Here is a 57,671-nt window from a genome sequence, read left to right as displayed (position 1 = left end):
GATATTTAATATAACCTCTGTGACCCCAGGGTTATCAGGAGTTTCAAAGCTTTCACTCCCATCCAGTGTAGTGCCGGTGCCAGGGTTGAAAAGGCTGGCGACAGAGGTGCCCACCACGATTGCTACAGCGGAGGTGAGAAGATAATAAATGAATACTTTTCCTCCCATCCGGCCGAGACCGCCGACAGTAGTCTGGTTAACCCCTACAATCAGCGTAAATAAAATCAATGGGACTATAATAAACTGAAGCAGTCGAAGCATAAGGTCGCCGATAGGGGCGAGCACCGCGGCATCTTCACCGAAAATAAACCCTACAGCAACGCCGGCAATAAGAGCGGCTGTGATTTTGGCAATCAATGACACATCAAAGTAACGCTTCATCAAGTGTTTCAACAGCTGGACCTCCTTTATTAATAAATTCTTATCGGTTTAATCAACATGATAAAACTAAAGGAAACAGATGCTCTTGTCAAAATGAACGCTCAAGGAAAGAGAAAAGAGCAACGATAAAAAGGAGTTCTCCCATTTTCGGGAAAACTCCTTTGTGAAAAATGTAAGACAGCCCAAACAGTCATTTTAAAGCATTTGACTGATTGTTTTTGGATGCAGGTGCTGAATCAGGTAATCCGGGCCGCCGGCCTTGGCATCGGTGCCGGACATTTTAAAGCCGCCAAATGGATGATAGCCAACGATGGCGCCGGTGCAGTTGCGGTTGAAATATAGGTTGCCGACGTGAAAATGAAGCTTGGCATATTCCAGACGATCGATGTTATTGGAGATGACGGCCCCGGTTAAGCCGTACTCGGTATTGTTTGCGATATCAATGGCTTCTTCGTAGGAGGAGGCTTTTGTAAAAGCAACGACCGGGCCGAAGATTTCCTCCTGCATAATGCGTGCTTTCGGGTCCAGGTCGGCAAAGACGGTCGGATCAATGAAGTATCCTTTGGAGTCGTCGCTCTTACCTCCAGCCACAAGCCGGCCTTCCTGTTTGCCGATATCGATATAGCCGGTGATTTTATCGAATGCTTTCTGGTTGACCACAGGGCCCATGTAGTTATCATAGGACGTCGGATCCCCGACAGACAACGCTTTAGCCTTTTTTTCCACTTTGCTCAGGACGTCATCGTACACGTCCTGGTGAACGACTACCCTGGAGCCTGCCGAGCATTTCTGGCCGGAAAAGCCATAGGCAGAAGCGATAATGGCTTCAGCGGCCGTATCAAGATCCGCTTCGCTGTCGACGACAATCGTGTCTTTGCCGCCCATTTCAACGATGACCCGCTTCAAGTGCTGCTGGCCTTCCTGAATCTCTGCTGCTTTTTTATAAATACGTGTGCCGGTGGCCCGGGAGCCGGTAAAGCTGATAAGCGCTGTTTTCGGATGATCCACGAGGTGGTCGCCAATTTCTTCGGGGTCACCGGGTACGAAGTTAATGACGCCGTCCGGCACGCCGGATTCAATTAAAATGTCGACAAACTTCGCGGCGATCACAGGCGTCGGCTCGGCCGGCTTTAACAAAACGGTATTGCCTGTCACCAACGGGGCTACAGTTGTCCCCACCATGATAGCGCAGGCGAAATTCCATGGTGGAATAGTAACGGCCACACCAAGCGGCTGGTAGACATACTGGTTGTATTCACCTTCCCGGCTGTTAATGGGTTTGCCATTTTTCAGCTCGAGCATCTGGCGGGCATAATATTCAACGAAATCAATGGCTTCGGCCACATCAGCATCTGCTTCTTTCCAGGGCTTGCCGCCTTCTTTGACGAGCGTGGCCGATAATTCGTGCTTCCGGCGGCGCATTTTTGCGGCTGCCCGGAACATTACTTCCGCACGGGCATCGGCACTTGTCGTTCTCCAGGACCGAAACGCTTCGCTGGCAGCATCGAAGGCCTGATTAATTAATGCGGGATTGGCTTTGGAGACACTGCCGACCACTTCTTTTTTATTAGCAGGATTGATGGAAACAAGCTTTTCGCCCGTGATAATCCGCTCGCCGCCAATAATCAGCGGGTAGTCCTGACCGAGATTTTTTTCGACTTCTTTGATCGCGTCAGCAAATTCTTTGCGGTTCTGCTCATCCGTAAAATCAGTAAAGGGTTCATGACGGTAAGTTGTATACATTTGAAAGCCTCCTATTATTAAAGTTCAGCAAGCACTTCTTCAATTCGTTCAGCCGCCCAGTCGAGATCCTCCTTTGAAATAACGAGCGGCGGAGCGAATCGGATAACAGTTTCGTGTGTTTCTTTACAGAGAATTCCTTTGTCTTTTAACCGCTCACAGCAGGCACGCGCCGGAATGTCGAGCTCGATGCCGATAAACAGCCCTCTGCCTCTTACTTCTTTAATATGAGGGTTAGTGATAGCAGCGAGCCTTCGTTTAAAATGCTCTCCGAGCTCGAGTGAACGGGAGACAAGCTGCTGCTCCTCGATCACTTCAAGAGAAGCAATTGCTACTGCGCAGGCGAGGGGGTTGCCGCCGAACGTAGATCCGTGGGACCCAGGGGTGAAAACGCCAAGGATGTCTTCGTCGGCAGCTACGCATGATATAGGAAAAACGCCGCCGCCGAGTGCTTTTCCAAGAATGTAGATATCAGGAGTAACCCCGTCCCAGTCGCATGCGAACGTTTTACCGGCGCGCCCGAGGCCGGATTGAATTTCATCGGCGGCAAACAGCACCCGGTGGGTCCGGCACAGCTCGTACGCCTGCTGCAAAAATCCTTCAGGGGGTATTACAATCCCGGCTTCCCCCTGAATAGGCTCGACCAAAAACCCGGCTGTATGAGGGGTGATAGCTTTTTCAAGTGCCTTGAGATCTCCATACGGTACGATTTTAATACCCGGGAGCATCGGGCCGAAGCCCCGTTTGTATTCCTCTTCCGAAGAGAGGGAGACAGCGCTCATCGTGCGTCCATGAAAGTTTCCCTCGCATGCAATAATTTCCGCCCGTCCTTCCGGAATTCCTTTCGTTTCATAGCCCCAGCGGCGAATCGCTTTAACCGCTGTTTCTACCGCTTCAGCCCCGGTATTCATGGGAAGCACCATGTTCTTGCTGGTTAAGGCTGACACTTTGTCATAAAAAGGAGCAAGCTGATCATTATGAAATGCCCGGGAGGTAAGCGTCACTCGGTCGGCCTGGTCTTTCAGGGCCTGAATAATTTTGGGGTGGCGGTGGCCCTGATTGACAGCAGAGTATGCGCTAAGCATGTCAATATAGGAGCGGCCTTCCGGATCCTTCACCCATATGCCCTCCGCTTCAGTAATAACAATAGGAAGCGGTGTATAATTTCGGGCACCGTGTTTATCGTTTTGATCGATAATCTGACTCGAGGATATTATTTCTGCCATGCATACCCACTCCTAAAGTAAGGTTACTGTAAAAGTTGCAAGAACTGTGCCAACTTCAGAAGGTGCCCGCAGCAGGGAGCAGCTGGTAAAAAAAGTGGAAGATGAAAAAAATTTTGCACTCCTTGATTAATTTTTTTGCACTTTTTTGAAAATTGAATTGCATTAATTACCAGCAGAAAAAGTCTGAAATGATGGATGAAAGAAAGAATAGATTTTAAATTAGAACATTATGTGAATATATTCACAAACTTATTGTATGAACGAATGGTCTGAGGTATGCTCTGTATGTGAAATGATTCACATATAGAGATGGAGAGAAGGAAGGGATTTTCATGTTTGTGGAAACGTACGATCCGTTTCAGAATATTGTTTTTTCTGCTCTGGCAGCTGCTGTACCAATTTTGTTGTTTCTGGTATGCCTGACGCTTTTCAAAATGAAAGGCATCTACGCTGCTCTGCTTACGCTCGGCGTTACCTTTGCAATAGCAATGGGAGTTTTTGGCCTGCCGCTTGCACAGAGCGGCGGAGCAGTGACGGAAGGAATTGTACAGGGGCTGTTTCCGATCGGTTATATTATTATCATGGCTGTCTGGCTGTATAAAGTATCAGTCGCTTCGGGGAAATTTCAGACAATCCAAAGCAGCATCGCTTCGATTTCCGCAGACCAGCGGGTGCAATTATTATTAATAGGTTTTTGTTTTAATGCCTTTCTGGAAGGCGCTGCTGGATTTGGTGTACCGATTGCTATTTGTGCCGTGCTTCTCGTTCAACTCGGTTTTCAGCCGCTTCAGGCAGCCATGCTTTGCCTCATCGCCAACGGTGCAGCCGGAGCTTTTGGGGCCATCGGAGTACCGGTTGGTATTATTGATACGCTTCAGCTTGAAGGGATCACTGCAATGGATGTGTCACAGATGACCGCACTCACGCTTCCATTAGTAAACTTCAGCATTCCGTTTTTACTGATATTTCTTCTGGACGGGTTAAAAGGCGTCAAAGAAACTCTCCCGGCGATTTTAGTGACGGCTGTAACATATACGGTGCTTCAGGCGGTAATTACGATCATAGCGGGGCCGGAGCTGGCCAATATCATTCCTTCTCTGGCAGCGATGGGGGCTCTGGCCGTTCTGCAGCGTTTCTGGCGTCCGGTCAATATTTTCCGCCTTGACGGTGAAGCTTACGTACAGGCTGAACCAAAAGTGAAAAAATCGTGGAGAACGGTAGTGTTTGCATGGTCGCCGTTTTACCTGCTGACGATTTTTATCATGATCTGGAGTTTTCCGGGGTTTAAAGCACTTTTTGAAGACAGCGGCATGCTTTCCCCCGCGGTGCTTGGTTTTATTCTTCCTGGAACATACAGCAGCGCAGCGGGCCAGGGGATTGTATTTAACCTGAACTTTATCGGGGCTACAGGTACAGCGATTCTGCTGGCAGTGCTCGTGACGGTGTTGTTTGCCAAAAATATGAACTGGTCCATGGCGCAGCAAGAATTAATGCAGACGGTAAAAGAGCTTTGGCTGCCAATTGTCACCATTTGCGCCATTCTCGCGGTAGCGAAGCTTGCTACCTACGGCGGGCTGACAATGGCTATGGGAGAAGCGGCTGCTATGACAGGTAATATTTTCCCGTTTCTCTCCCCGGTGCTTGGCTGGATTGGAGTATTTATGACAGGATCGGTCGTAAATAATAATACGCTTTTTGCTTCTATTCAAACAACGGCTGCCTCGGGAGTTGGTGTCGATGGGGCTCTGCTGGTAGCGGCCAATACAGCCGGCGGCGTAATGGCGAAGCTGATCTCTCCGCAGTCCATTGCCATTGCGACTGCCGCCGTGGGACAGACAGGTAAGGAAGGGCAATTAATGAAAATGACGCTCAAATACAGCCTTTACCTTTTGTTATTTGTCTGCCTGTGGACCTTTGGTCTAAGTGTATTCATTCATTAAAGCGGTTAGGCGAAATAAAAAAATACAGCAAAAAGGACCGGTTTTTCAGCTTCGGTCCTTTTTATTTCCCGGGCAATAAACAAGTTCATTCTGGTCGGCCCGAAATGGAAGGGGCTTCGGGGGCTGCTTTTGGTTTTCCGATCAAGTATCCCTGGGCCAGGTCAAACCCAAGCTCGCGCACGCAGTTTAATTCTTCAGAACGTTCGATTCCCTCGGCCAGTGTAATAATACCGTGGCTGCCCGCGCGAGAAACGATTTTTTCCAGCCGCTGCTGCTTTTTAAGATCCTGGTCGCAATGGTCGACAAGCGAACGGTCGATTTTTACGTAATGCGGCTTGAGCTCCTCCATGACGTCAACCGTCGAGTAGCCTGCCCCGAGATCATCTAAAGCCACGCGTACCCCGTGCGAATGAAAGGTTTGAAAAATACGAAGCAGGTGTTCGAGATTATCAAACTTCTCTGTTTCCACCACTTCAAACACAAGGTCCTTCGTGGAAACACCTAAGCTCCGGGCTGTAACAAATGTAGAAAGCAGACAGTGATCGGGATCATAGATCGAAGAGGGCAGAAAGTTAATAAACCGTTTGATGCCAGGCTTTAGATATTTGGCACTTGTTTTAATAGAGGCGATGCGCGCCCGGTGGTCTAAAAGCGACTGCAGACCGCTCTGCTGGGAGAAAGAAAACAGCTGATCCGGCCGAAACTGGGCGGCGTCTGCCTGCGGACGCATGAGGAATTCATACCCCATTACTTCACCGGTATTCAATTGAATAATCGGCTGCATGTGGTGAGTGAACTGCTGATTATTGATGACGGTCATAAACGAGGGACGGGAAATCCGCTCTTTCAGCTGAGGAAAATTAATCATGTTCGCATGGGTCTGTTGATCTTTACCTGTCCAGGCGCCCTTTAACCCGGCTGGGTCTCCAGGAAGGGTGCGTTCAATGAAATCCAGCAAAGGACTGAGTGTCTGAACAGCAGAATAGTAATAATAAAGCGTATTATCCTGAGTATAGGAATTGTAACCGTTCTGGAGCATATGATAACGAAGCTCGCGGAGCACACTGAAGGATGTATGAGTGAACAACAGATACCCGGAAGATTCCAAATCAGGCAGTGCTGTGCAGCTGGAGCATTGATTCATGATCTTAGGCCCTCCTATTCAAAACGTACGCTTGTATAGCTTGATTTCTCTCTATTTTATCGGGTTCCAAAAGAAATTGTTGAAAAAACATAAAAAAAAGAGAGAAAAGGAGGACTCCCTTTCTCTGCATCGTATTACTTTGCTTCTTTTTTTGTTTCACTTTCTATGGAAGAGGAGGCTGTGATCCCCTGTTTTTGTGCCATTGCTTTGGCCGCTTTCGGTGCGAGCCAGAGTGTCGGCAGCAGAATAAGGGAGACAGGGACGGCGGTTACTACGATAAATGACTGAAGGGCGTCCACGCTCCCTTCACCGATAAACAACAGACAGGCAGCTACGGCTCCCATAATAACCACCCAGAATACACGAATGGCAGGATGAGGTTCTTCGCTGTCACTGACTACAATTGAAATTGTGTATGACATAGAATCCGTCGTAGTCACCACGAAAAGAATAGTGACTAATAGAAAGCAAAAAGCGATAAAGGTTCCGAGCGGCAGCTGCTGTACGATTGCCATCATCGAAGCTGGCATGCCCGATTCAAACAGGGCGTTTGAAACTGAGCCCGGGTTGTTTAATTCATAAAAGATGCCCGAACCGCCAACGATGGTAAACCAGAAGTTTGTTACGAGCGGGGCGATAATTGACACAGCGAGGATCAGCTGCCGGATCGTTCTGCCCCGGGAAATTCTCGTAATGAAAATGGCCATCATCGGTCCATAGCCTAAAAACCATCCCCAGAAAAAAATCGTCCACAAACCTAACCACTCGTTGTTTCCGCGAAAGCTGCTCATCTGTGCAAATTCCTGCGTATAAATCCCGAACGAAGAGATAAAGGCGTCTAAAATGAAACCGCCCGGTCCAATTATCAATATAAATAAAATCAAAACAATCGTAAACCACACGTTGAACCGGCTCAAAAGCTGAATGCCTTTATGAATACCAGTGACAGCGGATATAGAAGCAATAGCTACAAGTCCGGCAATAATCATAAACTGGGTGGGATAATTGTTCGGTATCCCCATGAGGGTCTCAAAACCGTAGCCTGCCTGAGTACCTAAAAAGCCGATAGGACCAATAGTACCAGCAGCTACCGAAACGATCGAACACACATCCACAATAGTACCAAGCGGACTGTGAACAGCAATTTTTTCGCCGAAGACCGGATAAAGAAGCGTCCGCGGACGAAGAGGCATGCCTTTATCATAATGAGCATGCATTAACACTATGGTACTTAGTGTTCCAAGAATAGCCCAGGCGAGAAAGCCCCAGTGTAGAAAGCTTTGAGCGAGCGCCGGCTGTACTGCATCAGAGGAGCTGCCTTCAATCCCGGAAAATACTGGAGGAAGATCCATGAAATGATAAATAGGCTCCGCTGCGGCCCAGAAAACACCGCCTCCGGCCAGCAGGGTACACATAATGATGGAAAGCCATTTAAAATAGCTGAATTCCGGTTCGGCTAAATTACCAAGTCGTACGCGTCCATATTTCGAAAAACCGATGTAGAGTCCGATGAAAAAAGTGGCAAGCAAAAGAATCTGCCAAAAAGCACCGAAAAAGGTAACGGCCCAGTTAAAGGTGACCGTAACGAACTGGCCGACAGCTCCGGCGTTGATAAGAGAAAAAATGACAAATAAGAGCAGCAGGCCGCCGCTGAGAAGCGTGACCAGCCAGTCATTGTTTTTCCAATGATTCGGGGGTTGTGAAGACACAAATATTCCTACTTTCTTTTGTATATGGAGTAAAAATTTATGCGGGCAGAGAAACACCGGGACAGAGAGAAGCGATTTTCAGCAGCCGGACACAAAGAACATATCTTAGTAGAACCGTTTGGCTTCGTCAATAAAAAAGCCTGCAAGTTTCACGAAAGCCGTGGCTTTGAAGGTGGAAAGCAGCTTTTTAAAAAGTCGTCACTTCTGTATTAATACAGAAGATATTTGAAGAATATTTCATTTAAAAGAGAAAAACTATTCAAACAGGGGGTTCGGAACCTCTATTACAAAAGGAAATAAAAATTTCAAAAAATTATTATAAAACAGTTGACGAAATATAAATACTGTTATAATATAGTCTCAACAAAACAAATTGTACTATAACAGAAAAACGCAGCTGCATTCCAAATTTGTTTAATCTGAAGAAAAAGGAGAGAGACATATGATTCGTCAGGAAGATGTAAAGCAAATGGAAGAAGCCTGGGAGAACGAGGAGCGGTGGAAAGGAATTACCCGCCCGTATTCAGCAGAGGATGTGTTGAAGCTTCGTGGTTCGATCAAGGTAGAATATACACTCGCTGATATGGGGGCGAATCGTCTTTGGAATTTAATGCAGGAGGACCCGTTCGTACGGGCGCTTGGGGCACTTACCGGAAATCAGGCCGTGCAGCAGGTGAAAGCAGGATTGAAAGCGATTTATTTAAGCGGCTGGCAGGTGGCCGCTGATGCTAACCTCTCCGGCCATATGTATCCGGATCAGAGCTTATATCCCGCCAACAGCGTTCCGCACGTAGTGCAGCGTATCAACCAGGCACTGCAGCGGGCGGATCAGATTGAACATCTCGAAGGAAACGATGAAAAAAACTTTTTTGCTCCAATCGTAGCTGACGGAGAAGCAGGATTTGGCGGACGGCTGAACGTGTTCGAATTAACCAAATCGATGATCGAGGCAGGAGCCGCCGGTGTTCATTTTGAGGACCAGCTTGCATCCGAAAAGAAATGCGGTCACCTTGGCGGAAAGGTATTAATACCGACAAGCACGGCTATTCAAAATCTCATTTCGGCAAGACTTGCAGCAGACGTGATGGGAGTGCCAACAATTATCGTTGCCAGAACCGATGCAAACGCGGCCGATCTGCTTACTAGTGATATTGACGCCTATGATCACTCGTTTATTCGAAGCAATGAACGGACCGAGGAAGGCTTTTACCGCACAAACAACGGATTGGACCAGGCGATTGCAAGAGGGCTTGCTTATGCACCGTACGCAGACCTTGTCTGGTGCGAAACCTCTGAACCAAACCTTGAGGAAGCACAGAAATTTGCAGATGCGATTCACGAAAAATTCCCAGGGAAAATGCTTGCCTATAATTGTTCACCTTCCTTTAACTGGAAAGCCAAGCTGAGTGACGAAGAAATTGAAACCTTCCAGGAACGGCTGGGCGAGATGGGATACAAGTTCCAGTTTGTTACTCTGGCCGGCTTCCACGCTCTTAACAACAGCATGTTTGAACTGGCTGGCGGCTATAAAGAACGCGGCATGGGAGCTTATTCCGAGCTTCAGCAAAAGGAATTTGCCAACGAAGACCATGGCTACACAGCAACGCGCCACCAGCGGGAGGTTGGTACAGGATACTTCGACCAGGTAGCAACTACCATTTCGAGCGGAAAATCATCCACAACTGCGATGAAGGGTTCTACAGAATCAAGTCAGTTCAGCCGGTAAATATTTAAAATCATAAGGAGGTTTTTCCAATGAGAGAAACGACGATGGAGTATCAGAGTGAAATGCGGACAATGATTTGCAGCGACTGCGGAAGCGAAATGACAGAGCATCAGGAAACACCAATGATCCAGTGCGATCACTGCTTAAGCAAAACCGAAGAATAGCAGAAAAGATACGGCCGGTTCCCCGCGTTAAAGCAGGGCGCCGGTTTTTTCTGTATACATATGTAATAGAACGGCCTGGATGCGGGTGCATAAAAAAGACCCTCAGGCTTTCCGCTCTAGGGAAAGCCTGAGGGTGGAGAAAGGAGGCTATTTGGCTTCTGCTTTTAAACGATCCTTAGCTTCTCTGCGGCGTCTGTGCAAAATAGGCTCAGTGTAGCCGTTTGGCTGGTTGTACCCCTGGAATACTAAATCGCAGGCGGCCTGAAAGGCGGTTGACTGGTCAAAATCCGGACCCATCGGACGATATTCGGGGTCGTGGGCGTTTTGTTCATCTACAACAGCGGCCATTCGTTTGAATGTTTCCATCACCTGCTGTCTGGAGCAAATGTGATGATGAAGCCAGTTGGCAATGTGCTGGCTCGAGATGCGAAGCGTTGCCCGGTCTTCCATAAGTGCAACGTTGTTGATATCCGGCACTTTAGAGCAGCCGATGCCAAGCTCGACCCAGCGTACAACATATCCAAGAATGCCCTGAGCGTTATTATCGAGCTCCTCCTGCACCTCGGCGGATGACCAGTCAGCATCAGCGGCTGTGGGTATAATTAAAATAGAATCAAGATGAGATTCAGATAACTGCTTTAAATCTTTTTGGACCTCCGGCACATCTACCTGGTGATAATGAAGAGCATGCAGCGTGGCCGCCGTTGGAGACGGTACCCAGGCGGTGGACGCCCCAGCTTTTAACTGCCCGTCTTTCTGATCCATCATGGCTGCCAGCTGTTCGGGCATTGGCCACATGCCTTTACCAATCTGGGCGCGCTGTTCGAAGCCGGCGGCAAGACCGGTCTGTACGTTTGATTTTTCGTAGCTTCCGAGCCACTCAGAGGTTTTCATTTCACCTTTGCGGATCATCGGTCCTGCCTCCATGGAGGTATGGATTTCATCTCCGGTCCGGTCCAGAAAGCCAGTATTAATGAACATTACCCGGTCTTTTACTTCCTTGATGCATGCTTTCAGATTAATCGTTGTTCTTCGTTCCTCGTCCATAACGCCTATTTTCAAGGTGTGGCGTTCGAGGTGGAGCATGTCTTCAATACGGTCAAACAGTTTGTTTGCAAAGGCTGCTTCTCTAGAACCGTGCATTTTCGGTTTTACAATATAGATAGACCCTTCGCGGGAGTTTCTGTATTTTCCGTTCCCAAGCAGATCGTGCTTGGCAATCAGGCTCGTAACGACGCCGTCCATGATACCTTCAGGAATTTCTTCTTCCTTTTCATTCAATATGGCATCGGTGGTCATTAAATGACCAACGTTGCGGTTGAGCATCAGAGAGCGGCCTGACAGAGTAAATTCTTCACCTTCAGGAGAGGTATAGCTGCGGTCCGGATTCATAATGCGTGTCACTGTTTTATCACCTTTTTGAAACTGGGCGCTGATATCTCCTTTAATGAGCCCGAGCCAGTTTCGGTAAACCAGTGTTTTATCTTCAGCATCTACAGCGGCTACAGAATCCTCGCAGTCCATAATAGTCGTAAGCGCAGACTCGACCAGTATATCTTTTACTCCGGCGGGGTCGGTTTTGCCAATCGGGTGACCGTAGTCAATTTGGATTTCGATATGCAGACGGTGATGCTTTAAAAGAACAGCTACCGGCTGAGCGCTTGCACCCTGGTAACCTGTAAATTGTTCAGGATGCTGCAGCTGATCCTTACTGCCGTCCTGAAAGGATATTTCAAGACTCCCGTTTTCAATAGAGTAGCTGACCGCATCCTTATGGGAACGGCTGTGAAGCGGGAAGTATTCGTCTAAAAATTGCTTTGCGTAAGCAACGACCTTTTCCCCGCGTACAGGATTGTAGGATTGCTTTTGCTCCGCTCCGCCCGCTTCATTGATGATATCGCTTCCATACAAAGAATCGTAAAGGCTTCCCCACCGGGCATTAGCTGCGTTAATGGCAAAGCGTTCGTTACTGATGGGAACGACAAGCTGTGGCCCGGACTGCATGGAGATCTCTTCGTCCGTGTGTTCGGTGGCGATTTGAAAATCGTCCGGCCCGGGCTCGAGATAGCCAATGCTTTCGAGAAACGTCCGGTACTGATCCAGGTCCCACCGGGAATGAGCCTGATGCCATTCGTGAATCTGGTTCTGCAGATTATCTCTCGTTTGCAGAAGGACTTCGTTCTCAGGGGCCAAATCATGAACAATCTGGCCGAAATCCTGCCAAAACTGTTTTTGTTCCAGGCCGGATCCGGGGAGGACTTCTTCGTTAATAAATTGATATAAAGAAGGGTGTACATGCAGGCTGCCTGCCGATTGATACGTGGTCATACTATTCCTCCTTCAAAGTAAGGGAACTGAAAAAGCTGCTCCCAGGATATAATACCATTGTATTATAACAGTATTGCAAATATCAATACTGTTATATAAAATTACAAAACTTCGCCAAACGAAATTTTTTTTAGTATAGTGAAAGCATTGTGAATTAAAGTTAAGAAAGGAAGAGAAAATGACCCCGCAAATAGTGCAATTCCTTGTTACGGCACACCTTTCAATGATAGTCCTCCTGCTGATACTGTTCGTTTCTGCAAATATTTTCTACCAGAAAGGAAAAAACAGGATTGGTATGGGTGCTCATTACACGCTCCGGGGGGCGTATTTACCAGGAATGATTTCAGGTGGATTATTAATAGGCCTGACTCCGGATTTTCCAGCTATATTTTTAAAAGCCGCTGCAGGACTGTTAACCCTTATTTTTATGGAAATTCATCTCAATCATATTATTGGCAGTGAACACCGTCCCAGGTTCGCTTTTCTAACGTATTTTATGATTGTGTTCACGTTAGTATTAGGCGTAGTGTTTCCCGTTGGAATATCTGTTATGGAGTAAAAGCAGGAATAACCAGATCTTATACCGAGACCTGAGGGCTTATAGCGAAATGAGGTATACACGGGAGCGGAAACGGGATAGAATAACTAACGTATACAGAAACTGTGAAATTGTATGCGTATGCATGGTCTAATTCAAGCAGAAAGGTGTTCCTTCTATATGATTCAAAATCCTAAAGGAAAAGAGCGGATCGGCCTGGCGCTGATTCTTAGTATGCTTGCGATCCTCGGGCCGCTCAATATTGATATGTACCTGCCAAGCTTCCCGGGGATAGCTTCAGATTTGAATGCCCGGGCTTCTATGGTGCAGCTTAGTTTAACTGCCTGTCTTGTGGGTCTTGCAGTCGGTCAGGTGATCGTCGGCCCGATTAGTGATGCAAAGGGTAGAAGAAAGCCGCTGCTCATTTCTATTACGCTATTTGCGGCTGCTTCGTTTATTTGTGCGATTGCACCGAATATATACATATTGATTGCTGCGAGGCTGCTGCAGGGCTTAACTGCTTCTGCCGGCATTGTCGTTTCAAGGGCGGTGGTAAGAGACATTTTCAGTGGAAAGGAACTGACCCAGTTCTTTTCATTGCTGATGGTCATTAACGCTATTGCGCCTATGGCCGCTCCAATGATTGGGGGCGCCATTTTACTCCTGCCATTTTCAGAGTGGTCAACGATTTTCCTGTTTCTCGCGGTCGTAGGTCTTGCCATCGTAGTTACAATTGGTTTTCGGCTTGAAGAGACTCTTCCGGAGGAGAAAAGAACGCCGAGCTCACTTAAATATACGATCCGCACCATTGGTGATTTGTGGAGGGATCGTTCTTTTATCGGGTATGCGTTAACGCTTGGCTTCGTCCACGGGGGCAGCTTCGCCTACGTTTCCGGTACGCCGTTTGTGTATCAGGAGATTTACGGAGTTTCTGCCCAGGTGTTCAGCGTGTTATTTGGCATTAACGGCCTTGCCATTATTACCGGAAGCTTTTTAATCGGCCGGCTGGCCGGCATTATTGCTGAACGAAAACTGCTGCGCACAGCAGTGATCACAGCGGTCAGCGCGAGTTCTTTTCTTCTCGCGATGACAATTATTGAAGGTCCGCTCGCGCTTCTGGTTATACCTATATTTATTTACATGACAGCGATGGGGATGGTGCTGACAAGTTCATTTACGCTGGCGATTGCTAAACAGGGGCACCGGGCGGGGAGTGCAAGTGCCCTTCTCGGCATGCTGCCACTCTTGATCGGTTCTATTGTTTCACCGCTTGCGGGGATTGATGAAACGACAGCCGTGCCGATGGGAGCTATTATGTTTATTACGACCGTATTTGGACTGACGGCTTTCAGCACGCTCAGTGAACGCCCGCAAAAAGAATAAAATAAAGCCGGTACGCTGTGTTGGCAGCGTACCGGCTTTGTATAGCAAAGCATTTTAGGATTGAATGTTTTTTAATTTTTCCGGTGTTACATCGTTACCTTCCGGATCCTGCACGGTGGTGGTAAGCAGTGTCTCTTCCATTGATCCGCGGATCATTTGAAGGTACTCTTCACGAAGCTGTTTTTGCTCCAACTGCTCTTGTGCACTCAGTCCCTGATTTGCCTTTTTTCTCGCCAGTTCGTTAATGCGAGGAAGCGTTGCGATCATGTGAATTCCCCTTTCATTTTTATACCCATACATGTATATGGTATATGAATAGTATAGCAGAAGCCTGCTGCATATGCAAGTCGGGGCAGCAGGCTGGTATTAATGCTTTAATTCCTGAAATTTAGTGACGGCTTCCACCCTGTTGCTTACTTCAAGCTTATCAAAAATAACCGAAATATAATTTCTTACGGTACCGTTGGTAAGAGAGAGCTGCCGGGCAATAGCTGTAGTGCTTTTTCCCTCTGCGATTAGCGCAAGTACTTCTTCTTCGCGTTTAGTGAGTGTGGCAGCTGTGTTGTAAGCCAGATCCACTAAATCAGGGGAGTAGACCTTTCTGCCACTCATAATGATACGGATAGACTGGGCGAGCTCTTCGCTCGGGCTGTCCTTCAGAAGATAGCCGCTGATTCCTGCTTTTCGGGCCCGTTCAAAATAACCGGTGCGGGCGAATGTGGTGAGGATAATGATTTTGCATGTACTTTCCTTTAATTCCTCAGCAGCTTCTAATCCACTTTTCACCGGCATTTCAATGTCCATAATGCATATATCCGGCTGCTTCTGTTCAATGAGGGCCAAAGCCTCCTCTCCGTTTTCCGCTTTACCGACTACTTCCATATCGTCTTCTAAATCAAGAAGAGAACCAAGCGCTCCTAAAAGCATCTGCTGATCCTCCACGATCACTATTCTTATCATAGCTGGCGGCCTCTCCTTTATTTAATTTGCTGAACGACCAAAGGTACTTGAATAGCAAGCTTTGTACCTTCGGAAGAATGGTAGTTAAACTGGCCGTTGATGAAGCCGAGGCGTTCTTTAATGCCCTGAAGGCCGCTTTCGGACCAGGATTTCTGCTCAGAGGACATGCCCTTGCCATCGTCTTCGACTGTAAGGGAAAGACTCGTTGTGGATTGATCGATCGTAATATAACAGTTTGCTGCTTCGCTGTGTTTGACAACATTGGTCACAGCTTCCTTTAAGCACATGCTGAGCACGTTTTCGATGAGAGGGGGTGCTTCGTGAAAGCTGGCGCTCCCTTTTACATGAAGAGTAATACCTGCAGCCTGAAGGATTTCTTCCACACGCAGAAGCTCGTCGCTCAACTTGGCGCCTTTCATATCGGATACAAGCTCACGAACTTCTTTTAGTGCGGTGCGGGCGGTTTGGTGAATGTCAGTTAATTCTGCCTGGGTCCGTTCGGGTTTTGTATCTATTAATTTTCCGGCAAGTTCACTTTTCAAACCAATCAATGAAAGCTTCTGGCCAAGGGTATCGTGCAGATCTCTGGCAATACGCTGCCGTTCTTCAAGGACGACAAGCTGGGAGATGCGTTGATTCGCCTCATGCAGCTCGGTTTCAAGCTTTTCGCGTTTGTTTCGGTTGTAGATGTTAAAAGGAAGAAGAATAACCCCGAGGACGCTGATGGCAATAAAGGGAAGCTGCATCATAAACAGCTCATTTTGAACGTAAAAGCCGATGATAACAGCGGCCAGAGTAGTAATAAGGTGAAGAATGTACAGGGTAAGGAAGCCTGCCTTATGCTGGATATTACCAATAAAGAATGCTAAAAACAGGGAAAAATAAACATAACCAAAATAAAGGGTCATTCCGATACTGATCAGCATTTCAATGCTCACAGATAAATAAACCGTCCAGCCCTTTTTAATGAAGGATAACCGGTAGGTGGTAAAAAACAGCAGAATCATAAAGACGCCGAGGGCGATTTCAAAATACGTAGCAGAGCGGATAATAAAATAAAAGGGCAGCAAACAGAAAATAATCCATGCGTATAAGCTGAGGCCTGTGCTTTTTGGGAATATATCGAACCAGTTCTGCATAAACGGGCTCCTTTTTCATGAGGCATAACGTTTCTTTATATTAAGTATAACAAACCCCTCTCCGTAACAGAGAAGGGTTTGTTGTTAAGATTTTTTATCAGCCGGTACTGAAGAGGTTCTAGAAACCTCTGCCTGTCTTTTGCTTCGGATGTTTGCTTCCTTAAAGCTGACAAACGTTTTGTTTGTTTCATCGTACAAACGAAACTTAATGGATGTGAGGCTTGTACCAAGAGTAATCTTTGTAGCCTGCTGCAACGGTTCAATGTTTTCGTGGGTTTTTGCCAAGTTATAGTTCGGTACACGTGGGCTAAGGTGATGCACGTGATGATAGCCGATATTGCCGGTAATCCACTGAAGTACTTTTGGAAGCTCGTAGTAGGAGCTGCCGTCTACTGCAGCTTTTACAAAGTCCCATTTGTCCTCGTTTTCAAAGTAGGAGTCTTCAAACGTGTGTTGGACATAAAATAACCAGATGCCGAGAAACCCTGCTGTGAAAAGCATAGGAATCTGAATGGTGAAAAAGGCAGCCCAGCCGACAAGCCAGATTAATAAAGCGTAAATAACTACAATAGAAATGTTCGTGAAATACGTGTTCAGGCGTTCTTTTCGTTTGGCACCTTTACGGTTGAAGCGGTTCTCAACAAGAAACAGGTAAAATGGGCCTAAAAAGAAAAGTACGAACGGGTTGCGGTACAGGCGGTAGCTGAGTCGGAGCCATTTGCTGGCGTTTTGGTATTCCTCGACAGTCATGACCCAGACGTCCCCGGTGCCCCGTTTGTCGAGGTTGCCGCTGGTGGAGTGGTGCATCATATGGCTTCTTTTCCATTTTGCATAGGAGAAGTGAGTAATGATCCCAGTTAACGTGCCAATACGGTCATTCGCTTTGCTGCTTTTGAAAAATGAACCGTGCGTGCAGTCGTGAAAGATAATAAACGTACGGACAACAAAGCCTCCGGCGATAATGGCGAGGGCAACAGTGATAAAAGGAGAAATGAAATATGCTGCGTACGCAAGCGCCCATAGGGCTAATAAAGGAAGAATGGAGTTGCACAGCTGAATAATACTTGCTTTATGGTCAGAATGTGCGTAAGGGGCAGCACTTTTTTTCAATTGCATTTGTTCTTGTCTGCTCATGGTTAATCGCTCCCTGCTTTATGGGGTGTGTCTCTATTAATAGGGTATAAAATTTTGGCTGCGGCTGTAAGTCATAGACGTCAGGGAGAAAAAATGACAAATGTCATATACGAGTTGAATTAAGTGGAAAATATGAAATATGTATAAAATTGACCGGGAAATGCCGGGCAGACCAAAGCCTCTGAACATTCAGGTGTTCAGAGGCTCCGTGTTTTATAAAGCGTAGTTTGTCCGCAGCGCATGGGTCAGTTCAGAAACGATATCAATGTCTTTAAAGCTGATGCCGAGTTGGACAGCAGTCTGGGCCATCTCCGGGCGCATGCCGCACAGCGTAGTTTCCACGCCAACCAGCTTTAAGGCAGTGGCAAGCTGCATGATGCGCTGGGCGACGAATGTCGTGATATCACGCACACCCGAAAGATCGATATACAGACGAGTTAATTCGCTCTCGGTGCATTGCTTTAACGTATGCTCCACAATCACCTGGCCCCGCTGTTCATCGATATGGCCGATGAGCGGAAGCAGGCCGGTTTTCTTTTGAATCAAAATGATCGGGGAGGAGAGCTCCAGGATCATTGCCTCTTTCAGCTGTATCTGTTCGTTCATATGGTAAATGGCTTCCTTCATAAACGCCCGCCCGGCGTAGTCGAAAGCCTGAAGTGCTTTGCGCTGCCAGTCGAGTACGTGATCGATGGGGATCGATTCCTCATATTGATGAACAAACAGGCGGATCTGTTCTAAAATGGCGTTACGGTAATAAGTGAATTCTTCCTGAATAGTGAGCATCGGCTGCCACATTTCTTTATTCTCTTCAACAATGTCACTGATTTTTTCTTCGAAATGCTCGTAAAACCGGGTTTCTTCCTCCCGAAATACATGAACAAGCTCCTGGGCAAAAACCTTTTTCATTTCTTCAAGTTTTTGATTTGTATAGTCATCGGCAGTATTGCCGGAAGAGGAATCGGAAGACCAGGTGCCACGAATGGTATCTATATGTTCAATCAAATAATCGTATAAAGAGCCGTCAGCTTTTTCCTGATTAAATTGCACGGTCGTTTTCCTCCAAAGTAAGAGTATGGTGCGGATTGGTCTAATTATAGAGCCTGGAAGGGAAAGTCACAAGCTTTTTTATCCGTACTCATACCACATAATTCCCATTGTTTCAGCCCCGCCGTGCACACCAATTACCGGACTGAGAGGACAGAGGTGAATCGCTAGACCAGAAGACAGCTCCTGCAGCTCTTTTTTCCATGCCTCAGCTTTTTCTTTCGTTGTCGTATAAATAATACTCAGATCTTCGACGTGCGAGGAGGCTATGGCATCTTCAGCAATCTGCAGGAGCCGGCTCTCGGCCCGTTTCCGGGTACGGATTTTTTCAAAAGGAACAATCTGACCCCTTTCAAAGGTGAGAAGAGGATGAATCTTTAAAAGCGTTCCAAGGATCAGCTTTCCGCGGGAGATTCTGCCTCCTTTATGTGCCTGCTCCAGGCTTCCGAGCAGCAGATAGCCTCTGGCATGCCCGGCCATCTCTGTTAACTGCTGCTGTATTTCCTCCGGTGTGCTTCCTTCCGCTGCTAATTGCGCGCCTCTCATCAGAAGGGGGCGGATGCTGCCGGCGCCCATCTTCGAATCCACAGTAAAGAGTGGAAACCCGGTCATGTCTGCCGCGAGTTGGGCTGTCTGAAGAGTACCGCTTAAATGACTGCTGATATGTATGGCAATTCCTGCGTCGTAATTCCCCCTTAACTGTTCAAACAGTTCGGAAAAACTGCCCACAGATGGCTGGCTGGTCGTCGGGAAAATTTCTTCATGCGGAAGCCGCTCATAAAATTCATCCGTGGTGATTTCAATATTTTCTTTATAGCTTTCATTTTCAAATACTACAGATAAAGGAACAATATGAATATTATACTTTGCGGCTGTTTCTGCATCGATCGAACTGGTGCTGTCTGTGATCAAGGCTATACGCTGTGTCATCCTCCACCTCTTTTTTCATGTTAATTTGATAACGTTACCACTAACCTTGAATATATTATACAGATTCGTGCCCGGGAATTCGAATGAAACCCCGCCGGACCCGCATAAAAACGATGATAAAGAAAAACATGCTCCGGCCCGTGCTGGGACCTGAACATGCTTTAGTTAAAAAACAGGGCAATTAGAGAATATCCAATTACGACGGTGAACAGAATCGTCATATGATTCAACGAAAAAATAAACATAGTAGTTGCCCATTTTTTGCTGTCCATCCGCCGGTAGCATATAAAGCTTGCTGCAAGCCAGGCTGCGCTTAAGACGAAGGATACGCCAACGATAAAGCTGCTGACCGGAAGGAAAAGAAAGCTCGAGAGGGTTAACAGAACAAGATATACGTTTGTCTGAATATAAGTCCGCCGGTTTCCTTTGATTACAGGAAGCATTGGGATATCTGCTGCCTTGTACTCATCGTGTCTGCGTATAGCGATAGCATAGAAGTGCGGCATCTGCCATAAAACCATGATAACGAAAAGGCCGAGAGCTGCCGGATGGAAAAAGTCGTTGGAAATAGCGGCCCAGCCGATAAGCGGAGGCACTGCTCCAGAAATGCTCCCGATCTCTGTATTGTAAATCGTGCGTCGCTTGCTCCACATCGTATATGGAACAACATAAAAGAATAAGCCTGTAAATCCGAAGATGGCTGCGAGCGGTGAAGCCGCGTATAAAAAGCCCAGGCCCGCAAGTGTCATAACAATTCCCAGTATAAGTGCATTTTTCAGCTGCATCCGGCCAGTTGCCGTAGGGCGGTTCTTTGTCCGGTCCATAATCTTATCGATGTCGCGGTCGTATAAGTTGTTAAACGTGCCGGCAGCGCCGATAACAAGGCCCGAGCCAAGCGTGGCAAGGACTATCGCTCCGATTTTATCGGAAAAAGCGATGTTGTGAATATATAAAGCAAGGGCAATCCCTGCAAACATAACGATTAAATTGGATTTGATAATCCCTGTTTTAATCGTTTCCGCCAGTACTTTACGAAGTGCCTGTTTCGGGGCAGCGAGGGATCCTTGTTGAACTGTGCGTTCGATATTTTCCGATTTCATTTTATTCCCCCCAACCGTGTTCATCCGATACTAATGTATCACATATGTCGTGAAAATCAGAGATATTGACAAAAAAGTTCGCTATCTTGTCAATTGTTTGTGAACGATTCATGACAAATTATTGTATATATGTACTTCGTACTTTTAGCAAACAAAATTATATTCTCACATTAACTGCTTATTGGCAAGTGTTACTTCCCGGCTGCTCGAGGCAGAGGTGTCCATGAAAATGCTGCTGACTGCACTTTATTCCGGGATGCCCGTACAAAAGCCGTCCGGCAGTGGGACGGCACGAGTATCAGCTGCTTTTTGTTTTTAATTCGTGGAGCATTTCATGCACAGCGTGAGCAACGCCGTGTTCAGTATTTGTTTTTGTGGAAAACCCGGATGCCTCTTTAACTTCCGGAACGGCATTGCCCATGGCGACGCTCCGTCCTGCCATTTGGAGCATATTTAAATCGTTAAAGTTATCGCCTAAAGCCATAACGTCTTCAAGGGATATCCCGAGCCCAAGCGCAAACTCCTGAAGCGCAAAGCCCTTTTGGGCGCGTACGTGGTTTAATTCAAGGTTGCCCATACCAGAAGAAGTAAGAGCGAGCTCGTTATCATCCCGGAGCTCGTATTTCATCCGTTCGAGTACGGAAGCCTCTGAAGAAAAGGCGAGCATTTTATACACCTCGAGCCCCTCGTTATCGAGTACTGAAAAGAAATCATCTGCGAACTGGAAATTTTCATCCTCCAGCCGGCGCTCAGCATACTGCTCTGCTGCAGCCGTCGTCAGCTCGGGGTGAGCGGTCTGCAGCATTCCCACAACGACACTCATATATGCTTTTCTTGAAGGGGCAAAAATACCCTGGCTGGTAAACAGTTCAATATAAGAGCCGGCAGCCTGATGCACGGTTAAAATTCGTTCGCAGGAGCTTTCTGTGATGGGGGCAGAGCGCTGTATTTCTTTTCGGTTTTTGTAAGTGACTGCGCCGTTCATGCTGATAATTGGGTAGGAAAGACCGGCAGACGCCAATGGTCTGTGTGCAGCTTCATAGGTTCTTCCGGTGGCGATTACGATATCAATGCCGTGGGCCGAAGCAGCCTGAAGGGCTTCGGCGTTGTCTTTGCTGATTTCTCCGTCCTGATTCAGCAATGTTCCGTCCATATCCGTTGCAATTAGTTTCATTTCTTCTCCTCCGATATACTCCGGGTCTGTTGAACCGTCTTAATTATTATCTTCTATTATCGAACACTTTATCTGAGTCATCAACTTTTTTGTTTTCAGCAGAAAAGCTAAAGCGATAAAAACATCGACAGCTTATCTTACAAGGTAATTGAAGAATTCGTAAGGTTTCTACAAACTGATAGTAGCTTGTAAAGATTTCGGAAAACATATTTCGCTCTGCGGGAGGGCGGTGCCTGACATGAAAAAGCAGCATGTAGTCATTATAGGAGGAGGGCTTGCAGCTATCCGGTTAATGGAACAGCTGCGTGAGCGTACGGCCCGGGTGCATATTTCTATTTTCAGTAAAGAAAAAACGCTGCCGTACAACCGGATCCAGCTTTCCTCCTATTTAAATGGAGAAATAACAGAGGACGATTTAACAACCTATACAAATAAATGGTTCCGCCGGAACAATATATCCTTTCATCCGGGGGAAACGGTGCAGAATGTATTGAAGGATGAAAAGAAAATCATAACAGCCAGCGGGGAGCACTCCTATGACCATTTAGTTTTTGCCACGGGGTCATCGCCGCTGATTCCACCGGTGGAAGGGGTGGAAAAAGAAGGAGTATTTCCTTTTCGCACGCTTGAGGACTGCCGCAGGCTCGTTAAAGCAGCTGGGCAGAAGCGTCGGATTCTGGTTATCGGAGGCGGCCTGCTAGGACTCGAAGCGGCTAACGGACTGAGCCGTTTCGATGCAGAAGTGACGGTCGTACAGCGGGCGGACAATATTATGGACCGCCAGCTTGACCTTCAGTCTGCCGCCATGCTGCAGGGAAAGCTGGAACGGCGCGGCGTAAAATTTTTGCTGAGTAAAGACGTTACTTCCATTTTGGGACTCCGGAAGGTATCAGGAATTGCTTTTGGGGACGGGACACACGTGGAAGCAGATATGGTCGTATTTGCGATCGGTATTCGTCCGCAGCTGAAGCTTGCAGAAGCGTCCGGTATTGAAACGAACCGCGGGATCATTGTGAATGATCGAATGGAGACGAGTGAAAAGCACATATACGCGATAGGCGAATGTATCGAACATGACGGCCGGACCTATGGTCTGGTGCAGCCGGTGAACGAACAGGCGGATGTGCTGGCGAGGCGTTTGAGCGGCGAGCACAAAGCCTATTATAAAGGTTCAAGTACTTCGGCAAAGCTGAAAATATCCGGAGTGGAATTGTTTTCTGTTGGCTCTCTGATCGAGGACGAGGCTACAAAGTCATGGGTGCTCCATGATGAAGAAAACGAGCTTTATAAAAAGATTGTTTTTCGCCATAAAACGGTCCAGGGAGCTGTGCTTTACGGCAATACAACCAACAGCGATCTGTTAAAGAGCCTGGTGATGACAGACAAACCAATCAACGCTTCGGAGAAAAAACAGCTGCTGTCAGCAAGCAGTGAGCCGGCCGGTTTTCTGCTGGAAATGCCAGGCTCCGACACGGTATGTGCCTGTAATAATGTAAATAAAAACACGATTATTCAGGCCGTCCAGGAAAAAGAACTGACCACGCTGGATGAAGTGAAAGCCTGTACGGGAGCTTCTACCTCCTGCGGGGGCTGCAGCAGTATGGCAGAGGGCCTGCTGAAGCTTGCCTGTGAAGGAAAGGTGGAGGCGGAAAACAAAACTGAAGCGCTGTGCGGGTGCACGGGGCTTGACCACCCGACGCTGATTAACCGGCTGATGGAAGTAAAACCATCGACGCCCGAAGAAGCGATGGACGCTTTAAACTGGAAAACGCCCGAAGGCTGCGAAATGTGCCGGCCTGCCATTGCTTACTATCTCTATATGATTCAAATGAAGCAGGGAGAGCTTTCAAGCAACGAAACACTGCCGTTCACCTATTCGCCGTACATTTCCCTCGAAGCGGATGGCACCTACACCCTGCAGCCGATCATGAAAGCAGGGATTATTTCTCCTGATCTGATCAAAAATCTAAATACCGTTATCGAAAAATACCAGTTGAGCTATTTTCATATTACAGCGGACGGACGCATACAGCTTCCATATGTCGAAGACGAAGATGTGGTGGAAGTATGTGACAGCCTGGATATTCCTCTTCTTAACTTTCCAGGTTTTCAGATGACGACTGTACAGAGTGTATTCAAAGACCGGATCCGGGAGCGTCATAACCCCGGGATGGTGCCATACGCCCTGGAGCTTGAGGAACCGGTGGAAGCTGTCCCTTTTCCTGACACGCTCCGTTTTGTCATGCTGGAGGGCTTTTCTATTCTTGAAGGAAATCACGTTGATGCCGGACTGCTTAAAATGGAAGACAAGTGGGAGTTTCACATTCATTTTGAGGAAAAGTCTGTACTGCTGTTTTCAGCTCCCACCTTTATGGAGATAAAAGAGTACATTTGGGCGCTTCTTCAGTATTACCGGGAAACTGCGTTTTTTAAGGAATCATTTGCCAGATGGTGCGGACGTATGACGATCATCCATATACGGGAAGGATTGTTTGATCCGGATACCAGAGAGCAGCTGCTCCACCAGTTAAGTACTTGTTTGAAAAAGCCGCTGCCGTATCATTTTTCGATTCCAGAAGGGAGTACAGTTCATGAATGATTTCGGGTCCAATTACGGACGGACAATAGAGCCGACAGTTCTCGAAGAAAACCGGCATCAGGCTCAGTGCCCTTTCTGCAGCATGCAGTGTAAAAAGGAAGTAGTGGAGCAGATTACTACAAAAGGCATCAAATATAAAACCGTCGGTGTGGATAATCCCACCACGCACGGCCGGTTATGTGTCAAAGGTCACTCAGCCTACCAGCATGTGATTCATGAAGACCGGATTACAGCTCCGATGAAAAAAGTGAACGGCCGGTTTAAATCTATTGAATGGGACGAAGCCCTGGATATTATTGAACAGCGAACGAAGGATATTCAGCAGACCTCCGGCAAAAATGCTTTATCGGTATACGGCGGAGGCTCGCTTACGAATGAAGAATCCTATCTGCTCGGCAAGTTCGCCCGGGTCGGGCTGCAGACAAAATACATCGATTACAACGGCCGGTTCTGCATGTCTTCTGCTGCCTCAGCGGCGACGAAGACGTTCGGGGTAGACCGCGGGTTTACCAATGGCATTGAGGAAATTCCAAACGCAAAATGCATCATACTCGCCGGCACTAATATTGCCGAATGCCAGCCGACCATCATGCCGTATTTTGAACAGGCAAAACAAAACGGAGCTTTTATTATTGTGATCGATCCGCGAGTGACAGAAACAGCTAAAATGGCAGACCTGCATCTGCAGCTGAAGCCCGGGGAGGACTGGTCTTTAACGACCGCGCTTTTAAAAGTGATTTTTGATAAAAATCTGCAGAATAAAGAATTTCTGCAAAACCGCACAGAAGGCGCTGAAGAGCTTGAAGCATACGTGCGCCAGTACAGCGTAGACGAGCTTGCGAAACGGGCAGATGTGCCCCAGGGCGATATTGAGCAGGCGGCTACGATATTTGCCGAAGCGGGTACAGGCATGATATTTACCGCCCGGGGGGTGGAACAGCAGATTGATGGGCATCAGGCTGTCCGCCATTTTATTAACCTGGCACTAATCTGCGGCCACATCGGCAAACCAGGTTCAGGATACGGGGCGATCACCGGTCAGGCAAACGGCCAGGGGGGCCGGGAGCACGGTCAAAAATCTGATCAGCTTCCGGGCTACCGCTCGATTGAAGATCCGAAAGCCAGGGAGCATATGGCGGCGGTTTGGAATATAAATGAGGAAGACCTGCCTGGTAAGGGCGTTTCTGCCTATGAAATGATGCAGAAAACAAAGAACGGGGAAATTAAAGGAATGTTTTTAGTAGGTTCGAATCCAATTGCTTCGAATCCGAATGCTTCTATTGTGAAGCAGGGGCTTGAGGCGCTCGACTTTTTAGTGGTGGTGGATTTATTTATCTCAGAAACGGCTGAATATGCCGACCTGGTTCTCCCGTCGACCGCTTATATTGAAGATGAAGGAACGCTTACGAATATGGAAGGACGGGTGACCTGGAGACAGGGGGACCGCCCGGCACCCGGCCAGGCAAAGCACGATTGGGAGATTTTATCGCTGATTGCTGCGCGTCTTGGTAAAGAGAAATGGTTCAGCTACCGCTCGGCGAAAGATATTTTCGAAGAGCTGCGTTTTGCTTCGAAAGGAGGGCCGGCTGATTATTACGGAATCACGTATGAACGGATTAAACAGGAAAACGGCGTCTTTTGGCCGTGCCCTTCTCCGGAAGAAAAAGGAAGGCAGCGACTGTTTGATGAGTCGTTTGTGCATGACAGTGGCAGGGCCCGCTGTTTTACTCCGGAACACGGGGAAGAAATTATTAAAGAACGGCTGTCGGAGGCAAGGCCGCTGTATCTGACGACTGGAAGGGTTATGTCCCATTATCTGACCGGGGTTCAGACAGGAAAAAGTGCCAAATTAAATGCCCGTTATTTTGAATCATTCGTCGAAATTCATCCTGAAACAGCAGAAAAGTATGGCATTAAAGAAAACGACCTTGTGACCCTGGAATCCCCGCAGGGCTCTATTGTGGTTAGAAACCAGTGGTCGGAAAACATCCGGAAGGATACCATTTTCGTGCCTTTTCACTGGGCGGGCAAACAGAACGTAAACCGGCTGATTGCGGGCAGGCTGGACCCGGTCTGCCAGATGCCGGGATTCAAGCTGGCAGCTGTCTCCATGAAGCCGGCAGAAGCCCAGAAACAAAAAATATAACAGATACAAGGAACGCTGCCGGCATCGGCAGTGTTTTTTTGTGCCGGGGGTATCTATTTGATAAATAAAAAGCCAGTCCCCCTGCCGGTTGTAAACGGCAGGGGGGCTGGCCGGGGTTTGTGGCTGACATAGCAGGCAGTGGCCTCTGCAGCCCGCGGAGCGTTTATCTCTACTAGAGAAACGCTCCGCGGACCGGCCTGGTAAACCAGGACCGGGCCCTCACTCAGCGGTCTTTATCAGAAACCTGGCTCGCATAGGAAACGGCTTCCTTCGAGCGGATGGCCGCTCCTTTTGCTTTTTCCTTAAGCAGCTGATCCTCCTTCGAGAGGTAATAATCGTCGGCGAAGGAATTCTCCGGCTCTTCGAGTGTAAAATAGCATATGATAAAGCTTATAAAAGCTCCTCCGGCCAGGATAAAGAAAAACTGACTCGGGGTAACGAACGTATAGAGCGTTAAATAGACGCTTGCACCAATGCTTCCATACGCTCCGGTCATACCGGCCACCTGCCCGGTGACCCGTTTTTTTACCATTGGAACCATTGCAAAGGTGGCACCTTCGCCTCCCTGCACGAATAACGAAGTAAGGACTGTCATGAGAACAGCCAGTATGACCGGCCAGCCGGAGTTGATCATACCCATGCCGCACATGCCAATCACAATACCGAACATATAAACGAGCATTACCTTGCGCCGGCTTCCGAGGCGGTCGGATAGGACACCGCCGAGCGGACGGGCAAGCAGGTTCACAAAGGCAAATGAAGCTGCAATGAGACCGGCTGTGGACGGCGTAAGGGAGAAGGTGAGCTGGAAAAACATAGGGAGCATGGATACAATCGCAAGTTCAGCGCCAAAGTTGGCGAAATAAGTACTGTTCAGAGCTCCAACATTTTTGAAGTTGTATTGATCGTCTTTTGCTATACCTTGTTTAATAATAGGAACGTTTACTTTTACGATCATATAGATCTGGTAAATCAACACGAGCCCTACAGCGATGAAAATACCGTACACAATAGAAGTAGAAATAAAGCCCATATCGAAGACTCTCCAGGCACTAAGAGCCACGGCGCCTCCGACAGGTATAGTCCAAAACATCAGTTGAGCCATATCCTTCCAGGAGCTCACTTCCATGGCGCCGGAGCGTTTTGGCTTAATAAGCGTATGGCCTTCCGGCGTGTCGCGGACGTTTAAGTAAAAAACAATACCATAAATAAAGCAGACAACCCCGGTGAAAGCAACCGCATATCTCCAGCTGTCATCGCCGCCGATAAGAGTGATGGCGAGCCACGGAAGAATGATTGCCCCCGCTGCTGAACCAAAATTGCCCCAGCCGCCGTAGATTCCTTCAGCAAAGCCCACGTGCTTGGGCGGAAACCATTCTGCGATCATGCGGATACCGACAACGAAGCTTGCGCCAATACTCCCGAGTACAAGCCGGCTGATGGCAAGCTGCGCCCAGGTGCTGCCGAATGCAAAGATAAATGTAGGCACCGCCATAATAATCAATAGTGTGGAAAAGACGACCCGCGGGCCAAAGCGGTCGAGCAGCGACCCGATAATGATCCGCGCCGGGATAGTCAGGGCTACGTTCATGATTCCGAGGGCGGCGATATGTTCAGTCGTCAGCCATCCAAGGTCAGCCATCATGGTGGTCGCAAGCGGAGCCATATTATACCAGGCGAAAAATGAGATGAAGAACGCAAACCAGCAGAAATGAAGAATTTTAATGCGCTCATCCTGAAAACGGAAAAGGTCTTTAATAGTCAAAAGGAGAACCTCCTAAGGTTAGGTAATTATTTTTGGTTTATTCAAAAAACAATTGAAAGTTAACGTGCGTGTACTTATTTCTCAGGAAGTTCGCCGTTGCGGCCGAAAAAATCTTAGTTTAAAAGCAGATAAACCGTGTTGTTTTCGATTCTTGTATCATAGGAGGCAGTACAGCCTTCATCCGGCCCCTGGGCCTCTCCATCGTTCAGGCTGATTTTCCAGTCGTGAAGCGGACAGAATACATGCTCTCCGCTGACGATCCCCTGGGAAAGAGGCCCTCCTTTGTGAGGGCATTTATTTTCCAGGGCGAAAATGGTGTCGTCTTTAGTCTTGAAAATGGCTATTGAAGTTTCCTCAATGATCACTTCTTTAGGAATATCGACTGTAATTTCATCAACAGTGGCCACTGCTACTTCTTTTTGTTTATCTACGCTATTCATCTCTGTTCCTCCCTCAAATTAAACGAGCTCCACTTTACGCTGTTCAAACAGCTCCTGCTTTTTCTTTTCGTTATACGTAAGTTCCTTCCACGGGTCTTCGCCTTTATGCTCGAGGGACACTTCCATGCGCTCAATTAAGTTTGCCCGTGCCTCTTCATCTTCGAGAACGACCGCTTTTACATGATCGAGGCCGACGCGTTCGATCCAGTGAGAGGTACGCTCGAGGTAGTGGGCGGATTCCCGGTAATATTGGAGAAAAGCGCTGATGGAATCCAACAGTTCGTCATCGCTTTTCATTTTTCCGAGCAGGTCGCCGCCCCTGAGGTCCACGCCGCCATTTCCGCCGACGTACATTTCCCAGTGGCCTTCAAGACCGACAATCCCGATGTCTTTAATACCGGACTCCGCGCAGTTTCTCGGGCAGGCCGAGACGGCCATTTTCACCTTGTGGGGAGTATTGAGCCGTTCGTATTTTCGTTCGATGGTCATGCCCATTCCGATGGAATCCTGGGTGCCAAAACGGCAGAAGTCTTCACCGACGCATGTTTTTACGGTACGTATACTTTTCCCGTAAGCATGACCGGAAGGCATGTCGAGTTCGCCCCATATGGACGGGAGGTCTTCTTTTTTGACACCTAGCATGTCAATACGCTGGCCGCCTGTCATCTTAAGTAGCGGCACTTCATACTTTTCTGCGACATCAGCAATTTTCCGGAGCTGCTCTGAATTAGTGACGCCTCCGTACATTCTTGGAACAACGGAATAGGTGCCGTCGTTTTGAATGTTGGCGTGCACACGTTCATTGATAAAACGGGAGGAGTAATCATCTTCATATTCTTTTGGCTTCGAGACGCTCAGGTAGTAGTTCAGGGCCGGACGGCACTTGGAGCAGCCTTCAGGCTCCTTCCATCCGAGCACGTTCATCACTTCGCGGGTATGAGTGAGCTGCTTTGTTTTTATTTCTTCAGTGACCTGCTCATGAGAGAGATCGGTACACCCGCACAGCGGCTCCACTTCGGCGCCGGAGGCCTCGTCGCCGAGCGTGGCATTCAGCAGGTCGGAAACGAGCGGTTTACAGCCGCCGCAGGAGCGCGAAGCGTTCGTATGCTGTTTGATCTCGTTCACGGAAGTCAGGCCTTTGTCATTAATGGCAGAAACGATATCGCCTTTACAGACTCCGTTGCACCCGCAGACCGTTTCTTCATCCGCCATGTCTGCGACGGGACTTTCCACCGGTGCATTGCTTTCAGAGGGAAGAATGAGCCCTTTGCCAACGTCGGAAATGTCTTCTTTTTTATTGATCAGATTCAAAAGCTTCGGCGAATCAGAGGTATCTCCGAATAAAACAGCACCGACTACCTTGTTATCACGGATGTTCACTTTTTTATAAACGCCGTCAAAATCGTCATGGACAAGTACAGATTTTAAATCGTCCGCTTCTCCAAATTCACCTGCCGAAAAGACATCCACGCCGGAAACCTTTAATTTGGTTGATGTAAGAGAGCCCTGGTACCCGGCCCCCGCCGGTTCTTTGGATACGAGCCGCGCAGCCAGAATTTTGCCCTGTTCATATAATGGGGCTACGAGGCCATAAGCGATGCCGTTATGCTCTGCACATTCGCCAACGGCGTATACATCCGGAGCGCTCGTTTCAAGAAAATCGTTCACGACAATTGCACGGTTTGTCTCGATACCGGAATTCTCTGCAAGTTTAATATTTGGACGGATGCCGACAGCGATAACGATGAGATCGGCGTAAAGTGATTCCCCGTCTTTGAAATGAAGCCCCTGCACGCGTTTGCGGCCGAAAATCTGTTCCGTCTGCTTTTCCATGTGAAACCGCATGCCCTGGCCTTCAAGCTCGCGCTTCAGCATTTTGGAGGCGTTGGGATCAAGCTGGCGTTCCATTAACTGATCCTGGATGTGAATTACCTCTGTTTCCATATTCAGGTTCAGCAGGCCCCGGGCGGCCTCGAGCCCCAGCAGTCCGCCGCCAATCACAGCTGCCTTTTCATATTTTTTGGAGGCTTCAATCATTGTTTCGGTATCTTTTATATCCCGGAAGGAAATTACTCCTTCTTTGTCGGAGCCGGGGATAGGGGGCATAAAAGGGTTGGAGCCGGTAGCGACGATCAGATGATCATACGCACATACAATCCCGCCAGCACTTTCCACCTGTTTGTTGGTCGTATCAATACGCGTAACTTCATCGCCTGCATGAAGCGTAATATTATGTTCTTCATACCAGTCATAATCATTTAAAACGATGTCTTCTAATTCGCTGTCTCCCTGAAGAACAGAGGAGAGCAGAATACGGTTGTAGTTTGGATGAGGCTCTTTGCCGAAAACCGTAATTTCAAAGCGGTCCGGCTCCTGCTTTAAAATTTCTTCAATGGTATACATGCCGGCCATGCCGTTGCCGATCAATACGAGACGTTCTTTCTTCATAGATGAATCCTCCTCAAAAAATTTGAATAATTCTGATATTTTCATCGGTTTAAATGCCGGCGGGTGTTTTCACAGGAAACGAAGTAAGGTGATTTAACTGCTCCGTCATTTTTTCAGGCGACAATAAAGGGTCTATATAAAAGACATCTGCTTCATCGGAAGAAAAGGCCTCCTTATCAAAAATAATGTAGACCGGAGAAATGGTTGTATGCTGTTCGCTTATCATTCGGTCAATGCCTGGCTTCAGCCTCTGATAAGAAATATAATCGGAAACAAAAACAGTATCGATGAGCTTTTCTTCAAGAAGCCGGGAAAGAGCGTGTTCGTTGTTTGGTGAAAGATGTCCGGCATCAATCGGCTGATTCGTATGGCAAATGGCCGCCTGCTCGTCCTGCAGATATTCTGTAAAATTCTGAAGCTCTGGGTGTCCGGCGGTGAAGGCTGCAATACTCCGCCTCGTTTTTTTCTCAGGGTGGAACCACTGTGTTCTGGAGTGCATCTCTGTAACAGCACCGACTACAATAATTGCAGGATTTGCAATCTGTTCTTTGTGAACTGTTTCTTTAAGGCCGGCGAGCGAAGCGGCGGTTGACTGCTGCCTGCCGTAGGTGCCCCACTGCACAATAAGCACCGATTCCCCGGGCGGGCGGCCGTGCTGGATCAGCTGTTCAGCAATCCATCCGGCGTGTTTGACGCCCATGTAAAAAACGATCGTGTCAGAGCCTGCAGCAAGGCCGCCCCATTGGATGTCAGGCATTCCGTCCCGCTGTTTGCCGTGCCCGGTCACTACGGTATAGGAACGGGAATAGTCCCGATGGGTTAAAGGAACACCGGCGTAAGCTGGAGCGGCGCTGCCGGAAGTGACGCCCGGAATGATTTCAAAGCGGATCTGATGCTTTTGAAGCTCTTCGGCTTCTTCTCCGACTCTTCCAAAGACTCCCGGGTCCCCTCCTTTCAAACGGACGACCCGGCTGCCGCGTCTGGCGTGGACCCGAAGCTCATGGTGAATGTCCTGCTGCCGGAGTGTATGCTGGCACGGCTGCTTGCCGCAATATATAAGTTTCGCGTCGGGAGAAGCCTGCAGCAGAAGCCCGGGATGAGCCAGACGATCATAGATGACCACATCTGCCTGTTGTAATTTGCGCAGGCCCTTCGCGGTGATTAATTCAGGATCGCCCGGCCCGGCGCCTACAAATGAAACGATTCCAGTATGATTGCTGCCCATGCTGCACCTCTTTCCTTTTAATATGTACCTGGAGTAGTTATTTTTTGATTACGAGTTTTATTCTAGGTAAAGCCGGGAGGTAATTCAGCATATGTGAAAGAAAATGTAACGTACTTTTTTCTTTATTCGTACCTTTAAACTTTGTCGTACGTACACAGACGAAAATTTCATAAATAAAAGTGCGAAAAACACATTATTATTGTAAGTAAATCTGACAATGGATTTCTGTATCCCGGGGAAAAAGCAAAAAATTTAAAGGCTCTTTAGAAATATGGATTGAGAATATAGGTATTTAGAACTTTTTTTAAAGATAAATACATTAAAAAGTTTAGGTTGGTGAAGTAAAAGGTAATTCTAATTAAAGCAGCTATTCAATTTAGATGAGAAAGCGAGTGTTTGTCATGATTCGTACAATTTTAATGGTTATTGGAGCTATTGTTGTGATTGGAGCAATTCTCTCCTTAATTTAAGAAGAAATTGCTCAAATGATTACATTAAAGACCCTCTCCAGCCCAGCGAATTCATGACTGTTTGTTTCCAGCTATTCATTGGAAAAGCATGAAGCCTTTGGCCGGATGAGGGTTTTTGCGTATAGATTAAATTTTCACATAAGAAAGGTGAGTTACAGTGGCCGACGCTAAAGATAAAGTTACGTACGGATTGATGGCTGCGGGCAGTCTTATTGGCGGTGCGCTTCCTCTAATCACTAAAGAGACGAAAAATAAACCTCAATCCTCAGAAGAATCTTCCGGGGAAGAAAATACTGAGGAACCAGCTGAAAACCAGGAAGAAGGAAAAAAAGCTCCCCGTCTCAAGCAGACAGCAAAAAAGCCTGCGATTAAAGCAAAGCAGGCGACAGACAATGTAAAAGAATCAGGAAAGCAAATACAGGATAATCTGGAAAATAAGAAAAAAAGTGCTGAAGATAACGCTAAAAACGCGGGTGCCCAGGCCAAAGATACCGTTGCGGGAAAGGCTAAAGGAGCCAGGCAGGCGGCGGACGCGAGTAAAGTTGTTTATAAAGGAAATAAAAAGGTAAAAGAAACTAAGGGCAGGATAAGCGGACTCAAAAATACTGTCGGCGAAAAAGTAGAGAAAACCGGCATGAAAATACAGGATCAAAAAAATGCCCAAAGCAAAAGCAGTACCAATAAAGCTGAAAAAGAGACAGAGCAGCCAGCTCAGGAAGCGGAAAGCAACGCTCCGAAAAAGGCAAAAAAGGTTTCTAAAAAAACTGCACGCCGCCTGACAGACGCCACTGGCCTGGAACAAAGCGCTGCTTCAGCAGAGCCGGGCGTGGAAAACGCAGAAGAGTCAACGTTAACGCAGGAACTTGAGCGCCGCCCGGAAGAAACGAACGAAGCTGAAATTGATGCTTATCAATCCGGCAGTCAAAACGGAAGTAACATGAACCACAGCCTGACCGACGTCATGGATACCGTGAACGATTTCTTTAAAAACTATGTAGCCGAGCCCCAGCGGATTACTTCCACAGAAAAGCAGGAGGGTCAATGGCTTGTGGAAATCGAAGCATTAAATAAAGAAGGAAGAAAATCGAAAAAAGAAACGTATCAGGTGCAGGTGGATGATCATTTAGAGGTAACCTCCTATAAGCGGGTAGATGGAAATAAATAATGCTTCGGTTTGAGGAGACCAAATTATGGCAAAGAAGATTTTATTAACTGAAGGCGGAAAATATGTCGATGGTTCGAAGCCAAAGGTAAGAAAGACGTTCTCCGTTCCGGACGAAGCCTGGAAGAAAACTCACTTTTCTTCTTATTCCAAAGCAGAATCATCCGGTGATAAATCATCCGGGAAGCAATCAACTGATGAAGAAGAAAGCTCCCAGGATGAAGACTCATTTTTAGATAAGGTGAAAGACAGCGGTCAAAAAGCTGCCAAATGGGTTTCCTTTAAAAAGACGAAGGAATACCTTGATGAGCAGACAGAGGATACCTTCATTGAACCGATTAAAGATACTGCCGAAGAAATTTCTGATTTGAACCCTGTGGAAACAACGAAAAACATGATTCAGGGAAATGCCAAAGAAGAACTCGTAAAAACGGCTACTAAAGGAATAAAAAATAATCCTCAGGCGGCCAATGCTGTAGCTGCAGCCTATATGGGCAAAAAGTTTTTTAATACCCTGGAGAGTGCTCGTCTGGCAAAGGAGCATGCACAGGAAAAAGTACAGGAAGCAAAGCAGGCTTTAGAAGGAAAAGGAGAAGAAGCCCAGGAGAAACTCCAGAACGCTGTCGAGCAGGCTAAAGAAAAGGGCCAGGAAGCCCAGAAAAATTTGGGTGAAGCTACAGGGCAGCTGCAGGAAAACGTTCAGGGAGGCTCCAATAAGTCCGGGAAAGGGGGCGGTAAAATCCTTCGATCGCTGCCTGAAAAAGGCTTGAGCGATCTAAAAGGAATGGAAGATATCAAAGGACCGTCGAACATCAAGAGTTACAGCGAGTCCAGGTTAAGAAGCTATGACGAGGTCAAGGGCGTTGATGATATTAAAGGCATAAGCGAACTGAAAGGCTTATCTGACATCAAGAGCTACAAGGAATCGAAGCTGAAAAGCTACGATGACATCAAAGGCATCAACGCCATTAAAGGAACAGAAAATATTAAGCACTATGATTAAGGAGTGAAAGATTATGGCAACAATTGAAAAAAGTACAGATTCTTCCAGCTTGGCAGAGGTTATTGACCGTATACTAGACAAAGGTATTGTTATCGACCTTTACGCTCGTATTTCTGTGGTGGGAATTGAACTGATTACAATTGAAGCACGTATCGTTATTGCAAGTGTTGATACTTGGCTCCGTTACGCTGAAGCAGTCGGACTGCTCCGCGACGATGTCCAGGGCGAAATCGATGAAGATGCAGACTCTAATGAGCGTGCCGGGCAGTTAAACTTTGCTTAAATTTCTCTAATCCCGTCATGCGTATGACTGCATGGCGGGATATATTTCTATTGTAAGAAGAAAGCGGGGACCACTATGAAGGAAGTAATGAATTCAATTAACAATTTTTTTGAGGAAAATTTAAAGCCTCCGTTTCGAATTACTTCAGTTTCCGAAGAAGACTACGGCTGGTTTGCAGAAGTAGAAGTGATCGAAGAAGACGAGTATATGCAAAAGTACGGCCACGACCAGCTTCTGGGCGTCTATGAAGTGAAGCTGAACAACAACCAGCAGGTAGGGTCGTTTGAGCGTGTAAACCTGAGACCAAGAAGTGCTTTTGTAGAAACAGCAGAAAGGAGATAGTTACAGATGGCGGCCAAACAATCTACGGCAAAAAAAGAAGAAAAAACGGACGAAACCCAGGGGCAGGAACTGAAAACCAGCAAAAGCGGCTCATATAAGCCTTTCTCTTCGGAAGAAGAAGGAGAAGAAGAGCAGCCAAAGGAGCAGATTAAAGGCCCTGCAAAATCAGGTTCTTCGAGTGAAGCTTCACAGAAATCTTCCGGACAGAATAAAAAAACGGATGATAAAGGAGAAAATGACGAAGTGAATAATACCACGGCGACCGCCAGTAAAAAAAATACCGCTAAATCCAACCAGACTAAAAAAGAAGCTAATGAAGAAGCTGCTCAACAGGAAGACTCAGGTGAAGAATCGTTTGCGCCTATCTCAAGTGATATGTTTGAAACCATCCGTTCGTTTTTCGAAGAAACGATGAACTCCCCTGTCCGTATCACAGCTATTGTGGATGCCGGAGACGGCTGGAATATTGAAGTAGAACTAGTAGAAGAGAAGGAATACACGCAAAAATACGGAAGAGACCAGTTGATTGGGATTTATGAAGCCACAATGAACAAGGATCAAAAAATAACTTCCTATCAAAGGATGAACACTCGTCCGAGAAGTACTCCTTTTGAGAAAAAAGAGAGGTAAAAAAATATGGCTACTACTAACGAAAGAAAGCAGCAGACTCAGAAAAAGTCATCCAACACATCAGGGAGCTCCCGGACAAACCAGCAAAAAAACAGCCCTCAGAATAGCAAAGGACAGTCGAAAAAAATCAATGCATCTGCCAGCACAAAATCAAAACAAACGACCTCTGAAGAACAGCAGCAGCCAAAGCAGCAAAAAATCAGCAATATTAATAAAATCGTAGAGACTGAAGAGATGCAGTCGATTTTAGAGCGTTCCGAAAAGTATTTAACCTCCGGATACCCTGTACACTTTACAGGCGCAGCCGGAGTAGGCAAAACGACCCTTTCCTTTCAGCTTGCACGCCGGTTTAACCAGCCTGTTACGCTGTTAAACGGGAATGAAAGCCTTTCGAACACGGACCTTCTCGGCGGAAGAATCGGCTATACAAGTGACAAATTAATTGATAACTACGTCCGGAAGGTATATAAACGCGAAGACCATATTACAGAACGGTGGAGTACGGGCCGTCTGCTCGAAGCAGTAAAAAATGGCCATACGCTTATTTACGATGAATTTACCCGTTCCCTGCCATCTACAAATAATTTGTTTCTTTCCGTTCTTGAAGAAGGTATACTGCCGCTTTACGGCACGCAGCGAAATGAAAGCTTCATTACCGTGCACCCGAATTTTAAAGCAATTTTCACAAGCAATCCGGAGGAATACGCTGGTGTGCATAAATCCCAGGACGCCCTTCTTGATAGAATGATCACCATTCCGGTGGAGGATCCTAATAAGGAAGCCCAGGTTTCTATCCTTACTGAGAGAGCTTCCATCAGTGAAAAAGAAGCCGAAACCATTATTAAAGCATTGGATTGGGCTAAATCCACGAGCAGGGAAAACGATACGCATGTGCCAAGCTTCCGTCTTGCTGTTATGACCGCGATGTTAAGCTCGGAGCATGATGTTAAAATAGATGTAAAAAACGACGATTTTCAACAGCTGTTTTTTGATGTGATGGGGCATTATTTCCTGGAAAATATCCAGGGTGAAGATGTCAGCGAAGCACAAAAAAGAATGAAGGAAGAGTTGAAAAAGGTCTAGGAGGCAAGTAACCGTGGGAATTTATATGTTTGGGGTTATTGAAACTACTGAAAAACCAACCTTCGGCACCGTGGAACTCGAGGGCAAGGAGCGAAAAATTTATACCCTCCAGCACGGGCAGGAGGCGATGGTGGTAGCAGAAGCTCCGATGCAGATTTATGATCCAACGAGGAAAAACCTGCGGGCTCATCAAGATACAGTGGCCGGAGTAATGGAAGACTACGATGTCATTCCGATGAGTTTTGGGAACGTTCTTGAGGACCAAAAAGAAGTCTTTGCTTTAATGGAAAAGCTGCAGGATCAATTTGAAGAAATTTTTCCGAAGATCCGCGGCAAAATGGAAGTTGGGCTTAAAATCATTGGAAAAAAAGAATGGCTGAATGAACAAATCCGTCAGGAGCCGGGGATGGAAGACCTGCGCAAAAAAACGGATACGAAAGGCAAAAACGCCAGCTATTACGAGCGGATGCAGCTCGGGGAATCGGCGCAGAAGTTCATGATGAGGCTGCACGAGCGCTTTGAGGAAGAGGTTTTCCAGCCGCTCGCACAGATTGCCAACGCAGCTAAAAGCAACGAAGTGATCAACGAGCGGATGCTGTTGAATGCCGCTTTTTTAATAGATAAAGAAAACGAAGAGGATTTTGATGCAAAAGTAAACGAGATCTTTAATGAATGGAATGAACACGCTGATTTCAAGTATACGGGTCCGTGGCCGGCATACAACTTTATTGACCTGAAAATAAAAGCGGGGAACAGCGTATGATTCATAAATTATTTACCTGGCCGCTTGATACGGTCGTCTGGGCGGGCAAAAAAGTAAAGGAAGAGGCGGATAAAGAATATTTTGATGTCCGCCAGATTCAAAAAAAACTCGCCAATCTGCAGATTATGTATGAAATGGAAGAAATTTCTGAAGAGGCCTTCACTGAGCAGGAGGAAGAGCTGCTGCAGCGGTATCGCAGAGCAAAGCAGATTGAACAGGAAGAATTACGGGAAGAGTTAGAGGAAAAGGATTAAAGGAGTGAACCGGCAGTGCAGACAAACTCGGGCGCACCGGCTCTTTTGTATTTGTATGCCTTGATTCCCACGAATGAATATGAGGAAGCTCCTATGGAGCCGATGGAAGGTATGGAGCCGGACAATAATATCAGCTTTATTAAACATGGCAGTATCACTGCAGTAGTTACTCATGTTCCAGAAGAAGAATTTTCCCAGGAAAAACTGCAGAAGAATGTAGAAAAAATGGAATGGCTGCAGGCTAAAGCCTTTCACCATCATGAAACAATGAACCAGCTGCATGATCGCTATACCACAATCCCGTTAAAATTCGGCACGATTTTTGAACAGGAAGCAAACCTTGCGGAAATGATTGAAAAGTACCACGAGAGCGTAACGGCTCAGCTTTCTTATTTGAAGGGAAAAGAAGAATGGAACGTCAAAACTTACGCTGATCAGCAGTTGTTCACTGAAGCCGTCGTGCAGAACAGCGAAGAAATTCAGGCGAAGGAAGCAGAGCTTGAAGCGATGCCAGCTGGACGGCGCTTTTTTGAAAAAAAGAAAATGGACCAGTTCATTGAAGCGCAGGCAGACGAGCAGATTGAAAAGCACTGCCAATCGTTTCATGATGAGTTAACTGCCTGGAGCGAAGGCACGGAAATAAAAAAGAATTGGGAGAAGCGCGTCACAGACCGGGAAAAAGAAATGGCATGGAACGCCGTATACCTGATTCACTCGAAAGACCGGGAGGCGTTTATTCAATTAATTGAACAGCGCCAGGAAAAAGAAGAAGCAGAAGAGACCGGAATGGATTTAGAGTGTACAGGTCCGTGGCCGGCATTTCATTTTTCAGGCCTGACAGACAGGAGGGAGCAAAATGCCCCAGGACACTCTTAAAAACCGGGAAGTTTCCCTGCTCGACGTCTTGGACTCTGTTCTGGACAAAGGGGTCGTGCTTCAGGGTGATGTAACGATATCCATTGCGGGGATTGACCTTGTTTATTTGGATTTACGCGTACTAATCGCTTCTGTAGAAACCCTGCGACAGGCGGAATTGAAGACGCAGAAAGAATTTGTTTCTAATTCTTCAGAACCTTCCCAGGTCGAATAAAGGAGACTGAAAACAGATGGAAAATAATAACCCGCAAGTAACCCAAGCACAGCAGCCGACCGGGCGCATATCACTGGATCCGGACAAAGCAGAAGAAGGACTCACACAGCTGGTGATGACGGTGGTGGAGCTGCTGCGTGAGCTGGTGGAACGCCAGGCGATGCGAAGAGTCGAAGGTGGCGATTTAACAGAGGAACAAGTCGAGCAGCTTGGTGTAGCGCTCATGCAGCTGGAAGAAAAGATGGAAGAAATGAAGGAAATCTTTGGCCTTACGACAGAAGATTTGAACATTGATCTTGGACCTTTAGGGAACTTACTGTAAGCTTCAAAATAGGCTTGAAAGAAGGGAATATGTTATGGCTGAAAAACCTGTACAACGCTCAGCACCCGATCACATGGAGAGACCGTCCGGCGGTCTTGTTGACATCCTGGAAACAGTACTGGATAAAGGTGTCGTCATTGCCGGGGACATTAAAGTAAATATTGCAGACGTAGAACTGCTGACCATTAAAATCCGTCTGGTCGTGGCCTCGGTGGATAAAGCAAAAGAAATGGGCATCGACTGGTGGGAAACAGACCCGCATTATTCTTCCAATGCTAAAAGGCTTGAAGAAGAAAACCAGCGTCTGCTTGAGCGGGTAGAGCAGCTCGAAGATAACCAGCAGGCGGAAAGTGAAGAGCAGCAGACGACAGGACAGAATAAAAACAAAGCCGAAAAGTGAGGTGAACGCACGTGATTTTCCGTGATCTGTCTAAAGACATCGGCCAGCTGGTACGGGATCTGCAGAGCCAGGATAAGTCGCAGGTTCAACGTACAGAAGAGCGCACGTTTGGAAAAGACGAAAAGGCACCGAAGCTTCGGATGGAATATAATATTAAAGCACGAACGCTTCCGTCGAAGGAAGAAATGGAAGAATACCGAAAAGAAATCAAACAGCGGGACAGCAATCGCCTGAAATAACAGGTGCTGTCCTGCCTCAAAGCTTTTTCGGGGACGCCTGTTTTTCTCCGGAGAAGCAGTACATAGCGATATTAATTAATAAAGGGGCTGGGCACATGGCAAAAGATAAAAAGCGGAGGAGCTTTTTAAAGAAGAAAAACATTGACGAATCAACATTGAAGGGCCGATTAAAACGATTGAACCCGAGGGCGAAAAAATACGCAAAAGACCCGAAAGAAACAGAAAAACTGCTGCAGCAGGCGAGAGAAAAAGCGGATGATAATCAGAGCCCGCTGAAAAATGTATGGCAGGAGCTGCAGCTGATGCTTGAAATGCTTCGTGCCTGGTGGAAAAAAGATTATCAGCATGCGCCCTACAAATCGATTGTAGCCATCATTGCGGGACTGATTTATTTTGTTTCCCCGATCGATTTGATTCCGGATTTCCTTCCGGGCGGCTTGATTGATGACGCAGCGGTTATTTCGTTTGTTTTCAAGCAGGTGCAAAAGGACCTCGATGACTTTAAAGAGTGGAAGCTGCAGCATGACAATACGATGGATGCAGATGAATAGTAATCAAAAAAGCTCCACCCGGCAGTTTGAGCCTGGTTGGAGCTTTTCTTTTTATTCGTATAATTTCCAGGCTGTTTTTAGAGAGTTAGTAATATAATCTGCTATTTCTTCCGGAGAATCTTTATCGATAGTGACTTTGGAATGATGGCTGGCATAAGCTGTCTGTCTGCTGTAGAATAACTCTTCGATATCTTCGAGCGACCGTCCCTGAAGAACAGGGCGGTCTGCCATAAGCAGGTGAATTCGTTCCTTCCAGGCATCCCACGGCATGTCCAGGTAAAAAACGGTGCAGTTGTTTAAGCATACGTCCCGAATTTCCTCCTGCATGAAGGCTCCCCCGCCAAGAGAAATAACCTTAAGGCTTTGATTTGCGTACTTTTTTACAAGCTCTTTCTCTTTCTGTCTGAACGCAGGCTCCCCGATCAATTTAAATACATCCGGTACAGGCATTTGAAACTCTTTTTCGATCTGTTCATCGATATCAATAAAGGATCTGTATAGGTTTTGAGCTACCAGTCTGCCGATGGTTGTTTTGCCGACTCCCATAAAGCCTATAAATACTATGCTTTTTTCACGTAAAGATTTTTCTTTCATTATCATATGTCTGCACTCTTTCGTTAATAAAATGAGGTAGTCAGCGAAATGTACCGTGATTATAATACAGTTTTAGGCAAAAGTAAAAACCCGGTGCTACATAACGAGCTGCAGCATATAGGCGAAGATCATCGTAAAGAGCATATATCCAATGACAAATGGCAGATTCCAAAGACCGAGCCGATACGGATTGATATTCAGATGGTACCCTACAATCGAAACAGATATATTAAAAGGGCTGAACATGATAGGGCTTAGGCTGCAGACAATTAAAACGAGGGACAGGGGTATGGCCTGAAGATCCGCAAGAGAAGGTGCAATGATTTCTGCAAGCAGAATAACAGACACCAGCGGATGAAAGCCGATAAAGCTGGAAACGAGAAAATAAGCGCCGATCAGCAGGTAAAAAATAAAAATCTGCTGATGCAGGGAAGTGAACAGCTGCTGAAGGACGTCAAATAACGAAGTTTCTGCAAGCATCTGGACGAATAAACCGGCGCTTAAAAACATGAAAAAGAAGTCAGCCATTCCTTTAGTTCTTGTTTTCCATTGATTAAAAGCAAAAAATGCATATCTGCGCAGGCGTTTAATAAAAGCTGCCCACAAAAAGGATACAGGAGCAATAAACAAAACGAGAGTGAATAAGTAATCGAAGTCCGACCACTGATTGACAAAGCTTACACAGGTTACAAGCAGCAACAGGAGAGCGATTAGCTGTTTGATCTTTCTGCCTGCGGCACCTGAATGGTTAGTTTGAGTGCCTGCAGGCTGCAGACGCAGCTTTGGGTACTTGAAAGAGGCAGTCAGAATATCAAATAAAACGACTAAAATAACGATCGTTATAATAAATGGAAAGATATAAATGTAACTCTGCCCTGTTACATTTAAAGCAGTGATGACCATAATCTCAAGCGGACTCCAGGCGAGGCACAGCGCATAAGCCCGCAGTAAATTCTGCGTATAGAACTTCGCCTTTATTTTTCGTGGGGTGGAGGTGAAGGTCCGGTCCAGGGTGCGCATAAGAACGGCAAAGGTAGCAATGTTTAAAAACAACCCGAGCACGTGGCATACAAAAAAACTTCTTCTGTACAACTGGGTGACAGTGTCTGCCCCCTGCTCCATGAATTTTCGAAGCCCGTGGTCATACTTGCCCACCCGGATGAGTGAATTGAGAAAGGGGAGCATAAAAAAGAATGAAAGAACGCCAAGCATTGTCTGAAATGATAAAAAGTAATCCTGCCAGGAGGAACTGGTCTGGAAAAATAAAAATGTTCCAATGGTGTAGAAGGCAATACCTGAATAAAAGAACAGGCCTTTTGCAAAAAACAGGGAAACAAATATAACAATATTTGCGAGAATGCCGATGAATAAAGAAAAGTTTGGTAGATGTAAAAATTGTGCAAGTACATACGAGAGGATTAATAGAGAATAAATGCATAAACGCAACTGCTGTTCCCCCAATTTCCGGTTGATGGCATCCAAGAGTATGATAGCATATTAGTTACATATATGAGATCAATCTATGTATTTAATAGTCCCAGACAGGCGTTAATACTAATCATTTGAGTGGAGGAACATATGACAAATCACAGATATCAAACACTGCAATTGGGAAATAAATCGTACAGTGCTTCGCAGCCGATGGTCTGTGTCCCTTTAACTGAGACGACGTCAGAAGGGCTAGCGGTAGAACTGGAAGCGATAAATGCTGCCCGGGCAGACGCCATTGAATGGCGGGCAGATCACTTTGAAGACTTAAAAAATAAAAAAGCCGTAGCCCGGGTGCTGCAGATGCTGAAGCAGCATGCCCCGGAATGTTTGCTTTTATTTACTATTCGTTCTGCACAGGAGGGCGGGGCTGAGCGGCACTTAACTGATAAAGAAACGGTGGAAATCATTTCTGGGGCAGTACATTCAGGAAATACAGATATGGTGGATATAGAAGGAAGAATGAGCAGCGAACATGTAGCTTTCGTTCGTCAAATAACCCGGGAGCACGGAGTGAAATTATTAATATCCCATCACGACTTTTCAAAAACGCCTGATACCATGGAAATGAATCGGTGGGTGGAGGCGGCAGAAAAAGATGAAGCAGACATTGTGAAATTGGCAGTTATGCCAAACCATAAATCAGATGTGCTGGCTCTTTTAGGGGCGCTTGTTGAATGGAATGACAGACTAAATATCTGTACAGCTGCTATGTCCATGGGATCCGAGGGGCTGGCTTCCCGACTGGTGGGTCATTCATTTGGCTCTATGATGGTGTTTGCTTCCGGAAAGAAAAGCTCTGCGCCTGGCCAAATCCCGCTTGAGGAAGCGCGACTTGTAGTTGATATTGTTAACAAATATTCGTAGGACCCGGCTGAACTATCAGCTGATGTAAGCCTTAGATGAAAATAATCGCTATAAAACAGTAATAAAAGTTGAAATGTCTGTAGAAAAACCCGTATCATTTGATGTAGATGCGGGTTTTTACGTATGGTCAGGTCGCATACATAAGGAGGGGGAAGACTGATGGAAGACATACGCCAGCTCGAGGAAGACTTACTAAAGCCGAGTATCCGGCGGTCGGCTGTGGAAGTAAGTCGGCTGCTGGCAGAAGATTTCCAGGAAATCGGAGCATCCGGCCGGATTTTTACCCGGGAGGATGTGATTTTTGGCCTGGAGGAGGAGCGTCCTGTCCATAGATCGGTGGCTGATTATAAAACAAAACCGCTTTCGGAGCATTTATATTTAGCAACGTATACCGTGACGAGTGAGCTCGGAACTTCGCTGCGCAGTTCGATATGGCGGAAGACGAATTCCAGCTGGGAGCTTGTTTTTCATCAGGGGACCCCCAAAAAAGCGAACCAGCCATAGAAGCAGAATACAAAGGTCGTTTTCAGCACGAGCGCAGCCAGCTTGCAGAAGGGCAGTAGAGGTGAACAATATGGAACTATTCCATTATCATTTTTGGACAACTGAAATAGAAGAAACAGAAGCTTTTTACAGCACTCATGGCTTTGAAGTAGTGGGGCGCTTTGCCCTGGAAAATTATCGTATTAAGCGCTACGATCCGCCGCTTGCGTGGGATAATTTCCGCGATAAAGGGTTAACGTTCCGGATGATAGAGATGAGTCTCGGCCAGGTGCGGGTTACCTTTGGTGCAGGGAGAATGAATACGTTCGGCTACTTTGGCTATCGTGTAAACAGGGAAGAGCATGCCGGTATCCTCCGGCGCGCAAAGGAACATGGCTGGGGCATTACCAAAAAGGAACGGAGAACCTTTCTTCAGCCGTCCACCGGCCCGAAGATTCAGCTTGATCGGGCCGAAGAGCTTCCGATCGGCGGGAAAGAAGAGCTGGAGTCTGTCCTCATCACCAGTCCGGAGCCGTATGACTCGAACGACTGGCAGACCGTTCTGGGTGCCGAAGCGTTAGTGCCTGCCTGGCAGGAAAAGCGTGCATTTGAACTTGAAAAAGTAGTTATTCAGGGAGCGGAAAAGATGGAGACGGTGCAGGATCCAAACGGTGTCTATCTGGAATTCCGTACTTAACGGAAGGAAGAACAGCATGATGAAATACGTGATTGGAATGTTTCTGGGGCTTGCTTTGTTTGCAGTAAAGCCCAGAACGGCAAAAAGCAGGAAATAGGGAGCGAATACATCGTGGAGTCTTCATTTCGTCAATTAATTATTGTTATTTTAGCTATACTATCGACTGTGCGCCTGGTCTTCTTTTTTGTCCTGGATCAGCCGCTTATCGATGCCATGATGCCGCTTGCGTTCATGGTGTACTGGATGCTCATTTTATCGATAGCAGACAGCAGGCAGTTATGGAGCGCAAAACGCGAACTGATTACCATTCTGGTGGCGACAGCGCCGGTATTGATTGTTTCATTTATCGGGGTCGTAACGGAAGCGCACGCGATTTTTCTTCCGCTGTTTACGAATTCGATGCTTTTAATGGTTCTTATGCCTATTGTTTATAAGTATGGGTTAAAACCAAACGATCCTGATAAAAAAAACTAGAGGAGACCGGATAATGGTATTTCGAGCAAAAGGAAGCAGACTGCTGTCTGCATTTGCGGTTATAGCTATCATACTGCTGGGATATTCTATTTTCCAGGCTCTGTTTATGTATAACGGAGGTCCGGGGAGTATTCTGAGGGCTGTAATTGATGCGGTTATTATTATTTTAGTAACTCAGATTGTATTTTTCACAAAATATGAATTGCACGAGGAGCATCTGGCGGTTCATGCCTCTCTTTTGATCCGGCTGCGTATTCCTTATGATTCCATCCAACGGGTGGAGGAGGTCCCCGGATGGATTAAGGGGGCGACGCCGGAAAGGCTGAAGGTGGTTTACCAGGAAGGAAATCGTCATCAGCATATTACACCGAAGGATGAAGCCTTATTTCTCGAGAAGCTGGCTGCGAAAAACAAAAATATTGAGATGCCAAAGGAAGGACGGTTCACGCGGTGAACGTCCTTTTTTATAATTTATCGTAAAATTTACGAAGGAAATAAAACCCAATAGAAGCTAAAACCGTTCCGGCAATAATTATCGTTATGATAAAAAGCACTGTAGGCACGACTCTTCCCCCCTCCGCTGCAGATTCCTGCTGTTATAAGTATTTATTTACCCCTGGAGGCACAACCGCAAGCTTCTTTATTTGAACAGCAGCTCCTGAAAGCAGCTATTGATAAAATATAAAAAGCACTGGCGTGAAAACCAGTGCTGAAGTCATGAACATTAATTGCTCTGGCCGGATATTCCGACTGTAGTAACAAGCGTTTTTATCTTTTTGAGATTTGGGCCGACGACCTGATATCTTTTGTCGTCTGTGATAATAACAGTAATCGGAACGAATTTTTCATTTAATGCACCAAACTCCTGATTGGCCTGTGGGTCATTTACGATATCTTTTTCAATAAAAGAAATACGGTTTTCCTGAAACCATCCTTTTACTTTAGCACAGGAGGAGCAGTTTGGCTGAGTGAAAATCTGAACTTCATAATTCATAAATATTCCTCCAATCGGGCTTGAGTTTACCGTGACACCTTCGTATTTGTACGGTTATGATAGTATACTAAAGTGTTCGGGAACGCAATGAAGAGGGTAAAAACCCCCGGCCGTAAACAATAAAGGATTATTGCTGTATAAGAACATACGTTTGTGAAAAAAGATGGTCTTCGCTATAATAGAAGGAACAGAGAACTGCGCGTATAAGGGGGCGTAGGAAATGAAGCAGGAGGAACAAAAGCTCCGGAAAATTATTCATATTGATATGGATGCTTTTTTTGCATCTATTGAACAGCGCGATCAGCCCCGCCTGCGGAACAAGCCTCTGGTAGTCGGAGGTTCTCCCTGGTCAAGAGGTGTAGTGGCTACATGCTCTTATGAAGCGAGACCTTACGGTATTCATTCAGCCATGTCTTCCTATGAGGCCTACCGAAGATGTCCGGAGGCTATATTTATTAAAGGGAATATGGAAAAATACCGGGAGGTTTCGCGTGAAATAATGGCCATCTTTCATAACTGCACAGATTTGGTCGAGCCTCTTTCCCTGGATGAGGCTTATCTTGATGTGACAGAAAACCACTGGAACATGCCCTCCGCTACGCTCGCAGCTAAAGAGATACGAAGGAGAATTTATCAAAAGACCGGTCTCACTGCCTCTGCAGGTGTTTCATATAATAAATTTCTTGCAAAGACGGCTTCGGATTATGATAAACCGGATGGACTGACGGTTATTACCCCCGACCGGGCGGACGCTTTTGTGAAAGCTCTCTCCATTGGGGATTTTCGCGGAGTTGGAAAGGTGACCAAGCGGAAATTTGATTCGCTCGGCATCGAAACCGGAGAAGACTTGCAGCAGCTGAGTGAAGCAAGGCTCGTGGAATTGTTTCATAAGCAGGGGCACGTATTTTACCGTCAGGCCCGAGGCATCGATGAACGTTCGGTAAACCCGGAAAGAGAGCGAAAATCGCTTGGAAAAGAGACGACGCTTTCGCAGGATCTTCTGCTTGTGCAGGACATGCTCCCGGTCATTGAAGAACTGCTTGACCAGGTGCTAGCCAGACTGAAAAAAGACGGCATCAGGGCTAAATGTATTGTGCTGAAAATAAAATTTGCTGATTTTCAGCAGATAACCCGCCGGTCTACGCTCGAGCACCCGAGCAATGACCGGTCAGAGCTGCTCGAAGCTCTGCGTCTTCTGCTCGAAGAAGGAGCTTCCGGGGGAGACCCTGTCCGGCTTCTTGGAGTCACAGCTTCGGAATTTTACGGCCCGGGAGAAGTAACGGGAGGCAGAGGCAAGGTTTATAAAACGGTAAACTATGAACAGCTGCGTCTTTTTTAAAGTCGCAGCTACTTTGTCAGCTTAATTGGAAAAGACGCCGGCGATGAAAATCACAATTACAGCCAAAAGCAGAACGAGAATAAAAATGAGAAGGGCCAATAGCAAAGCGAACACGACAAACACCCCGAAGGATTTGCCGCCGGAGAACCCGGAGGCAGCGGAGATTAAGTTTATCTGCATGACAATAGTCCAGACAGAAGCTGCGGCTATAATGGCCGAGGCAATAGCTGTAAGGAGTGCAGGCGTGCTGCCCCCGCCTGCGAGCTGGCCGATAAACAGTAAAAAAATAAATGGGAAAATAAACACCTGCGGATAAAGAGACAGCCCGTAAACCGTTCGGGCTTCGCGTGCTTTTAGACGTTCCTGGAACATTAGAATAACGAGCTTCAGGATCAGTCCATTCAAATAAAACGTGACAATTTGAAATAGAAGGAAGGCAGCGATAATGCCGGCAGCTGTAAGGAAGGTGGATAGGGCAGACCCGGCCTCGATCGGGGACATGTCACTTGTGTTTTGGGCAAAGGCCTGGGAAAGACCGGCAACGATAACAATCCATAGAGCTGTGAAATGAAGCCCCGGGTTATCGCTTATCTGCCTGTACGTTTTCCTGGGTGCAGTAAATAAAGGTAACAATCGAATAGGATTCATCATCATTCCCCGCTTTCATCAATACATCTTTTTCCAACTGCCATCAGTGTACAATATTTTGAAGAAAGAAGACAGAATACATAAGGAAGACCGGAAGCAGAAGCCTTTAAGCATCAGCAGAAAAAGTTTTAATAAACTTTACCAATGAGAGTGGAATACAAAAGCGCTTCAAATTACCACCCAGGAAATGTCTTATGGTACAATTTTCCCAATGTGATATTTAGAAGGGATGGAAGAGATGGCGACGATGAGCAGTGCGGACAAAGTCACTCTGTATTATAAAGAAGCCGGACAAGGATATCCTGTCATATTTCTGCACGGACTGACTGGGGATCACACGATGTTTGAGCGTGAAATGGATCGGTTGAAAGACCAGTTCCGTGTTATAGCTCTTGATATGAGAGGACACGGCAGGTCGGACAAGCCTGAAGCATATACATTGGAGGATCATATACAGGATGTACTGCACATGATGAATAAGCTTGACATTGAATCAGCTCACCTGGTGGGTGTTTCAATGGGAAGCTATATCGCTCAGGGTGTAGCTGTTGAAGCTCCAAAAAGAGTATCGAAGCTTGTGTTAACAGCACCGAAGGCACATGGAAAAACTTCTTCCACTGCCCGCTTGTTTGCTGAGCATGAAGCCGAGTTGAGCGGTCTTTCCCATCGTGAAAAATTAAATAAAGCCTCGATGTATATCTATCATGATATCGGCAAGGTACAGGACTGGTCAAAGCAGATTGAAGGCCGGGCCGTTGAGCTGAATGCTGAAGAAGAGCAGGCAGCTTCTGATGCTTTAAAGGGGTTTGATTTCCGTGATCAGCTTCCTTTCGTAGAGGCAGAATCGCTTGTGATCAGCGGGAAATACGATGGCCTGAATCCGCCGGAATACGGCCGGGAAATAGCTGATCTGATTCCTTCATGCCGGTTTGTGGAATACGAGTACTCGGGGCACGGAATAAACGTTGAAGAGCATGAACGGTTCGTAGAAGAAATCAGAGAATTTTTGAAGTAAAGCCCATAAAAAGAGCAAGAGCATGATTATTAAACGAATACGCCTGCTCTTTCGCTCAGAGCGCCGGAGATTCGCTATGATTTTCAATTAAGCAGACAGATATTCAATTGAGTCGATGGAAATAATGATTTTTAAAGGCTTTAAGCTGTTTTTAAAGTGTGCAACGGTTGAAAAGTAAATTTCCAGATTAAAATTGTTATAAAATAATATTGATTTTTATGTGGGTTATGTTATCATATGGAATATGAAAATAATTAAGAGGTGATGAAAGCATGGCTGATCGTAAAAATGTACAAACAACCGGTTCAGGTGCTCCAGTAGGAGATAACCAGAACTCGTTGACAGCAGGCACCAGAGGTCCTGCCCTTATTCAGGACGTACACCTTTTAGAAAAACTTGCTCACTTTAACCGCGAGCGTATTCCTGAGCGTGTCGTACACGCAAAAGGCGGCGGTGCTCATGGTGTTTTTGAAGTGACAAACGACGAAATTTCCAACTATACTAAAGCCGATTTCTTAAGCGAAAAAGGGAAAGAAACGCCGATGTTCATCCGTTTTTCCACAGTGGCGGGCGAATCCGGTTCAGCGGACACTGTACGTGACCCGCGCGGTTTCGCAGTAAAATTCTATACAGAAGAAGGTAACTACGATCTCGTAGGTAACAACACACCAATCTTCTTTATTCGTGACGCTATCAAGTTTCCGGATTTCATCCACACACAAAAACGTGATCCACAGACGCACTTGAAGGATCCGGATATGGCATTTGACTTCTGGTCCCTTTCCCCAGAATCGCTGCACCAGATCACGTATCTGCACGGCGACCGTGGTATTCCGGCAACATGGCGCCATATGAATGGCTACGGCAGTCACACATTTAAGTGGGTCAACGACCAGGGAGAAGCATTCTGGGTAAAATACCACTTTGTCAGTGATCAGGGCGTTAAAAACCTTGACGAGCCAACCGCAAATCAAATGGCAGGGGAGAACCCGGACTATCATACGGAAGATCTGTTCAACGCTATTGAAGAAGGAGATTATCCTTCCTGGACGCTGTACGTGCAGATTATGCCTTATGAAGAAGCACTCACGTACAAATGGGATCCGTTTGATGTTACAAAAATCTGGTCGAAGGAAGACTATCCACGTATTGAAGTCGGCCGTATGACATTAAACAAAAATCCTGAAAACTACTTCGCCGAAGTAGAGCAGGCTGCGTTTTCCCCGGGACACTTTGTGCCTGGTATTGAAGCTTCCCCGGATAAAATGCTGCAGGGACGTCTGTTCTCTTACTCCGACGCCCACCGTTACCGCGTAGGCGCAAATCATGAGCAGATTCCGGTTAACAAACCAGTAAGCGGCACAAACAACTACCAGCGTGACGGCTTCATGCGTACGGACGACAATGGCGGCGGTTCGAAGAACTATGAACCGAACAGCTATGGTGGACCGACTGAAGACGCGGCAGCAGAAATCAGCCCGTTTGATGTAGAAGGAAAGGTTGCAAGCACGCCTTATCCTGACGACGATCACTATACCCAGGCTGGCGACTTGTACCGCATGATGAGCGAGGACGAAAAGCAGCGTCTCGTTGATGCATTCGTGGGCCACATGAAACCAGTTCGCAAGGATGAAATTATTAAACGTCAATTGGATATCTTCTACAAAGCGGATCCGGATTACGGACGCCGTATTGCAGAAGGACTTGGCTATAAAGTACCACAAGAAGAAGCGTAAGCATTACCATCGTTTGCGCAATCACCAATTTTAATTTTATGCATCATCCACTCACAACTTGTACCCGTGCCTGAAAAGGCACGGGATTTTTTTATGAAAAAAGCCGGGATCCAAAGAAATTCTTCGGATCCCGGCTCATGCAGCAAGGTGTCAGCACCTATGTTTATATTTCGGAAAGGCAGACGAAAATATGCCAGTACGTGGTATGATAAAGACAGATGAAAAAATGCATCGTTTAAGAATTCATCATGTATGTAAGAGCTTCCACGACGCCGTATTCGTCGTTTGTGCCAACAATATGGTCGCTCATGGCTTTTACTTCATCCACAGCGTTCCCGATAGCGACGGCATAGCCGGCTGTTTCAAGCATGCTGATATCATTGTAATTGTCTCCGATGGCTGCGGTATCTTTTAACGGTACAGCAAGCTCTGTAGCAAGTCTTTCAAGCGCAAGCCCCTTCGAAGCTCCTGTATGTTCTACCTCGAAATTATGATCACCCGAAGTAACGAGGGTTAAATCCTCCCGTTGTTTAAAGTGGTCAATGCCTGCCTGGCGCTTTTCTTCGATAAAAGAAACGGCCAAAATATTATAGAGGGAAACGTTCATATCATGCAGTTCGAGATAGCTTTCAATAAAAGAAAATCCGAGCTGGCTGTATTGCCGTTCCGCTGCTTTCTGCATGGAGGCTGTGTCCGCATGGGGATTGGAGCTTTTGATCCGGTCCTGCTCGATTTGAAGCAGTTGCCGGCTGTTGTGGGGAGTGTAGATAGCCTTTTCTGTAAACGCTTCATAATAAAATTCCTGCTGATGAAGCCACGAAAGCACTTCCATGCCTGTGTCTTTTGGGAGAGGCACGGAGATGTACAACTCACGGTCCGGAGAGTGAATAGCAGCACCGTTCGCAGAGATTACCCACGGATGAAGAGAAGTATTTTTAAGAATATTCCATACGTCAAAATGGGCTCTGCCTGTAGCGATAACGATATCAATACCGTTTTCGACAGCTGCCTCAAGGGTTTGTATCGTCTTGTCATCCAATTGGTTTCCACTGTTCAAAAGAGTGCCATCCAAATCAATCGCGACCATTGAAAACATTTCATGTCCTCCCATCAGTAGACGAGGTTAAAAGCATAAACCTTTTCCACTTTAACATAAAATCTCATAAACAACGAAATCACGCGCAAAAATTTGTATAATAATGGTAAAATACTTGTGCAGCTTCATTCGGAGGACGTATAAAAAAACTGCAGTGGGCATGCCTCAGGACTCTTTTTATTGGCAGGAGAAGGATATGGAAAAGGACGGAAAGAAGGTAGTGGAAGAAAAAAAGAATGTGAAGGATACTGAATAGGGGGCGTGGTTATGTATATTAAAAGAACAGAAGATCCGGTGCTGCTCAGCCAGTTAAACCAGTCACTGCACGAATGGCACGTAAACCTTCATCCTGAACTTTTCTTCCCTTACGATCAGCCGTCGGCTCAATCGTATTTTGAAAAAAAGCTTTCTGACGACTCCCACATGTTTTTTATCGCTGTCGAAGACGAAGAGCCGCTGGGATACGTCTGGCTTGAGCTTCGTAAAGAGAAGGGCAACGATTTTAAACGTCCTTCGCGCTACGGCTACATTTACCAGATTGTTGTGAAGGATCAACATCAGGGTCAGGGCGTTGGGGCCTTTTTGATGAAAGAGGCGGAGTACGCTGCGCGAGACTACGGAGCAGAAAGGCTTGAACTGGACTATCTGGCACAGAATTATATAGCAGAAGCCTTCTATAAAAAAATTGGATATGAGCCAAGACGGGTTACGGTGCATAAAGAGCTTTAAGAGGATGGGGGCTGGAGATATGATTACGAGTCATACAAATATTATTATCGCCGGTACAAGCATTGAAGGACTTGTGCTGGCGCGGGCTTTGGAACGCTATGATGTAAATGTACGGCTGCTTGAAGCTGAGAAGTCTCCTGCCCACGAACCTAAAGCGCTGCTTTTGTATGCGCGGACACTTGAAGTGCTAGAAAGCATTAAACTGGCCAAACCATTACTGGATGCTGGCATCCCTTATCGTTCACTGGAATTCAATTACGAAGGAAAACAGATTTTTACACCTTCCTTCGATTTTTTGAAAGAAGAATCTCCTTATCCATTTGTATTGTCGTTGGCTAACTGTGATGTGCAGCGTGTATTGCAGCGCTCGCTGGTGAAAACGTCTGTGGAATGGGGGACGCGCCTTACTCAGCTGAAGCAGAATGGTTTAAAAACAGAAGCGTTAATCGAAAAAAATAATATAGAAGAGCGGATAATTGCGGATTATATCGTTGGGGCCGACGGAATTGAAAGTGTGGTCCGGCAGCTTGCTTCCATTAAATGCAAGATGGAGGGCGGCTCTGAATTAATGATGGCGGATGTGAAAACAGAGCAGCAGCTGACAACCAATGCGCCGTCCATGGTGTTTAATAAAAAAGGAATTATGTTTGCCGCAGACCTTCCCGGCCATCAGGCGAGAATCATGATGATCGACCGCGATAAGCCAAACGCCCGCCTTGAAAATACGGAAGCCTCTCTGCGGGAGCTCTACCAGAAAATCACTGGCCGCCCGTTGTCCATGCAAACGGCGCTATCGGTGCAGTCGAAGCAGGCTGTATTTCACCAGGCAAAAGAATTTCGGGCGGGTGATGTCTTTTTGGTTGGTGAAGCGGCTCACTCCCATCACCCGATGACAAGCCAGAGTGTAAACCTCGGCATCCAGGACAGCATTAATTTAGGCTGGAAGCTTGGCATGGTATGCGCAAGAGCCTGTCCGGAAACACTGCTTAAGACATACGAGGCTGAGCGGCTTCCAGTCGCGAAAAAAGTCAACCGGACGACAGACTGGACGGTGCGGAGCCTGACGGTGCAAAAGCCTATTGCTGTGCAGGCAAGAAACCGGACACTGAAAATGGTGGAGATGATTGAACAGCTCCCGGAGGCCTTTATCCGGAGACTGTCACATTTGTCCGTGAGATACCGGGCCTCGGCACCGCCGCTGAAAGAAGAACTCCAGCGCGAAGGAGTACTGCATCCAGGAGACCGGGTGCCCGACACAGCATTAACGGATTTTGAAAATCAAAAAACCAGGCTGTATGAGCATTTGCAGGAAGGGAAATTTTTATTTGTAATGCGCACGAGCGGCAGCCGGATCGACAAGGAATACGCGTTTATTAAGCGCTGGATACGTAAATCCGCTCCTTATTTTGGCAATATGATACAGCCTGCATTAGTAGCTCCGACACCGACAATGGGGCAGCCTGATGATATTCTATGCTGGAGTGAAAGGCATTTAAGCAGGGAGTTCCGGCAATTAATCGGGCCGGGGGAATCTATGCTCGTACGGCCGGATGGTTATTTGCTTTTTCACAGCGATGCTGCAGGGTGGAGCAGCTGGAAGAATGCAGTTGAACTGTTTCTTGCAGCAGGAGCTGAATGGAACCTGGAGGAGCAGGAAGCCCGGAAATGGCAGCAAAACATCAAATCGATCAGCCGCAGGTGGAAAAAACAACTGGCATTCAGTAAATAAGAAAAGTTTTCTTAAAGCCGGCACCGTCTACAGCGGATGCCGGTTTTTTGAAACGTACGGACATTTATTACGTAAAAACGCAAGAAAGCATTGACACCTATGTTCCAAAAATAGGAAAATGAACGAGTTAAATGCCTATAAGTAAGGAGAGGAAGCCATGTCATCGATTTTAGAAGTGAATGACGTACATAAGCGTATTCGCGGTAAAGAGATCATTCAGGATCTGAGTTTCTCTGTCGAGCCGGGAGAGGTTTTTGGCTTTCTTGGGCCGAACGGTGCGGGGAAAACAACCACAATTCGTATGATGGTGGGGCTTACCCCTATTTCGTCCGGCGATATTCTTATCGACGGATACAGCATCCAGAAATCGTACGCGAAGGCGATTAAACAGGTCGGGGCCATCGTGGAAAACCCGGAAATGTACAATCATTTAACGGCAGAAAAGAACCTGATCCACTTTGCACGGATGAACGGGAAAGTAGATCAGAAGCGTATTGACGAGCTGCTTGACCTCGTGAAGCTCGGGCATGTGAAAAAGAAAAAAGTTCGCACCTTTTCTTTAGGGATGAAGCAGCGTCTCGGTATTGCTCAGGCGCTTTTGCACCGGCCGAAGCTGTTGATTTTAGACGAACCGACCAACGGCCTGGATCCGGAAGGAATCCGGATGGTACGGGCTTACCTGCGCCGGTTGGCCGAGGAGGAAGGGCTGGCGGTGCTTGTTTCGAGTCATTTGCTCTCAGAAATGGAGCTGATGTGTGATCGTTTTGCGATTATTCAGGACGGTAAGCTGATCAGTATTGAAGATCAGCGTGTCTCAGAAGGAGAGGGGCGCCCGCTGCCGTACCAGATTGATGTAGGTCCGCAGAAGCTGGAGGCCGCGATGCAGGTAGTAAAAGAAGCTTATCCGGATCTGAAAATAGAAGAAGCAGAGCAGCGGCTGACGATCTACATAGAAAAAGAGAATGTCCCTGCCCTGCTGCGCTACGTCATGGAAGCCGGGTTTGACATTTATGAAGCAAAAGAAGACAAACAAACGCTTGAAGAACGGTTTCTTCAAGCAACGTCGAAGGAGGGGTCCTCATGATCCGCCTGGTTCAAAACGAATGGATGAAGCTGTTCTGGCGTATCAGTACATGGGTGATGACGGCGATTCTTCTCCTCGGAGTGGTGGGGGTTCTTATTTATTCTCTCACCAATCAGCCATCAGCGGACGAGCTGCCATCGGAAGCGCAGTGGAAAGCCGGTCTGGAACAGCAGATTGAAGAAGATCGGCAGGCGCTCGAGGACAGCGGGGCTGCAGCTGATTTTTATGAGCAGCGAATCGCGGAAAACGAATACCGCATCCAGAATGATCTGCCGCCGCAGAGCGCGACAGGAGAAAGTGTCTGGTCGTTTATGAGCACGAATGCAGGGTTACTCGATCTGCTGAGTATTTTTGTCATTATCGTAGCGGCAACGATTATTTCCTCTGAATTTAAAACCGGCACCATTAAGCTGCTGCTGGTCCGCCCGCCGTCCCGGATCAAAATACTGATGTCCAAATACCTTACGGTTATCCTTTATGCTGTGGCAATGCTAGCCCTTCTTTTCGGAGCATCGTTCGTCCTGGGAGCCCTTTTCTTTGGATTTGGTGAGCCTTCCACACAGTTAATCTACACGGACGGGGAGGTCGAACAACGACCGCAGGTGCTTGCGCTTGCGATCGATTACCTGACCGGATCAGTGAATTTTGTCATGCTTGCGACACTGGCATTTGCCATTTCAGCCATTTTCCGGAGTGAAGCGATGGCTATTGCCATCAGCGTTCTGTTATACGTGGTGGGAGCCGGTGTAACAAGCACTCTGGCTCTTGCCTACGACTGGCCGAAATACCTGCTGTTTGCAAATACGAACCTGAATCAGTACTTTACAAGCGGAGGACCGCCGGTGGAAAGCATGACGCTTGGCTTTTCTATTATCGTTCTGATTGTATACTGGCTGATTTTTATGGGTTTTGCCATATGGATGTTCAAAAAGAGAGAAATCAGCGTAACTGGTTAAGGAAAGTTGTTTGAATCCAGGCGTAGACAGGGAACAAAATAATTGAGAGTAAATGAAGAGGAGTGTGCGCCTATGGTGAAACGTACGGCAGAAAAAGTACTTGGAATTATTGCGGCCGTTTTAAGCGGCCTTGGCATCGTTTTAGGGATTATTTTTCTATTTGTGGACGTCTCCGCGATAGAGGAAGCAAATCAGATGATGCAGCAAGAGGGAGGAGAAGCACTGAACGCTCAGGAGGTGGCTGCGCAGGCTACGAATCTGGGTATCAGCCTGATTATCTTTTCAGCAATCGCAACAATTCTTGCAGCGGTAGGCGTCTTTCTGCTGAAGCGCAATAAACGCTCTGTCGCTTCCGGTATCTTATTTTTCGCAGCAGCGATTGCGGGCTTTCTGGCAGTCAGCTTGTTTGCCATTGTTCATTTTATTCTGCTCGTTGTGGCAGGTATCATGGCTATTGTCCGCAAGCCGGATACGCCAGCTGATAATTCTACAAACGTACAGGAATATCCGGAATAAAAGAAACGGGGGCTCCGAGAAATGAACTGACCCCCGTCAAGTAGACAATGAAAATAAGTAAAACTCTTAAGCGGCTTGATTCCGGTATTCTATCGGGGTCAAGCCGTTTAAATGTTCCTGGTATCGCTGGTGGTTGTAAAACCCGATATAGCGGCGAATCGCGTCCACCAGGTCCTCATAGGTGGCATAAAACGAGTCCGGCAGATAGTATTCCTCGCATTTCAGCGTGCCAAAAAACCCTTCCATGG

At 46.8% G+C, this 57,671-nt stretch carries 58 protein-coding genes (1 of these 58 running past the window's edge); 34 read left to right on the top strand and 24 right to left on the bottom strand.

Annotation, left to right across the window (positions count from 1 at the left end; all coding sequences use genetic code 11):
* The 3 genes from G548_RS0112190 to G548_RS0112180 all read right to left on the bottom strand — a co-directional run.
* A protein-coding gene (locus tag G548_RS0112190) for a dicarboxylate/amino acid:cation symporter (protein WP_022794434.1) crosses the window boundary here: on the bottom strand, positions 1–393 show its beginning. 837 nt of this gene lie to the left of the window's left edge; 393 of the gene's 1,230 nt are visible here — the first part of the coding sequence; its start codon is at positions 391–393; the stop codon falls past the left edge of the window.
* A gap of 183 nt (positions 394–576) precedes the next feature.
* Entirely contained in the window at positions 577–2,124 is a 1,548-nt protein-coding gene (gene pruA / locus G548_RS0112185) for an L-glutamate gamma-semialdehyde dehydrogenase (RefSeq protein ID WP_022794433.1), read from the bottom strand.
* Positions 2,125–2,141: 17 nt separating this feature from the next.
* The gene (locus G548_RS0112180) at positions 2,142–3,347 is read right to left on the bottom strand and encodes an ornithine--oxo-acid transaminase (RefSeq protein WP_022794432.1); all 1,206 of its coding nucleotides are present in this window, start codon (positions 3,345–3,347) and stop codon (positions 2,142–2,144) included.
* A gap of 332 nt (positions 3,348–3,679) precedes the next feature.
* Here G548_RS0112180 and G548_RS0112170 point away from each other — a divergent pair, with 332 nt between their 5' ends.
* Positions 3,680–5,287 carry an L-lactate permease gene (locus G548_RS0112170; protein WP_022794431.1) on the top strand — a complete coding sequence of 536 codons (1,608 nt, stop codon included), beginning with the start codon at positions 3,680–3,682 and terminating at the stop codon, positions 5,285–5,287.
* A gap of 85 nt (positions 5,288–5,372) precedes the next feature.
* Here the strand turns inward: G548_RS0112170 and G548_RS0112160 are convergent, their stop codons facing one another.
* Together G548_RS0112160 and G548_RS18130 are read right to left on the bottom strand one after the other, a co-directional pair.
* Complete coding sequence (locus G548_RS0112160; RefSeq protein WP_022794430.1) at positions 5,373–6,431, bottom strand: EAL domain-containing protein; 1,059 nt, start codon at positions 6,429–6,431, stop codon at positions 5,373–5,375.
* 134 nt (positions 6,432–6,565) lie between these two features.
* Positions 6,566–8,140, bottom strand: coding sequence for a BCCT family transporter (locus G548_RS18130; RefSeq protein WP_022794429.1), 1,575 nt, complete (start codon positions 8,138–8,140; stop codon positions 6,566–6,568).
* Positions 8,141–8,582: 442 nt separating this feature from the next.
* On the opposite strand from G548_RS18130, the gene aceA reads away from it, so the two are divergent.
* Positions 8,583–9,866 (top strand): isocitrate lyase, encoded by a 1,284-nt coding sequence (gene aceA / locus G548_RS0112145; protein ID WP_022794427.1) that lies wholly within the window; start codon positions 8,583–8,585, stop codon positions 9,864–9,866.
* 29 nt (positions 9,867–9,895) lie between these two features.
* Positions 9,896–10,030 carry a primosomal protein N' gene (locus G548_RS19235; RefSeq protein ID WP_022794426.1) on the top strand — a complete coding sequence of 45 codons (135 nt, stop codon included), beginning with the start codon at positions 9,896–9,898 and terminating at the stop codon, positions 10,028–10,030.
* Positions 10,031–10,177: 147 nt separating this feature from the next.
* Here the strand turns inward: G548_RS19235 and G548_RS0112135 are convergent, their stop codons facing one another.
* Positions 10,178–12,358, bottom strand: a complete 2,181-nt coding sequence (locus tag G548_RS0112135) for a malate synthase G (RefSeq protein ID WP_022794425.1) — start codon at positions 12,356–12,358, stop codon at positions 10,178–10,180.
* Between the two features lie 178 nt (positions 12,359–12,536).
* Here G548_RS0112135 and G548_RS0112130 point away from each other — a divergent pair, with 178 nt between their 5' ends.
* Together G548_RS0112130 and G548_RS0112125 are read left to right on the top strand one after the other, a co-directional pair.
* Positions 12,537–12,917 carry a DUF1516 family protein gene (locus G548_RS0112130; RefSeq protein WP_022794424.1) on the top strand — a complete coding sequence of 127 codons (381 nt, stop codon included), beginning with the start codon at positions 12,537–12,539 and terminating at the stop codon, positions 12,915–12,917.
* Positions 12,918–13,076: 159 nt separating this feature from the next.
* Positions 13,077–14,279, top strand: a complete 1,203-nt coding sequence (locus tag G548_RS0112125; protein WP_022794423.1) for a Bcr/CflA family efflux MFS transporter — start codon at positions 13,077–13,079, stop codon at positions 14,277–14,279.
* Between the two features lie 54 nt (positions 14,280–14,333).
* On the opposite strand, the gene G548_RS0112120 is transcribed toward G548_RS0112125, so the two are convergent.
* From G548_RS0112120 to G548_RS0112080, 8 genes are all read right to left on the bottom strand, one after another.
* Positions 14,334–14,546, bottom strand: coding sequence for a DUF896 domain-containing protein (locus G548_RS0112120; RefSeq protein ID WP_022794422.1), 213 nt, complete (start codon positions 14,544–14,546; stop codon positions 14,334–14,336).
* A 99-nt stretch (positions 14,547–14,645) separates the two neighbouring features.
* The gene (locus tag G548_RS0112115) at positions 14,646–15,239 is read right to left on the bottom strand and encodes a response regulator transcription factor (RefSeq protein WP_022794421.1); all 594 of its coding nucleotides are present in this window, start codon (positions 15,237–15,239) and stop codon (positions 14,646–14,648) included.
* A gap of 17 nt (positions 15,240–15,256) precedes the next feature.
* Entirely contained in the window at positions 15,257–16,378 is a 1,122-nt protein-coding gene (locus tag G548_RS0112110) for a sensor histidine kinase (RefSeq protein ID WP_022794420.1), read from the bottom strand.
* An 84-nt stretch (positions 16,379–16,462) separates the two neighbouring features.
* On the bottom strand, positions 16,463–17,512 hold the full coding sequence (desA, locus tag G548_RS0112105) for a Delta(5) desaturase DesA (RefSeq protein ID WP_022794419.1): 1,050 nt from the start codon (positions 17,510–17,512) through the stop codon (positions 16,463–16,465).
* 213 nt (positions 17,513–17,725) lie between these two features.
* Positions 17,726–18,562 carry an STAS domain-containing protein gene (locus tag G548_RS18125; protein WP_022794418.1) on the bottom strand — a complete coding sequence of 279 codons (837 nt, stop codon included), beginning with the start codon at positions 18,560–18,562 and terminating at the stop codon, positions 17,726–17,728.
* Positions 18,563–18,640: 78 nt separating this feature from the next.
* On the bottom strand, positions 18,641–19,489 hold the full coding sequence (locus tag G548_RS0112090; RefSeq protein ID WP_022794417.1) for a DegV family protein: 849 nt from the start codon (positions 19,487–19,489) through the stop codon (positions 18,641–18,643).
* A gap of 161 nt (positions 19,490–19,650) precedes the next feature.
* Positions 19,651–20,589, bottom strand: coding sequence for a heme o synthase (gene cyoE / locus G548_RS0112085; protein ID WP_022794416.1), 939 nt, complete (start codon positions 20,587–20,589; stop codon positions 19,651–19,653).
* 298 nt (positions 20,590–20,887) lie between these two features.
* Positions 20,888–21,763 (bottom strand): Cof-type HAD-IIB family hydrolase, encoded by an 876-nt coding sequence (locus tag G548_RS0112080; RefSeq protein ID WP_022794415.1) that lies wholly within the window; start codon positions 21,761–21,763, stop codon positions 20,888–20,890.
* A gap of 238 nt (positions 21,764–22,001) precedes the next feature.
* Here G548_RS0112080 and nirB (G548_RS0112075) point away from each other — a divergent pair, with 238 nt between their 5' ends.
* Positions 22,002–24,362 carry a nitrite reductase large subunit NirB gene (gene nirB, locus G548_RS0112075; protein ID WP_022794414.1) on the top strand — a complete coding sequence of 787 codons (2,361 nt, stop codon included), beginning with the start codon at positions 22,002–22,004 and terminating at the stop codon, positions 24,360–24,362.
* The gene (gene nasC / locus G548_RS0112070) at positions 24,355–26,508 is read left to right on the top strand and encodes an assimilatory nitrate reductase catalytic subunit NasC (RefSeq protein ID WP_022794413.1); all 2,154 of its coding nucleotides are present in this window, start codon (positions 24,355–24,357) and stop codon (positions 26,506–26,508) included. The genes nirB (G548_RS0112075) and nasC overlap by 8 nt, the downstream gene beginning before the upstream one ends.
* A gap of 223 nt (positions 26,509–26,731) precedes the next feature.
* Here nasC and G548_RS18120 read toward each other — a convergent pair whose 3' ends face one another.
* From G548_RS18120 to cobA, 4 genes are all read right to left on the bottom strand, one after another.
* The gene (locus G548_RS18120) at positions 26,732–28,273 is read right to left on the bottom strand and encodes an MFS transporter (protein WP_022794412.1); all 1,542 of its coding nucleotides are present in this window, start codon (positions 28,271–28,273) and stop codon (positions 26,732–26,734) included.
* Between the two features lie 113 nt (positions 28,274–28,386).
* Entirely contained in the window at positions 28,387–28,713 is a 327-nt protein-coding gene (gene nirD / locus G548_RS0112060; RefSeq protein WP_022794411.1) for a nitrite reductase small subunit NirD, read from the bottom strand.
* Between the two features lie 18 nt (positions 28,714–28,731).
* Complete coding sequence (gene nirB / locus G548_RS0112055) at positions 28,732–31,161, bottom strand: nitrite reductase large subunit NirB (protein ID WP_022794410.1); 2,430 nt, start codon at positions 31,159–31,161, stop codon at positions 28,732–28,734.
* 49 nt (positions 31,162–31,210) lie between these two features.
* Positions 31,211–32,386: a uroporphyrinogen-III C-methyltransferase gene (cobA, locus tag G548_RS18115; protein ID WP_022794409.1), complete on the bottom strand. Its 1,176-nt coding sequence runs from the start codon at positions 32,384–32,386 to the stop codon at positions 31,211–31,213.
* A gap of 627 nt (positions 32,387–33,013) precedes the next feature.
* Between cobA and G548_RS18110 the strand changes: the two genes are divergently transcribed.
* The 14 genes from G548_RS18110 to G548_RS0111980 all read left to right on the top strand — a co-directional run bounded on the left by G548_RS18110 (position 33,014) and on the right by G548_RS0111980 (position 40,978).
* Complete coding sequence (locus G548_RS18110; RefSeq protein WP_022794408.1) at positions 33,014–34,021, top strand: hypothetical protein; 1,008 nt, start codon at positions 33,014–33,016, stop codon at positions 34,019–34,021.
* Positions 34,022–34,046: 25 nt separating this feature from the next.
* Complete coding sequence (locus G548_RS0112040; RefSeq protein ID WP_022794407.1) at positions 34,047–35,021, top strand: hypothetical protein; 975 nt, start codon at positions 34,047–34,049, stop codon at positions 35,019–35,021.
* Positions 35,022–35,034: 13 nt separating this feature from the next.
* Positions 35,035–35,304, top strand: a complete 270-nt coding sequence (gvpA, locus tag G548_RS0112035; RefSeq protein WP_022794406.1) for a gas vesicle structural protein GvpA — start codon at positions 35,035–35,037, stop codon at positions 35,302–35,304.
* 75 nt (positions 35,305–35,379) lie between these two features.
* Entirely contained in the window at positions 35,380–35,646 is a 267-nt protein-coding gene (gvpO, locus tag G548_RS0112030) for a gas vesicle protein GvpO (protein ID WP_022794405.1), read from the top strand.
* Positions 35,647–35,652: 6 nt separating this feature from the next.
* Positions 35,653–36,276 carry a gas vesicle protein GvpO gene (gene gvpO / locus G548_RS18850; protein WP_022794404.1) on the top strand — a complete coding sequence of 208 codons (624 nt, stop codon included), beginning with the start codon at positions 35,653–35,655 and terminating at the stop codon, positions 36,274–36,276.
* Positions 36,277–36,282: 6 nt separating this feature from the next.
* Positions 36,283–37,359 (top strand): gas vesicle protein GvpN, encoded by a 1,077-nt coding sequence (gene gvpN / locus G548_RS0112020; RefSeq protein WP_022794403.1) that lies wholly within the window; start codon positions 36,283–36,285, stop codon positions 37,357–37,359.
* Positions 37,360–37,372: 13 nt separating this feature from the next.
* Positions 37,373–38,122 carry a GvpL/GvpF family gas vesicle protein gene (locus G548_RS0112015; RefSeq protein WP_022794402.1) on the top strand — a complete coding sequence of 250 codons (750 nt, stop codon included), beginning with the start codon at positions 37,373–37,375 and terminating at the stop codon, positions 38,120–38,122.
* Positions 38,119–38,376, top strand: coding sequence for a gas vesicle protein GvpG (locus G548_RS0112010; protein WP_022794401.1), 258 nt, complete (start codon positions 38,119–38,121; stop codon positions 38,374–38,376). The genes G548_RS0112015 and G548_RS0112010 overlap by 4 nt, the downstream gene beginning before the upstream one ends.
* 15 nt (positions 38,377–38,391) lie before the next feature.
* Positions 38,392–39,252: a GvpL/GvpF family gas vesicle protein gene (locus G548_RS18105; protein ID WP_022794400.1), complete on the top strand. Its 861-nt coding sequence runs from the start codon at positions 38,392–38,394 to the stop codon at positions 39,250–39,252.
* Positions 39,233–39,466 carry a gas vesicle protein gene (locus G548_RS0112000; RefSeq protein ID WP_022794399.1) on the top strand — a complete coding sequence of 78 codons (234 nt, stop codon included), beginning with the start codon at positions 39,233–39,235 and terminating at the stop codon, positions 39,464–39,466. The genes G548_RS18105 and G548_RS0112000 overlap by 20 nt, the downstream gene beginning before the upstream one ends.
* A gap of 16 nt (positions 39,467–39,482) precedes the next feature.
* A complete protein-coding gene (locus G548_RS0111995; protein WP_022794398.1) occupies positions 39,483–39,788 on the top strand; it encodes a gas vesicle protein K in 306 nt (101 codons plus the stop codon).
* A 73-nt stretch (positions 39,789–39,861) separates the two neighbouring features.
* Positions 39,862–40,188 carry a gas vesicle protein gene (locus tag G548_RS18100; RefSeq protein WP_051143872.1) on the top strand — a complete coding sequence of 109 codons (327 nt, stop codon included), beginning with the start codon at positions 39,862–39,864 and terminating at the stop codon, positions 40,186–40,188.
* A gap of 11 nt (positions 40,189–40,199) precedes the next feature.
* The gene (locus G548_RS0111985; RefSeq protein WP_022794396.1) at positions 40,200–40,427 is read left to right on the top strand and encodes a hypothetical protein; all 228 of its coding nucleotides are present in this window, start codon (positions 40,200–40,202) and stop codon (positions 40,425–40,427) included.
* A 95-nt stretch (positions 40,428–40,522) separates the two neighbouring features.
* Entirely contained in the window at positions 40,523–40,978 is a 456-nt protein-coding gene (locus G548_RS0111980) for a YkvA family protein (RefSeq protein WP_022794395.1), read from the top strand.
* A 51-nt stretch (positions 40,979–41,029) separates the two neighbouring features.
* On the opposite strand, the gene G548_RS0111975 is transcribed toward G548_RS0111980, so the two are convergent.
* On the bottom strand, positions 41,030–41,578 hold the full coding sequence (locus tag G548_RS0111975) for a shikimate kinase (RefSeq protein WP_022794394.1): 549 nt from the start codon (positions 41,576–41,578) through the stop codon (positions 41,030–41,032).
* Positions 41,579–41,668: 90 nt separating this feature from the next.
* Entirely contained in the window at positions 41,669–43,018 is a 1,350-nt protein-coding gene (locus G548_RS18095) for a hypothetical protein (protein ID WP_022794393.1), read from the bottom strand.
* A 132-nt stretch (positions 43,019–43,150) separates the two neighbouring features.
* Here G548_RS18095 and aroD point away from each other — a divergent pair, with 132 nt between their 5' ends.
* From aroD to G548_RS0111940, 5 genes are all read left to right on the top strand, one after another.
* Complete coding sequence (aroD, locus tag G548_RS0111965; protein WP_022794392.1) at positions 43,151–43,927, top strand: type I 3-dehydroquinate dehydratase; 777 nt, start codon at positions 43,151–43,153, stop codon at positions 43,925–43,927.
* A 159-nt stretch (positions 43,928–44,086) separates the two neighbouring features.
* On the top strand, positions 44,087–44,431 hold the full coding sequence (locus G548_RS0111960; protein WP_022794391.1) for a nuclear transport factor 2 family protein: 345 nt from the start codon (positions 44,087–44,089) through the stop codon (positions 44,429–44,431).
* Between the two features lie 70 nt (positions 44,432–44,501).
* Positions 44,502–45,107, top strand: coding sequence for a hypothetical protein (locus G548_RS18845; protein WP_022794390.1), 606 nt, complete (start codon positions 44,502–44,504; stop codon positions 45,105–45,107).
* Between the two features lie 111 nt (positions 45,108–45,218).
* The gene (locus G548_RS0111945) at positions 45,219–45,581 is read left to right on the top strand and encodes a hypothetical protein (protein WP_022794389.1); all 363 of its coding nucleotides are present in this window, start codon (positions 45,219–45,221) and stop codon (positions 45,579–45,581) included.
* A gap of 13 nt (positions 45,582–45,594) precedes the next feature.
* A complete protein-coding gene (locus G548_RS0111940) occupies positions 45,595–46,035 on the top strand; it encodes a PH domain-containing protein (protein WP_022794388.1) in 441 nt (146 codons plus the stop codon).
* A 270-nt stretch (positions 46,036–46,305) separates the two neighbouring features.
* Here the strand turns inward: G548_RS0111940 and G548_RS18085 are convergent, their stop codons facing one another.
* Positions 46,306–46,575, bottom strand: coding sequence for a glutaredoxin family protein (locus G548_RS18085; RefSeq protein WP_022794386.1), 270 nt, complete (start codon positions 46,573–46,575; stop codon positions 46,306–46,308).
* Between the two features lie 220 nt (positions 46,576–46,795).
* On the opposite strand from G548_RS18085, the gene dinB reads away from it, so the two are divergent.
* Complete coding sequence (gene dinB / locus G548_RS0111925) at positions 46,796–47,914, top strand: DNA polymerase IV (protein WP_022794385.1); 1,119 nt, start codon at positions 46,796–46,798, stop codon at positions 47,912–47,914.
* 21 nt (positions 47,915–47,935) lie between these two features.
* On the opposite strand, the gene G548_RS0111920 is transcribed toward dinB, so the two are convergent.
* Complete coding sequence (locus tag G548_RS0111920; protein WP_022794384.1) at positions 47,936–48,562, bottom strand: YIP1 family protein; 627 nt, start codon at positions 48,560–48,562, stop codon at positions 47,936–47,938.
* A gap of 238 nt (positions 48,563–48,800) precedes the next feature.
* Here G548_RS0111920 and G548_RS0111915 point away from each other — a divergent pair, with 238 nt between their 5' ends.
* Together G548_RS0111915 and G548_RS0111910 are read left to right on the top strand one after the other, a co-directional pair.
* Positions 48,801–49,577, top strand: a complete 777-nt coding sequence (locus G548_RS0111915) for an alpha/beta fold hydrolase (protein WP_022794383.1) — start codon at positions 48,801–48,803, stop codon at positions 49,575–49,577.
* A gap of 272 nt (positions 49,578–49,849) precedes the next feature.
* Entirely contained in the window at positions 49,850–51,313 is a 1,464-nt protein-coding gene (locus G548_RS0111910; protein ID WP_022794382.1) for a catalase, read from the top strand.
* A gap of 235 nt (positions 51,314–51,548) precedes the next feature.
* On the opposite strand, the gene G548_RS0111905 is transcribed toward G548_RS0111910, so the two are convergent.
* A complete protein-coding gene (locus G548_RS0111905; protein WP_022794381.1) occupies positions 51,549–52,409 on the bottom strand; it encodes a Cof-type HAD-IIB family hydrolase in 861 nt (286 codons plus the stop codon).
* Positions 52,410–52,676: 267 nt separating this feature from the next.
* Here G548_RS0111905 and G548_RS0111895 point away from each other — a divergent pair, with 267 nt between their 5' ends.
* The 5 genes from G548_RS0111895 (at position 52,677) to G548_RS18080 (ending at position 57,423) form a co-directional block, all read left to right on the top strand.
* A complete protein-coding gene (locus G548_RS0111895) occupies positions 52,677–53,138 on the top strand; it encodes a GNAT family N-acetyltransferase (RefSeq protein ID WP_022794379.1) in 462 nt (153 codons plus the stop codon).
* Positions 53,139–53,157: 19 nt separating this feature from the next.
* Entirely contained in the window at positions 53,158–54,867 is a 1,710-nt protein-coding gene (locus G548_RS0111890; protein WP_022794378.1) for an FAD-dependent monooxygenase, read from the top strand.
* Positions 54,868–55,024: 157 nt separating this feature from the next.
* Positions 55,025–55,951, top strand: coding sequence for an ABC transporter ATP-binding protein (locus tag G548_RS0111885; RefSeq protein ID WP_022794377.1), 927 nt, complete (start codon positions 55,025–55,027; stop codon positions 55,949–55,951).
* A complete protein-coding gene (locus G548_RS0111880) occupies positions 55,948–56,907 on the top strand; it encodes an ABC transporter permease (RefSeq protein WP_022794376.1) in 960 nt (319 codons plus the stop codon). The genes G548_RS0111885 and G548_RS0111880 overlap by 4 nt, the downstream gene beginning before the upstream one ends.
* Before the next feature lie 72 nt (positions 56,908–56,979).
* Positions 56,980–57,423: a DUF4064 domain-containing protein gene (locus G548_RS18080; RefSeq protein WP_022794375.1), complete on the top strand. Its 444-nt coding sequence runs from the start codon at positions 56,980–56,982 to the stop codon at positions 57,421–57,423.
* Positions 57,424–57,489: 66 nt separating this feature from the next.
* Here G548_RS18080 and G548_RS18075 read toward each other — a convergent pair.
* On the bottom strand, positions 57,490–57,671 hold a 182-nt coding region (locus G548_RS18075), incomplete at its 5' end, for an IS3 family transposase (protein WP_022794374.1).

The organism is Marinococcus halotolerans DSM 16375, from assembly GCF_000420725.1.
GTDB classification, from domain to species: domain Bacteria; phylum Bacillota; class Bacilli; order Bacillales; family Marinococcaceae; genus Marinococcus; species Marinococcus halotolerans.
This window is presented reverse-complemented; position numbering and strand designations above follow the sequence as displayed.

Excerpts from the sequence above, each read along its gene's own strand:
- G548_RS0111890 (WP_022794378.1), top strand. The coding sequence starts at position 53,158 with ATGATTACGAGTCATACAAATATTATTATCGCCGGTACAAGCATTGAA.
- G548_RS0112090 (WP_022794417.1), bottom strand. The coding sequence starts at position 19,489 with ATGACACAGCGTATAGCCTTGATCACAGACAGCACCAGTTCGATCGAT.
- G548_RS0111960 (WP_022794391.1), top strand. The coding sequence starts at position 44,087 with ATGGAAGACATACGCCAGCTCGAGGAAGACTTACTAAAGCCGAGTATC.
- G548_RS0111980 (WP_022794395.1), top strand. The coding sequence starts at position 40,523 with ATGGCAAAAGATAAAAAGCGGAGGAGCTTTTTAAAGAAGAAAAACATT.
- G548_RS0111880 (WP_022794376.1), top strand. The coding sequence starts at position 55,948 with ATGATCCGCCTGGTTCAAAACGAATGGATGAAGCTGTTCTGGCGTATC.
- G548_RS18085 (WP_022794386.1), bottom strand. The coding sequence starts at position 46,575 with ATGAATTATGAAGTTCAGATTTTCACTCAGCCAAACTGCTCCTCCTGT.
- gvpN (WP_022794403.1), top strand. The coding sequence starts at position 36,283 with ATGGCTACTACTAACGAAAGAAAGCAGCAGACTCAGAAAAAGTCATCC.
- G548_RS0111940 (WP_022794388.1), top strand. The coding sequence starts at position 45,595 with ATGGTATTTCGAGCAAAAGGAAGCAGACTGCTGTCTGCATTTGCGGTT.
- G548_RS0112170 (WP_022794431.1), top strand. The coding sequence starts at position 3,680 with ATGTTTGTGGAAACGTACGATCCGTTTCAGAATATTGTTTTTTCTGCT.
- G548_RS0112125 (WP_022794423.1), top strand. The coding sequence starts at position 13,077 with ATGATTCAAAATCCTAAAGGAAAAGAGCGGATCGGCCTGGCGCTGATT.
- G548_RS0112160 (WP_022794430.1), bottom strand. The coding sequence starts at position 6,431 with ATGAATCAATGCTCCAGCTGCACAGCACTGCCTGATTTGGAATCTTCC.
- G548_RS0112180 (WP_022794432.1), bottom strand. The coding sequence starts at position 3,347 with ATGGCAGAAATAATATCCTCGAGTCAGATTATCGATCAAAACGATAAA.
- desA (WP_022794419.1), bottom strand. The coding sequence starts at position 17,512 with ATGAGCAGACAAGAACAAATGCAATTGAAAAAAAGTGCTGCCCCTTAC.
- G548_RS0111905 (WP_022794381.1), bottom strand. The coding sequence starts at position 52,409 with ATGTTTTCAATGGTCGCGATTGATTTGGATGGCACTCTTTTGAACAGT.
- G548_RS0112130 (WP_022794424.1), top strand. The coding sequence starts at position 12,537 with ATGACCCCGCAAATAGTGCAATTCCTTGTTACGGCACACCTTTCAATG.
- G548_RS19235 (WP_022794426.1), top strand. The coding sequence starts at position 9,896 with ATGAGAGAAACGACGATGGAGTATCAGAGTGAAATGCGGACAATGATT.
- G548_RS0112040 (WP_022794407.1), top strand. The coding sequence starts at position 34,047 with ATGGCAAAGAAGATTTTATTAACTGAAGGCGGAAAATATGTCGATGGT.
- gvpO (WP_022794404.1), top strand. The coding sequence starts at position 35,653 with ATGGCGGCCAAACAATCTACGGCAAAAAAAGAAGAAAAAACGGACGAA.
- G548_RS0111910 (WP_022794382.1), top strand. The coding sequence starts at position 49,850 with ATGGCTGATCGTAAAAATGTACAAACAACCGGTTCAGGTGCTCCAGTA.
- G548_RS18845 (WP_022794390.1), top strand. The coding sequence starts at position 44,502 with ATGGAACTATTCCATTATCATTTTTGGACAACTGAAATAGAAGAAACA.
- G548_RS0112000 (WP_022794399.1), top strand. The coding sequence starts at position 39,233 with ATGCCCCAGGACACTCTTAAAAACCGGGAAGTTTCCCTGCTCGACGTC.
- gvpA (WP_022794406.1), top strand. The coding sequence starts at position 35,035 with ATGGCAACAATTGAAAAAAGTACAGATTCTTCCAGCTTGGCAGAGGTT.
- G548_RS0111895 (WP_022794379.1), top strand. The coding sequence starts at position 52,677 with ATGTATATTAAAAGAACAGAAGATCCGGTGCTGCTCAGCCAGTTAAAC.
- G548_RS0112010 (WP_022794401.1), top strand. The coding sequence starts at position 38,119 with ATGATTCATAAATTATTTACCTGGCCGCTTGATACGGTCGTCTGGGCG.
- nasC (WP_022794413.1), top strand. The coding sequence starts at position 24,355 with ATGAATGATTTCGGGTCCAATTACGGACGGACAATAGAGCCGACAGTT.
- nirB (WP_022794414.1), top strand. The coding sequence starts at position 22,002 with ATGAAAAAGCAGCATGTAGTCATTATAGGAGGAGGGCTTGCAGCTATC.
- G548_RS0112080 (WP_022794415.1), bottom strand. The coding sequence starts at position 21,763 with ATGAAACTAATTGCAACGGATATGGACGGAACATTGCTGAATCAGGAC.
- nirD (WP_022794411.1), bottom strand. The coding sequence starts at position 28,713 with ATGAATAGCGTAGATAAACAAAAAGAAGTAGCAGTGGCCACTGTTGAT.
- cyoE (WP_022794416.1), bottom strand. The coding sequence starts at position 20,589 with ATGAAATCGGAAAATATCGAACGCACAGTTCAACAAGGATCCCTCGCT.
- aceA (WP_022794427.1), top strand. The coding sequence starts at position 8,583 with ATGATTCGTCAGGAAGATGTAAAGCAAATGGAAGAAGCCTGGGAGAAC.
- G548_RS18100 (WP_051143872.1), top strand. The coding sequence starts at position 39,862 with ATGGAGAGACCGTCCGGCGGTCTTGTTGACATCCTGGAAACAGTACTG.
- G548_RS0112120 (WP_022794422.1), bottom strand. The coding sequence starts at position 14,546 with ATGATCGCAACGCTTCCTCGCATTAACGAACTGGCGAGAAAAAAGGCA.
- G548_RS0111995 (WP_022794398.1), top strand. The coding sequence starts at position 39,483 with ATGGAAAATAATAACCCGCAAGTAACCCAAGCACAGCAGCCGACCGGG.
- G548_RS0111915 (WP_022794383.1), top strand. The coding sequence starts at position 48,801 with ATGGCGACGATGAGCAGTGCGGACAAAGTCACTCTGTATTATAAAGAA.
- G548_RS18080 (WP_022794375.1), top strand. The coding sequence starts at position 56,980 with ATGGTGAAACGTACGGCAGAAAAAGTACTTGGAATTATTGCGGCCGTT.
- dinB (WP_022794385.1), top strand. The coding sequence starts at position 46,796 with ATGAAGCAGGAGGAACAAAAGCTCCGGAAAATTATTCATATTGATATG.
- gvpO (WP_022794405.1), top strand. The coding sequence starts at position 35,380 with ATGAAGGAAGTAATGAATTCAATTAACAATTTTTTTGAGGAAAATTTA.
- aroD (WP_022794392.1), top strand. The coding sequence starts at position 43,151 with ATGACAAATCACAGATATCAAACACTGCAATTGGGAAATAAATCGTAC.
- G548_RS0112115 (WP_022794421.1), bottom strand. The coding sequence starts at position 15,239 with ATGATAAGAATAGTGATCGTGGAGGATCAGCAGATGCTTTTAGGAGCG.
- nirB (WP_022794410.1), bottom strand. The coding sequence starts at position 31,161 with ATGAAGAAAGAACGTCTCGTATTGATCGGCAACGGCATGGCCGGCATG.
- pruA (WP_022794433.1), bottom strand. The coding sequence starts at position 2,124 with ATGTATACAACTTACCGTCATGAACCCTTTACTGATTTTACGGATGAG.
- G548_RS0112135 (WP_022794425.1), bottom strand. The coding sequence starts at position 12,358 with ATGACCACGTATCAATCGGCAGGCAGCCTGCATGTACACCCTTCTTTA.
- G548_RS0112110 (WP_022794420.1), bottom strand. The coding sequence starts at position 16,378 with ATGCAGAACTGGTTCGATATATTCCCAAAAAGCACAGGCCTCAGCTTA.
- cobA (WP_022794409.1), bottom strand. The coding sequence starts at position 32,386 with ATGGGCAGCAATCATACTGGAATCGTTTCATTTGTAGGCGCCGGGCCG.
- G548_RS0111975 (WP_022794394.1), bottom strand. The coding sequence starts at position 41,578 with ATGATAATGAAAGAAAAATCTTTACGTGAAAAAAGCATAGTATTTATA.
- G548_RS0111920 (WP_022794384.1), bottom strand. The coding sequence starts at position 48,562 with ATGAATCCTATTCGATTGTTACCTTTATTTACTGCACCCAGGAAAACG.
- G548_RS0111885 (WP_022794377.1), top strand. The coding sequence starts at position 55,025 with ATGTCATCGATTTTAGAAGTGAATGACGTACATAAGCGTATTCGCGGT.